The sequence below is a fragment of the Aliiroseovarius sp. S1339 genome (assembly GCF_023195695.1).
Taxonomy (GTDB): domain Bacteria; phylum Pseudomonadota; class Alphaproteobacteria; order Rhodobacterales; family Rhodobacteraceae; genus Aliiroseovarius.
On the sequence record NZ_JALPQG010000001.1, the window covers coordinates 114,822 to 172,005 of the forward strand.

Sequence of the window (57,184 nt, forward strand, 5' to 3'; positions counted from 1 at the left end):
GGCCTCGCCTTCGGGCGGGGCATTTTTCTTAACACCGTCAACAAATTACAACGGACTACTCATGCGCCGGTGTCATTGCCAAAATCCGACATTTTGGGCCAGTTTCACGTCGCAAAAGGTCTTGACCCCTGCGACCAATTGACATAGTTTTGCCCCAATAGCCGGTCAGTCCGGCAGGGAGAGAAGATTTGAAAAGGGTCCGCTTGTCGGGCCCTTTTTGATGTTTGTGCCTGTGACTTGCACCAATTCAATGCGGCCCGCCCATAGGAATACTTGGCGCGAAGCTCGGCGATCTCTTGCCCATAACCCGGCGTCTTATTGAACTTGCAAAGTCTTGCAGGGGTTTTGCACCTGACAGCCCAGCATGGGCATGTTATCCAATCGATCAATGAGACCCGATTAATTGTAAGGATCGAAAATGAAGGCTGAGCTGATGAAAACGCTGCCACTGGCAGCTCTTTTGGCGCTGGCGACCCCGGCATTTGCACAGGACACCACCGAGGCCCCTGCCGCAGAAACTCCCGCCGAGGAAGCACCGGCGACAGAGGCACCTGCCGCAGAAACTCCCGCGCCCGCACAACCCAATGTCGATCTGGGCGAGCCCGCGGGTGACGCACGTCAGGCTGGACAAACCTATATCGAAAAGGTTGTAGGCGATTGGGAACGCAAGTGTATCACCCTGCCCGATGGTCAGGGCGATGACCCCTGCCAGATGTATCAACTTCTGAAAGACGAAAAAGGCAATGCGGTTGCCGAAATCTCGCTTGGGCGTCTGCCCGATGGCGGTCAGGCAGTGGCCGGTGCGACGGTTGTTGTGCCACTTGAAACGCTGCTGACCCAGCAATTGACCATCGCGGTCGATGGCGGTCAGGGCAAACGTTACCCGTTCCGTTTCTGCGCGCAGCCCGGATGTGTTGCCAATATTGGCTTCACCCAAAGCGAAATCGATGGCTTCAAACGCGGCGCTAAAGCCACGGTTACCATCGTGCCCGCTGCGGCCCCCGATCAGAAAGTCAACTTGTCCATGTCGCTGAAAGGTTTCACAGGCGGATATGACGAGCTGATCGTTCCAACGCAGCCACAGCAGTAAACGCTTAGTCAAATAATCAGAAACGCCGCCTCACTGGGCGGCGTTTTTCGTTTAAGACTGTGACGATGATCAGGCGGCACGCAACGCCAGAACCGCATTCAACCCGCCAAAGGCAAAGGCGTTTGACAACACAGCGTTGACCTTCACATCGCGCGCCACGTTGGGCACCACATCCAGCGCGCATTCAGGGTCGGGTTCTTCATAACCGATTGTGGGCGCGATCACGCCTTCGCGCAGCGCCATGATACAGGCCAGCAGTTCAACCGCGCCGGTGCCTCCAATCAAATGCCCGTGCATCGACTTGGTGGACGAGATCATCAGATCATCCGCGTGATGGCCGAAGGCATCCGCAACCGCCGCACATTCAGTTTTATCATTGGCTGTCGTTCCGGTGCCGTGGGCGTTAACATAGGCCACGTCCTCCGGGTTCAGCCGCGCATCCTGCATCGCCCCGGCAATCGCACGCGACGCGCCTTGTTTGGACGGCATCACGATGTCAGCGGCGTCCGAGGTCATCGAAAACCCCACCACCTCGGCCAGAATGTCGGCGCCGCGCGTGCGGGCACGCTCGTAATCCTCAAACACAAAGACAGCCGCACCTTCACCCTGAACCATGCCATTTCGGTTGGCCGAAAACGGGCGGCAGGCGTCTTTGGACATAACGCGCAGACCTTCCCACGCCTTGATGCCGCCAAAACACAACATCGCCTCGGAGCCACCAGTGATCATCACATCCGCCATACCTGTGCGGATCATCTGCATCGCCTGCCCCATCGCGTGGTTCGAACTGGCACAAGCCGAGGCCACCGTGAAGCTTGGCCCCTTCAGGTTCCATTCCATCGACACATGGCTGGCGGCGGCGTTGTTCATCAGCTTGGGCACGACAAACGGATGAACGCGGTTCTTCCCGTCCGCATAGACCGAGCGGTAGTTTTCATCCAGCGTGTTCATCCCGCCACCCGAGGTGCCAAGGATCACGCCCGAGCGTGTCGCAAGCTCGCCCGAAAAGCTCAGCCCAGACTGGCCGATAGCCTCGCGGGCAGCCAGCAATGTGAACTGGGTGAACCGATCATACAGCGCGATTTGCTGGCGGTTAAAGCTGTCTTCGGGCTCGTAGCCCTTGATCTGCGCGCCAATGCGGATCGACAGACGTTCGACGTCCTGAAATTCAAGATCCCCGATGCCGCAGCGACCATCGCGCATTGCCTGCAATGTCTCGGCGACATTGCGGCCAAGCGCGTTGATCGTGCCCTGACCGGTGATAACAACGCGTCGCATGTGATGTGTCACCTTCAGGCTGCCTGCGTGGCGACCAGCCCCGTTACTGCCTCAATGATCGCCTTGACCGAAGAGATGTCAAAATCCCCTTCGGTCGGGTCATTGGCATTGAAAGGCACTGACACATCAAAAGCTTCTTCGATCGCGAAGATGCTTTCCACAAGACCAAGGCTGTCGATGCCAAGATCTTCAAGCGACTGATCCATCGAGACGTCGCCCGGCTCTAACATGGCCTGTTCCGCCAGAATCGCGATCACGCGATCTTTGATACTGTCCGACATGGCGTTCCCTTTCGCGTTGCGCGGATATCTAGTCCTTGTCTACGAGTTTTGAAACAGTTTTTTGAAGCTCGCGCAAAGTCTGGGCCAGACGCGGCAGGCGACGCAATTCGCGTCGGATTGCCATCTCGGTTTCGATCTTTACGGCAGGGCTTCCCAAAACCGCGCGCCCAGCAGGCACGTTTGTGTAAATATTGGTGCCACCGCCCGCAATTACATCATCGCCGATGAAGATATTGTCACTGACGCCCACCTTGCCACCCAACACGACACGGTTGCCGATCCGGGCGGACCCGGACACGCCGACATTGCCACACAACATGACATCTTCGCCGACATCTGCGTTGTGACCCACTTGAACCTGACAGTCGATCTTAGTGCCACGTCCGATGCGTGTGGCGCGGATCGTGCCGCGATCAATGGTCGAGCTTGCACCCAGTTCAACATCGTCGCCGATCTCGACCCCACCCAGCGAATGCACGCGCGCCCAATGGTGGCTGCCAACGACGAACGCAGCTTTGTCGCCCTCGGCCATACCGCCGCGCAGGCTTTCCACCGCACTTTCCTTGTCCAGCGTCACGAACGAGAAACCATCCCCCCCAACGACCGAATTTGGCTGGCCGATATAGCGGTCCCCGATCTTGCACAGATGCTCAATGCGCGCGCCCGAATGCAGTACCAGATCATCACCGATAACAGTGCCATAGCCGATTGAGGCATGCGGCGCGACCTGCGCGCGCGCGCCCACGGTGACATTCGCGCCGATCACTGCCAGCGGACCGATGCGAGCGCCTTCGCCGATTGTGGCGGTGTCGTCGACAACAGCAGTCGGGTGAATCCCTTCGCCAATACCAAGGCCGGGATCAAGCGCGCGGGTCAACAGTGGCATGGCCGCCTTGCCCCGGTTCAAACAGATTGCGCCTTCCAGCCCCAGCGCCTCCCAGTCGGCCCCGTCCCAGAGCAACGCCGCGCGCGCGCGGCCCTTGGTGATGCCATCGGCATATTTCGGGTCCATCGCCAGCGCAAGCTGGTCCGGCCCGGCATCAGATGGCTCGGCCGCGCCGATCAGGGCGATATCACCATTGCCCAGCACCTTGGTGCCCAGCGAGGCGGCGATTTGCGAAAGAGTGAACTGCATCTGACCTCCTTGTCCCGGTGTTGGGCGCAATGACCCGCCACCTTTGACGAAGGATTTAACCCCCTACGCCGCCAAGCGCCACCCCGGCGTTCTGCAGCGCGTCCCAAATCTTGGCGTCACGTCCATAAACGTCGCGACGATAGTTCATCCGCCCCTTGGCCGGCGCGACGGCCGTGCGATAAACCAGATGCACCGGCACCGGTTCGTTCAGGTCGATCCGCGTCTCGCGACCGGTGTTCAGAACCTTGTGGAACGTGCCTTTCGGGTCCGCGCTCTGCTTCGCCAGCAGGGCATAGGCAAAATCGAACGGATCGCTCAGCCGGATGCAGCCATGGCTGAAGGCGCGCACTTCACGGCCAAACAGGCTTTTTGACGGTGTGTCATGCAGGTAGATGTTGTGTTTGTTCGGGAACATGAACTTCACCAACCCAAGCGCATTTCGGCTGGATGGGGGCTGCTTGATCGCAAAGGGAAAGGACTTTGCAGAGAACGCATTGAAGTTCACCGCAGATCGGTTGACCACACGGCCCCGGCTGTCGATCAGTTTCAGGTGGCTAACAGCATTGGGATTGCGCTTGAGCATCGGCAGATACTCTTTCGTCGCGATCGAGCGTGGAACGTTCCAGGTCGGGTTCACCACCAAGAACTCCATCACATCCGAGAATTCTGGGCTGCGGCGGTCATGCACGTTTTTGCCAATCACCGAACGGGTCGCAAACGTTACGCGCCCGCCGTCGACAATTTGGGCAGTGAAATCGGTTAGGTTCACCCACACATGGCGTGTGCCGCGGTCGATATTGGTCCAGCGTTCCCGCTCCATCGCCACAAGGATCGAGGCCAGACGCTTTCTAAGCGGTGTGTTGATGGCGGCCATCGTGCCGGGTCCAGCGACGCCATCGGCGTCCATCCCATGGTCTTCCTGGAACTGCTGCACGGCCTTCTGGATCGAGGCATCATAGGATTGGCTGGCCGATCGGTTCAGATATCCCATATGGATCAAGCGGTTACGCAAAGAGACCACTGCCACGCCAGCCTCGCCGGGTTTTAGCGATTTGGCGGGCACAGGTTCGCCCCATCCACCGTTGGCAAGCCGTTTTTCCAACCGCAGCTTTTCTTTCATCAACCGGGCGTATTCCGGTGATTTGGGCGGCAGCGATTTCAAAAAACCGTTGGGGCTTGATTTGACAAAACCCGCCAGAAGCTCAGCCCCGCTTTTTCGTGGCACTTTGCGCACAATGCCGCTGTCCACCTTCGATGGGGTCAGGACACCGCTGTTGACGCCATGGGCATAGGCCAGAAACAGTTTAGACATCGCGACTTCAAGACGGCCAAGATCGCGCAGGCTTTCCACGCTTTTCAACTGGGTCATCAAAGACGCGGTGTCATAGGCAGGCAATCCATGGTCGCTGGCCGTCGCCAACGCTTTTAACAGCGCGCTGCGCCGCGCAGTGTCATCCGGGTTCGTTCCGGTCCAGATCGGCTGGTAACCATTAGCCCGATAGAATTCGGCAATTTCCGCATCACGTGCGGCAGCTTCCGCCACGGCTTGCGCGAAGGCCGACACTTTGGTTTGCGCCTGCGTTGGCACAGCCGTTGTTGTGAAAAGGAAAATCCCCAGAATTGCGGCAAAAACTGCCGTGAAAAAAGAGGAACGACGTCGTGGCAGCGCGTTCTTAATCATGTCTCGCCCAATAGTAAAACACCTGTAGTTGTTATAGGATATTCCACAATTGGCCCGTTCAAGTCCATTCACAAAGCCGATAAAAAGCCCGCTTAGAACGCGGCGTGTCTTTCGCCCCATGCTTTGGCGCGTTTGGGCCACTGTTAACCGCAAATTCACCGATTTCAGCAAAATTCTGCCGATTTAGCTTGAACACGTTAAGCATCAGAAATCTTTGCTTGGCCCGCGATTCGAGTTGTGCCATAACATCGGCAAGCTTGGGGAAGAGGCTTAAACACTTGTTGACCTGATCGGACAACGATCCACATCAGGCGCTGCAAAACAGGCAAGCGATGGGACACGCTGGGACATGACTATCGACAATTCGGTCGGATCTAAATCCATTTTAACTCGCCGCGGAGTGCTGGGGGCTTTTGCCGCCACAGCAGTTACTGCCGCGCCAATGTATGCAAATGCCGCTGGCTTCCTGCGTGGCGGGGGCGATGTCCGTCGACTCGCCATGTATTCTGGGCGCACAGGCGAAACGATCAACATGATCTATTGGATCGAAGGCAAATACATCAAAGATGCCTTGAAAGAGATTAACCATTTCATGCGCGACTGGCGCACCGACCAGGCGATTAAGATCGACACGCGCACCGTCGACATCATGGCCGCTGCTCATGGGCTTATGGATGCCCGCGAGCCTTATATGATGTTGTCGGGTTATCGGTCGCCCAAGACCAACGCCATGCTTCGGTCGCGGTCGCGCGGCGTTGCCAAGAATTCTCTGCACATGAAGGGTCAGGCGGCAGATCTGCGACTGAAATCAAGGTCGGTCAATCAGATGTTCAAAGCGGCGGTGGCCTGTCATGGTGGCGGCGTCGGCAGGTACTCCGGTTCGAATTTTGTTCATATGGATTGCGGTGTAGTCCGCAGCTGGGGCCGGTAACGCGTCCCATGTCCACCCCTACCTAACAACGCGACAAAGGCCCCCTGTTTGGTGGGCCTTTTCTTTTGTGTGTGGGGATGAGGTCTGACTAGGGCCACCCGCAACAATCTGATGACCAGCCCCCGACGGCAGCCTTACTCAACACGCTTGCGTGTTCAGATGATCCCTCAGCCTTTGTCAGGCATCAGGCGACCGGGCTCGTTCGTTTCCAGATAGGCTTCCTGTTCCGGCGTTAGTTCAATGCAGTCATACCCCGTCACCATCGGGCGAACATGTTCGCGGAACCCGTGCCCCACCGTCAGAAGGTAGACATGGGTAATAACGAAAGCTGCAATGACATAGGCTGCCAGCAGATGCACATTGGCGATAACGTAAAGCGCGAATGTTGACCCCTCTTCGGCAGCCCAGAAATTATAGGTCAGATACAGCAGACCCGACCCCCAGATCGCCGGAAACACCACCATCTTCAGACCAAAATATGTAAGCGCCTGAAGGGGGTTATGTTTGCGCCAGAAAATCTTGCGGTACGGGGGCTCTTCGCCCTTGAACACGCCGTAAGCATAGAAGCGCGCCATTTTGAAAAGACCTTCCAGATGCGGCACGAACTGGCGCCAGGTTCCGGTTGTGAACAGCCAGAACGTGGCAAAAATCCACACCGCCAACAGGATCAGCGCCGCGATCGTGTGCAGCATCACCGCCGGGCCGAACGGCAGCAGCGAATGCATTCCGTTCAAACCGAAACCGGTGAACAACAAGACCATGATCATCACCATCTGCGTCCAATGCCACAAACGTTCAAACCGCGGGTAAACCTTTACAATGCGTTTAGCCATGATCCGTGCCTCCTTTGCGACCACCAACGATGCGCAGAATAATGTGAAGTCCCACACCAAGAATTGTCAGTGCGACCAGCGCCATGCCCAACAGGCCGATGGGTGAACGCGGGTTGGTGCCGGGCATATAGACGGCAGCGATCCCGTCCAGTCGTCCGTTTTCCGCATGGCAGGCCGCACAATCCACAGCGTCCGTGGCAGGCGCAACCATATGGGTGATCGGCCAATACATCTGCGTGTCGACAAAATCGAAATTGCCGGAATATTCCTGCCCGGCGGCCTTCATCCCGGCCTCGATCGCTTTGGACCAATCAAAGTTGGTCCAAAACGCGGTGTCGGTGGTTGGCCCCCAAACATGGGAATAGGCCAGCTTGTTGCTGCCGGTGTCGTAAGACTGCCGCCCCTCCATCCGTTTGAAGGGCCAAATCCGGCTGTCTATGCCACCCGGCTCGCCGTTGATCCGGTTTACCTCGACCATAGTGGCCGGGTCGATCACCTCATCAGTGGCGTATTCCACATGGCCGTTGAACCACGCATAATGCGGCACGACATCCTCGCCCCAATCGAAATCGCCCTTGGTCGACAGATATGTGTGCAGCGCTTGGCCGTCGGACTGAATGAAATTGCTTTCATGCATCGGTTTGCCCGCCGCATCCAACCGACCGGCAGTGGACCAGTCCCAATAAGTCTTGGTCGCCACGCCGCCACGCGCGAATTCGGGGATATGGCAGCTTTGGCACGCCACCTTATCGGTGTGGTCATTCAACTTCACACCTTTGATGTTTAATGGGTGCGGATCGCTGTCATGACAGCTTTCACAGGTCGCCGCGGTGCGCACCGCGCCCGGCTTGCCGGTGCCGATCATATCCTTCGCGACCGTGTCGTAACGCGACCCGGCCCAATTGTGCTTGTCTTCGACATGGCAGGTTGAGCATGTGAAATTCAGCCCATCGGGTGCCATATGCACATCAACCTCTTTCGGCGGCGCGTAGAGCACCGAACTGAGGTCGCCATGTTTTACATTGTCCCCGCCGCCCCCGTAAAAGTGGCAGTTGCCGCAATTGTCCCGCCCCGGCATGCCCACCGACTGTGCCGCCTTGGTCAAGTCGACCGGCCACGCAAGCGACCCGGTGATCGTCTTGGTGCCGGGTTTCACGGGATCTAACGGCGGATGACCTGCACCGGTGGCCGTCTTGGTGTATTGGCCTGACCGGTCGTGGCAGACCAGACAGTCGGGCGCGACGCCAGCCTCTGCGGGTGTGACCGACATATCGTCCCAGCCGTAACCCGCGTGACACGAGGTGCATCGTGCCTCGTTCCCCGCAACGTTGCCGCAGAACGCGTTGATCACCTTGGATTTCCCCAGATTTTGACCGCTGTCGCTTTGGTAATCCCATGTAAAATGAATGGCATGCATAAGCTGGTCATCTGCCGCGTTGTGGCAGGACAGACAGGCCTGTGTCACCTCGGGACCCGTCGCGAACTTTTTCTGAAGGACCTCAAGCTTTGAATGGTCCACCGTCGCATTTGTCGGGATGGCTGGCGGTTCAGGTGGTGGTGTCGGGCTTGCGCTCTGACCCTCGGCTAAAGCAAAACCCGCCACGCCGGCGCATAAAATAAGGACAAACGGGACCGCTAGGTAACGTCTCATGGCTATGCCTCTCCTCATCTCCGGTTCGCGCGGCGGAGGAAAACATTCACTATATCTAATGTTTATATGCTAATCGCCCCTAAGGATATGGACCAAAATGACGCATCCTTTAGCCGCGCGCGCGATCTTTCCCGCGCGCGATTGACCGCGCCACAACCGTTTGGCATCGTCGCGCAACATTTTACGAGGTGGCGATGAAACCCTTTCTGATCTTACAATTGCGCCCTGAGGCTGACGCATCGGACGACGAGTTCGACGCTTTCCTGACCAAAGGTGGGCTGGCGCAAGACGAGGTGCACCGCATCCGCCTGGATCAACAGGACATTCCCGCTGACCTGTCCCTAACAAATTACTCCGGCGTGATTGTCGGCGGCGGGCCCGGTTGTGTTTCGGATGCCCCCGAAAAAAAACAGCCGGTCGAGGCCAAGATCGAGGCGGAGTGTCTGGCGCTCATGCCCGAAATCACCGCCCGCGACCTGCCGTTTTTGGGGTGCTGCTATGGGATCGGCATCCTTGGTCATCATCTGGAGCCCGGTTCCGTGTCGAAAAAAAGCTATGGCGAGCCGGTCAGCGCCAGCCCTTGCCGGGTGACTGCTGAGGGGCGCAATGACCCGCTGCTGGCAAACATCCCCGACGCGTTCGAAGCCTTCGTTGGCCACAAAGAAGCGATGCAGCACCTGCCAGATGGCTGCACTCAACTCGTAACGTCGGCGCCTTGCCCGTTCCAGATGATCCGCTATGGACAAAACGTCTATGCCACGCAGTTTCATCCCGAAGCGGACGCTGGAAATTTCGAAACCCGCATTGGAATCTACAAACATCACGGGTATTTTCCACCCGAGGAAGCCGAGGCTCTTGTGGATATGGTCCATGCTGCGAACGTGCACGCGCCTGCACAGATTCTAAGGAATTTCGTGAAACGGTATCGGGATTGATCCTCCAACCTGTTTTTTGAAAAACAAATAAACCGTACACGCGAGAGGATACCAACCTCGCGCCTTGTCCTTCGATTGGCTGCGCAAATGTGTGGTGCCCAGTGGTGCGAGATCCTTAGTCGGTCAACCTTTGATCTACATGCGCGCCCGCGCGCTGGTTGGATCATACATACTGTCGCCAACCACCACGGCGTCGCGCATTTCGTTGTGGATCAGCACCTGAAGCCGCGCGCCTTCCACAGCATGTTCGGGTAGCACAAGAGCCATCGCGATGTCATGGCTAAAAAAGTAAGAGAACCCGCCCGACGTCACCCGCCCGACAAGTGCGCCGTCTGCATAGACCCCTTCATCAGCGACGACAGATGTGTCGCGCGACGGCAGTTTCAGGGTGACAAGAATGCGGCCCAATCCGGCCTTTTCTTGTTGTTGCAAAGCGTCCCGTCCGATGAACTCGCCCTTGTCCAGCTTTACAAACCGGCCAAGCCCCGCCTCTAGCGGCGAGATGTCCTGCCCTAACTCGCGGTGCAGCGCACGGTAGGATTTTTCCAGCCGCATCGATTCGAGGGCTTTCAGGCCAAAGGGCACCAGCCCATGCGCCGCGCCTGCGTTCAGCAAAGTCTCGACCAAATGGCGGTTATAGGCGACCGGGTGGTGCAACTCCCACCCCAGCTCGCCGGTATAGCTGACCCGGATAAGATGCACGTCGCGCGCATAGCCGACTTCGCCCATCTGGGCTGATAACCAAGGAAAGGCATCGTTTGACAGGTCGTTATCGGTCAGCGGTTGAAGGATGTCGCGCGATTTGGGGCCCGCAATCGCAACAACCCCCATCTGTTCGGATACATTTTCCAGCGTCACACTGCCATCTTGCGGCAGAAGGCGGGAAAGCTGGTCAAAATTATAGGCCTCGCCATTTGGGGTGCTGACCAGATAGAACGCGTTCTGCGCATACCTGATGACGGTGTATTCGCCGTCAACGCCACCCGCCGGGTTACACACAACGCTCAGCACCAGACTCCCGATTTTTGGCAGAGAATTGGCGATGATCCCGTCCAGCCAGCGCGCCGCGCCCTCTCCTTTCACCCAGAATTTTGTCATTGGCGACATTTCAATCAGGCCCGCGGCGGTGCGGGTCGCGCGCACCTCATTCTCCACGAATTTCATGTGGTCTGTCTTGCGAAAGCTGTATTCCGGCACAGCCAGTTCAATCGTTGGCGCGAACCAGCTTGGCAATTCATAGCCGTCCAGACTGGTCCAAACCGCGCCCTTGGCCGTCAAAAGGTCGTATGATCCGACGGTTTTCAGGGGCCGCGCACCGGGAAAGTCTTCGCCGGGCACGCGGGCATGCATATGGCGACCCCAAGTCTCGCGCACCTTGTCAGCGGTCCAGCGTTTGGAGACGAAACTGCCAAACCGGCGCGGATCAATTGGCGACATATCAATGCCGGGATCCCCGTTCAATATCCACCGCGACAGCCTTTCGCCCAAAGTGCCACCCCACAGGATGCCGCCGGGAACACCTTCCGCCAGCCACAACCCGTCAAGGCCGGGGGCCGGGCCGCAAAGCGGCAGCTCGTCCGGGGTCATCTGAAACGGGCCACGGGTGTTGGATTTGATCCCGACTTCGCCCAAAGCAGGCACGCGCGCCACCGCTTGTTCCCATTGGGTTTCGACCGCCTCAAAATCCTCGGGCAGCAGGTCAGCGCCAAAATCTTTCGGCACGCCATCCACGGCAAACAGCTTCAGGTCTTTTTCAAACTCATAGGGGCCAAACTGAAATGCCCCCACATCTTCACGCAGGTAGGCACCGTAATCTTCATCACGCAGGATCGGGAATTCGGGCAGACCAGCGGCTTTGCGGTCCTTCAGTTCTTGGATAACTTCGGTCGTCCAGTATTGGTGGACTATCGGTATACACGGCAGGTCCAAACCCACGCGTTTGGCATTTTCGCGGGCATAATTGCCCGTTGCAAACACCAGATGGTCGCAGGTGATATCCCCTTGCGACGTGACAACCCGCCAGCCGCCCTCTGCACGTTTTTCATATGACTGCGCTTCGGTATTCTGGTAAACTTTTGCACCCTGTTCACGCGCCAACCGCGTCATGCCCTGCGTGATGTCGGCGGGATTGATATAGCCATCTTCGGGATGCAGCAGGCCACCTTTGATATTGGCATTCGGTGACAGGAATGGGTGCTTTTCCTGAAGCTGTTCGGGCGTCAGCAACTCGGCGGGTACACCGGCGGCCTCAGCAATGCCGATATAGCTTTGAAACTCGTCCCAGCGTTCTTGCGTGTTGGCAACACGCAGTTGGCCGACTTGGCGCAACCCGCATGACGTGCCAAGTTTTTCTTCAACCTCGCGGTAGATGCGTAGCGTGTCCATCGTCAACTGACTGATGATCTTAGACCGTGAGAAGGTCACCAATAGCCCGGCCGCGTGCCACGTTGACCCGGCAGTCAGTTGGCTGCGTTCCAGCAGTACGGCATCGGAACATCCGTTTTGGGTCAGGCCGTATAGGATGGATGCGCCGACGCATCCCCCGCCGACGACAACAACTTTCGCATGAGCCTGCATGACATTTCCTTCACGTATAGCGACACGCGAAGCCTAGATGGAAACCGCCATGTTGTGACCCCAAAAAATCCAAGACCCAGAGAGCCCGACGACAAGCCTAACGTCAACGCCGTCACGGTTCGCCCGCGTTGTCCATCGTTACGCGTTCAAATGCTTTGCGTGGAAGCGTAGGCGTTGTCTTTTTTACCTGTGTCAGCCGGCGACCATACGACGGATAAAACATCGGCTAGCGACAGCCCGCGAAACGGAAACGCAATCGAGACGCATCAATTGCTCGTCAAACGGTCAAAGCTGCGGAGGTTGATCAATAAGGTGGTGGTCCCGGCGCGATTCGAACGCGCGACCTCTCGCTTCGGAGGCGAGCACTCTATCCAGCTGAGCTACGGGACCATTTCTGCGGCGCGCCCCAACCATTCAGACAGGACGCATCATTTTTTTCCTGAACCAATTGCTTGCTGGAAAAGACATTTGCCATCGGAGGCAGCGCTCTATCCAGTTGAGCAACGGGTATCAGCGACACAAGGTCTGGCGGGGATATAGGCCATCGCCCTGCCCCTCGCAACATGAAAAGCCACCAAACGATAGGCGCAAAAAGAAAAGGGCCACCCGAAGGCAGCCCTTTTCGAAAACACGTTCGCAGCGATTAACGCTTCGAGAACTGGAAGCTCTTACGGGCTTTGGCTTTGCCGTATTTCTTCCGTTCCACGACGCGGCTGTCGCGGGTCAGGAAGCCAGCGGCTTTCAGGGCGCCACGCAAGGAGGGTTCGTAAAGCTGCAGGGCTTTCGAAATCCCGTGCTTCACGGCACCGGCTTGACCGGACAGACCGCCACCTTTGACGGTGGCAACCACGTCAAATTCGCCTTCGACACCGGCAATTTGCTCGGGCTGGCGCACAATCAGCTGCAGAACGGGACGTGCGAAGTAGACGCCCATTTCCTTGCCGTTCACGGTAACCTTGCCGGAACCCGGTTTGATCCATACGCGGGCGACTGCGTCTTTACGCTTGCCGGTCGCATAGGAACGTCCCAGATCGTCGCGGACGGGTTCGCGGGGGGCGGCAATCTCGACCACTGCTTCGGTGCCTTCGGCAACTTCGTTCAGGTCTTCGAGTGTTTTGATCTCTTCAGCCATGATCAGCCCTCACGCGTGTTTTTGGAGTTCATGGATTTGACATCCAGCACTTCGGGGCTTTGCGCCTCGTGGGGGTGCTCGGTGCCAGCATAGACGCGCAGATTGGTCATCTGCTGACGGCTCAGCGGACCGCCCGGCAGCATGCGCTGCACGGCTTTGGTCAGCAGACGCTCGGGGTGTTTACCCTCAAGGATCTGACCGGCGGTGCGCGACTTGATGCCGCCCGGATAACCGGTGTGCCAGTAGTGCACTTTGTCGGTGCGCTTCTTGCCGGTCATTTGAACTTTGTCCGCGTTGATCACGATGACATTGTCACCCATGTCCATATGCGGTGTGAAAGTGGCTTTGTGCTTGCCACGAAGACGCGTTGCGATAATCGACGCCAGACGGCCCAGAACAACGCCTTCGGCGTCGATCAGGATCCACTTTTTGTCGATATCTGCAGGCGTTGCAGAGAAGGTTTTCATTGATTCAGCCCTAACTGGGTTTCGGATGGGCTGTTTCTAGTGGTTTTGGGCGCGCGGTCAAGCGAAGTTTACGCATTATCTGTGCGTTAAAACAACGGGTTACAAATAAGGTATTATTATACCCCATGCCTTCAATCCAATAGCACCCTATTCCGGCAAGCAAATCTCGCCCCGCATGATGGCTTTGCCGGTGCGATAGACCAGCCCCACGACAACCACGACCAGAACCGCCAACACAATCACACCGATGGTTTGATGCACCCGCGACCCGTCCAACTGGGAAAACCGGAACGACGCGATCGACAAAGACGCCAATGGGAAGCTAAGCGCCCACCAACTCAGCGCGAAGGGCAGCTTTGCCAGTCGCGGCAACTGCGCCACCACCAAGGCTGCAAAGATATAGCCAGCGTACAGAAGGATGCGCGCGAAGCCGTCAACCTCTCCGGTCATGCTTACATAGGCCAGAAACGCGACCGAGGGCGGCGCGATCAGGATCACCATGGTGGGAAACAGACGCGCGACAATCGGGTCATGAAAAATCAACCGGTTCATAACAAGCGTCAACAGCACGATCCAAAAAATCATCCCGCCTGAGAAAAACAGCCAAGACGTTTCGATATAACCAAGACGTGCGCCCAGAACCGGCACAATCACATTGCCCACAGCGGGGATGAACCATGCGGGCGTGAGGTGGCCGACCTGAAAGCTGCGGTGACTGATCCAACCGGTGACCACAGCGATGGTCAAAACACCCTGCCCCGCGACTCCGGCCAGCCAAATCCATTCCGCCAGCAGCGGGCTGTAGGTATAGATTGCGGTTGCCAGCAAAAGCAGCGAGACAGTGATGGTCGGAAAAAACGCGATCTTTACCGGATGGTGCCATTCCTCGGCCACCATCGCGGGATAGCGCATTGCTTTGGCGATATAGAAGCCCGCAATCACCAACAAGACGGCCGCCCCAATCAACAGTGCAAGCGATGATGCGTGCAATAGCCAAGGATAAGCGGGCGCGCCCGCGTGCAGCGCCAGCGTCAGCCCCATGAGGCCCATCACGATGGCAAAGAAGGTCACCGGAAAATGGGCAAGGCGACTAAGCTCAACCGGTGGCGTGATCGGGTCGGGGGTATCGGTCAGTTGCTCGGACATCGGAACCTCGTGTCATGGTTGCAGCTTTTGGTGCGCCAATCCTTTGCGACGGTCAAGCCCGTTCAGGTGGAATTGAGTAGGTCAAACTGGCGCGGGCAACCGGGCTGTCATTGCCTTCGGAATGGATCAGCACGTCGCCAACGGCCAGAACGCGGCCCAATTTGTGCAGCCGCGCATGGGCCACCAGATCGGTATTGGCGGCGGGCTTGCGCATGAAGTCGATCGAGCAATTGGTGGTCACTGCCAGCGCCTTCGGCCCGATCATCGCAAGGATCGCCAGATAGATCGAAACATCTGCCAGCGCGAACATGGTCGGACCTGATACCGTGCCGCCGGGGCGCAGATGTTTGTCGCCAATCCGTGTGCGCACGGTGACCTGCAAAGGGGCCACGTCTGCGATCTCAAAATCAGGCGCAACTTGCGGAAACTCGGCCTCCATGAAGGATTGAAGCTCGTCGCGCGTCATTTTCAACTGCATGGTTTCCCCCCGTGATTTTCCCGCCTATCGTGTGCCAGAACACCACGCGAGGACAAGATGGCAGACCCAATACTGATCCGAGAGGACGCAGCGTCAGTTGCGCGATTGACCCTGAACAACCCCGGCGCGCTGAATGCGCTGTCGGATGCGATGCTTGCGGCCCTGAAGGCCGAGTTCGAGGCGCTTGCGCAAGACAGCTCGATCCGCGCTGTCGTGATTGCGGGCGCGGGCAAGGTTTTCTGCGCCGGTCACGACCTGAAAGAAATGACCGCCGGGCGGCACGCCGAGGATGGTGGGGCGGACTATTTCAAAGACCTGTTCGATCGCTGCGCCGAGGTCATGTGCATGATCCCCCGCCTGCCTCAACCGGTGATCGCCGAGGCCCACGGGATCGCCACCGCCGCAGGCTGCCAGCTTCTGGCGACCTGTGACATGGCCGTCGCCGCCGAAGGCACGCGGTTTGGGGTGAATGGCGTCAATATCGGGCTGTTTTGCTCGACGCCGATGGTGGCGCTGACCCGAAACGTGCCGCGCAAGGTCGCGTTTGAAATGCTGACCACCGGCGAGTTCATCGACGCCACCCGCGCGCGTGAAGTCGGGCTGGTCAACCGTGTCGTCCCGCATGGTCAGTTGCGCGCGGCAACCGACGAACTGGCGCAGACCGTGGCCTCGAAGCTCGGGGCGGCGGTCAAGATCGGCAAGGCGAGCTTTTACGATCAGGCCGATATGTCGCTTGAGGCTGCCTATGCCTTCGCCGGTGCCGCCATGGTCGAGAACATGATGCTGCGCGACACCGAAGAAGGCATCAGCGCCTTTATAGAGAAACGCAAACCGGACTGGGATCAGTCCCAGTAATCCCTGGACCACGAGGTCGCCATGCCATACCTGATCCTGTTTTTCGCCGTGGTTGCCGAAACCATTGGCACGACCGCCTTGCAGGCCAGCCAGCAGTTCAGTCGGCTGTGGCCATCCGTGACGGTGGTCGTTGCCTATGGGATCAGCTTCGTGCTTCTGGGCTGGGCGCTGAAATACATGGCCGTAGGCGTCGCCTACGCCATCTGGTCCGGGCTGGGCATCGTGCTGATCGCCTGCATTGGGTATGCGCTGTTTGGGCAACGGCTCGATCTGCCTGCGCTGATCGGCCTGGCTATGATCCTTGGCGGGATTCTGATCATCCATCTGTTTTCACAATCCGCCCAGCATTGATCCCCAGGCTGAAGCGGCGCGAAATTTAACAAGATTGGTTTTTAGGGTGGCTTTCGCATCCCAACCGGGCTATGCGCGCCCCTAACTTCTAACATATTTACACGTTTCCCCCACAAGGTGGCCCTATGGACCTGCGCAATATCGCGATCATCGCACACGTTGACCACGGCAAGACAACTCTGGTTGACGAGCTTTTGAAACAATCCGGCGCGTTCCGGGAAAACCAGGCCGTGGCCGAACGCGCCATGGACTCGAACGATCTGGAGCGTGAACGCGGGATCACCATTTTCGCCAAGCCCACGTCAGTCGAGTATAAAGGCACGCGGATCAACATCGTCGACACACCCGGCCACGCCGATTTCGGGGGCGAGGTTGAGCGGATCCTGTCGATGGTCGATGGTGTTGTGTTGCTGGTGGACGCCGCCGAAGGCCCGATGCCGCAGACGAAATTCGTGACCTCGAAAGCGCTGGCTTTGGGGCTGCGCCCCATCGTGGTGCTGAACAAGGTCGACAAGCCCGACGCCGAACCCGACCGCGCGCTGGACGAGTGTTTCGACCTGTTCGCCAACCTTGGCGCCGATGACGACCAGCTGGATTTCCCGCACATGTATGCTTCGGGCCGCAACGGCTGGGCGGATGCGGAACTGGACGGGCCGCGCAAGGATCTGCATGCGCTCTTTAATCTGATCGTGAACCACGTCCCCGCCCCGCGCCAATTGGCCCATCAGAACGAGGATTTCTCGATGCTGGCCACCACGCTGGGCGCGGACCCATTTGTGGGCCGTCTGCTGACCGGGCGGGTCGAAACCGGACGCCTTAAAGTGGGTGCAACCGTGCAAGCCCTGTCGCGCATCGGCCAAAAGATCGAGCAGTTCCGCGTCACCCGCATTCAGGCCTTCCGCGGCCTTGGACAGCAGGATATCGACGAAGCCATCGCAGGCGACATCGTGTCGCTTGCGGGCATGTCAAAAGCCACAGTGGCCGACACGATTTGCGCGCTGGCAGTTGACACGCCGCTGCCCGCGCAGCCGATTGACCCGCCCACCATCACCGTGACCTTCGGCATCAATGACAGCCCGCTCGCCGGCCGTGACGGCAAGAAGGTGCAGTCGCGTGTCATCCGCGAACGCCTGATGAAAGAGGCTGAAAGCAACGTCGCCATCAAGATCGCGGACACCCCCGGCGGTGAAGCCTTCGAAGTGTCGGGCCGTGGCGAATTGCAGATGGGCGTTCTGATTGAAAACATGCGCCGCGAAGGGTTCGAGCTGTCAATCTCGCGCCCGCAGGTGATCATGCGCGAAGTCGATGGTGAGACGGTCGAGCCGATCGAAGAAGTTACCATCGACGTGGATGACGAATATTCCGGCGCCGTGATTGAAAAAATCACCGGCACGCGCAAAGGCGAAATGACCGAGATGAAGCCCGCAGGCGCTGGCAAAACCAGGATCATCGCCCATGTGCCGTCGCGCGGCCTGATCGGTTATCACGGCGAGTTTCTGACAGACACCCGCGGCACCGGCGTTCTGAACCGCGTGTTCCACGGCTGGGCCCCCCACAAGGGCAATATTCCCGGTCGTCGCGCGGGCGTTCTGATCTCGATGGAAAACGGCACCTCGGTCGCCTATGCGCTGTGGAACCTCGAAGATCGCGGTCGCATGTTCATCGGTGCGCAGGAAGAGATCTATCAAGGCATGATCATCGGCGAACACAGCCGCGAGAACGATCTTGAGGTGAACCCGCTGAAGGGCAAGAAGCTAACCAACGTGCGCGCATCGGGCACGGACGAGGCCGTGCGCCTGACCACGCCGATCACCATGTCGCTGGAAGAGGCGATCGCCTATATCGACAATGACGAATTGGTCGAGGTCACGCCGAACAACATCCGCCTGCGTAAACGCTTCCTCGATCCGCATGAACGCAAGCGGCAAGCACGGTCATCGGATCAGTAAGGCGATCCATCTAAAACACGAAAGCCCCGGATTAACGCCGGGGCTTTCTTCATTTTATATCAGCGGTTTATTCATCGGTCTCAACCACCAGCAAATCCCGCTCGGATGCATTGCGCGCATGGCTTAACGCCTCTTGATACTCGGGCGAGTGATAGCATGTCTCAGCGGCCTCAACGCTTGGGAACTTCGCCACGACGTTGCGCGGACGGTCCTTGCCTTCCAGCTGAACATAGCGTCCGCCGCGGGCGATGAAATGTCCGCCATGTTTGGCAATGGCAGGGCCGGCGAGCTTAGCATATTTGCCGTAAGCCTCTTCATCTGTGACGGTCACATGAGCAATCCAAAGGGCGGGCATATTGTGTCTCCTGCATGAAAAAGGCCGCGTATGTCAGGTGACGATACGCGGCCGTTCAAAATTTGCAATGGGCGTTGGTCAACCGGCGATGACGGCCTCGGCCGCGGCCACGGCGGCGTCAGCTTTGGTGATGTCCTGACCTCCGCCCTGCGCCAGTTCCGGGCGACCTCCGCCACCCTTACCACCGAGTTCGGGGACAGCGGCCTTAACCAGGTCAAGAGCCGACACACGGTCGGTCATATCGGTCGTCACACCAGCAGCAACAGCGACTTTTCCGTCGTTCTCCGAGATGATCAGAACCGCGCCAGAGCCAAGCGCATCCTTCTGCTCATTCACCAGCGTTTGCAGGTCTTTGCCTGCAACACCCGAGATGGTCATGGCAAGGAACTTCACGCCATTGATGTCCTTGGCTTCCGCCCCGGCCCCCGCGGCCTTTGCCAATTCGCGTTTCAACGCCGAAATCTCGTTGTTCAGCGCCTTGCGTTCGTCCAGCATGGCCTTGACGCGGTCAACAACCTCGTCCGGTTTGGCTTTCAGCATGCCTTGCAATTCCGAGGCACGCGCGGCTTCATCTTCGATATAGGCGACAGCAGCCTTGCCCGTCAGCGCCTCGATCCGGCGAATGCCCGCCGCGCTGGCCCCTTCAGACAGGATCACGCAAACGCCAATGTCGCCGGTCTGCTTCACATGGGTGCCGCCGCACAGCTCGATCGAATAGGTCTGGCCGTCGGTGCCTTTACCGGTCGGTGAATGTCCCATCGACACCACGCGGACCTCGTCGCCGTATTTCTCGCCAAACAGCGCCTGCGCCCCGATCTCGCGCGCATCATCCGGCGTCATGATCCGGGTTTCAACCGGCGTGTTCTGGCGGATATAGGTGTTCACCTCACGCGAAATATTGCCCAATTCCTGCGCCGACACCGCGTTGTTATGGCTAAAATCAAACCGCAGCCTGTCGGGCGCGTTCAACGACCCGCGCTGCGCGACGTGATCGCCCAATTCGTTGCGCAACGCTTCGTGCAGCAAGTGCGTGGCCGAATGGTTGGCGCGGATTGCCGTGCGGCGCAGGTGATCCACCGCCAATTCAGCGCCCTGCCCTTTGGCAATCTCGCCCTCATCAACCTTGGCGAAGTGAATGAACACATCCGCCACCTTTTTCGTATCGGCGATACGGGCCGACCCGGTGTCGGTGCGGATCAGGCCGGTATCGCCCACTTGACCGCCCGCCTCGGCATAAAACGGCGTCTGGTTGACCACGATTTGAACCTCGTCGCCCGACTTGGCACTGTCCACAACCGCACCGTCTGAGACAATTGCCAGCACCTGACCTTCGGCATGTTCGGCGTCATAGCCCAAGAACTCCGTCACGCCGTGCTGTTCTGCCAGATCAAACCAGATGGTGGCATCCGCCGCCTCACCCGATCCCGACCACGCGGCACGGGCCCGCGACTTTTGTTCTTCCATCGCCGAGTCAAATCCGGGCTGGTCCACGCCAAGCCCTTTTTCGCGCAACGCGTCCTGCGTCAGGTCCAGCGGGAACCCGTAGGTGTCATAAAGTTTGAACGCTGCCTCACCCGGCAGGTCCGCCCCGTCGGGAAGGCTCGACACTTCGTCGTCCAACAGCCTCAAGCCTCGATCGAGTGTTTTCTTGAACCGGGTTTCTTCGTTCAATAGTGTTTCTTCGATCATCGACTGGGCACGCCCCAACTCGGGGTAAGCCTGCCCCATCTGCGCCACCAGTTCGGGCACAAGACGATGCATGACAGGGTCTTGCGCCCCAAGAAGGTGGGCGTGGCGCATTGCACGGCGCATAATCCGACGTAGCACATAGCCCCGCCCTTCGTTCGACGGCATCACCCCATCCGCCATCAGGAACGAGGTCGAGCGCAAATGATCCGCAATCACCCGGTGATGCACGTTTTGGTCGCCATAGGGGTCGACATTGGTCGCATGTGCCGAGGCTTCGATCAGCGCTTTGAACAGGTCGGTATCATAGTTGTCATGGCTACCTTGCAACAACGCACCAATCCGCTCCAACCCCATCCCGGTGTCGATCGACTGCATGTCCAGCGCCTTCATCGAGCCGTCTTCGAACTGCTCGTTCTGCATGAAAACGATGTTCCAGATCTCGATGAAACGGTCGCCATCTTCCTCAGCGCTGCCCGGAGGGCCGCCCCAGATATGATCGCCGTGGTCATAGAAAATCTCGGTGCACGGACCGCAGGGGCCGGTCGGTCCCATCTGCCAGAAATTGTCCGCCGTATCGATCCGGATGATCCGATCTTCGGGCACACCGACCTTTTTCCAGATCTCGAATGCCTCGTCATCGGTGTGATAGATGGTAGTGAGAAGGCGCTTGGGATCAACCCCAAATTCCTTGGTGATCAGGTTCCACGCAAAGGGGATTGCTTCATCTTTGAAATAATCGCCGAAACTGAAGTTTCCGAGCATTTCGAAGAAGGTGTGGTGGCGTGCTGTATAGCCGACATTGTCAAGATCGTTGTGCTTGCCGCCCGCCCGCACACATTTTTGCGCCGTCGTCGCGCGGGTATAGTCGCGTGTCTCGATACCTGTAAACAGGTTCTTAAACTGCACCATGCCCGAATTGACGAACATAAGCGTCGGGTCATTGCGCGGCACCAGCGGCGAGCTGTCGACCACTTCGTGCCCGCTATCTTCGAAATACTTCAGGAAGGTCGAGCGGATATCGTTAAGGCTGGCCATGATATATAGTCTCTGAAAGGGCGTTCACATCCGTTTACCTTTGCCAGCCCCCCCTGTCCACAGGCTGGCGGCGCAAAAAGAAAAGGCCGGACAATGCCCGGCCTTCTATACGTCTGTTGTTTGGGTCAGGCTTCCAGCAGCCCGTCATCATCGGCATCTTTTTCGCCCGCTGGCTTGCCCTGAGGCATGTCAAAATCCAACCCATGGGCGGCACGAATCTTATCTTCGATTTCTAATGCCGTGCGGCTGTTTTCGCGCAGATATGTCTTTGCGTTTTCACGCCCCTGCCCGATCCGTTCGTCCCCATAGCTGAACCAAGAGCCCGACTTTTCGACCACGCCGGCCTTGACACCAAGGTCCAACAGCTCGCCCATTTTGGAAATGCCTTCACCATACATGATGTCGAACTCGACCTGTTTGAACGGCGGGGCGACCTTGTTCTTCACGACCTTCACGCGGGTGGCGTTGCCCACCACCTCGTCGCGGTCCTTGATCGCGCCGATGCGGCGGATATCCAGGCGCACCGAGCTGTAGAACTTCAAAGCGTTTCCGCCCGATGTGGTTTCAGGGCTACCGAACATAACGCCGATTTTCATTCGGATCTGGTTGATGAAGATCACCATGCAATTCGAACGAGAGATCGAGCCGGTCAGCTTGCGCATCGCCTGGCTCATCAAACGAGCCTGCACGCCGACGCTGCTGTCGCCCATTTCGCCTTCCAGCTCTGATCGCGGGGTCAGTGCAGCGACCGAGTCGACGACAACCATGTTCACAGCCCCCGACCGCACCAAGGTGTCCACGATTTCCAACGCCTGTTCGCCGGTGTCAGGCTGGCTGATCAGCAGTTCTTCCAGATCAACGCCCAATTTCCGCGCGTAGAGGGGGTCAAGCGCATGCTCAGCATCCACGAACGCGCAAACACCACCCTTTTTCTGTTCTTCGGCAACGCAGTGAAGCGTCAAGGTGGTTTTGCCTGAACTTTCCGGGCCATAGACCTCAATGATACGACCTTTGGGCAGGCCGCCAATTCCCAGCGCGATATCCAGACCAAGCGACCCGGTCGACGTCGATTCAATCTCAGCTACGGGGTTATCGCCACCCAGTTTCATGATCGACCCTTTGCCAAACTGCCGTTCGATCTGCGCCAATGCGCTGTCGAGCGCCTTTTGTTTGTCACCGTCACGTTTCATGTCGAAGATATCCGCCGTTGCCATTTCTTATCATCCCTTATTTCACACCCGCGAGCGGGCAGCAATCATGGTCATGTTCTGCTCTTGTTCTCTTTTTCGTTATGAGCACAAAATAAGAACATTTCAAGTCATGTTTTCAATATTGATATTGCGGCAGAATGGTAACTGAAGGGTTAACGGTAATTAATAACCGGAAATTATGGGGAAATCCCGACCCAGAAGCCCGTGGTCAATGAAACTGCCGCTGCACCGTCGCGGTAAGATCTGTCAACGAAAACGGCTTGGGCAAGAATACCGAATTCGGGATGCGGGCTTGATGTTCAGAGACCGAATCCTCTGCATAGCCCGAAACGAAGACAACCTTGACGCCCGGCCGATCCTCCAACGCTTTGGCGACCCAAGTGGGGCCGTCCATGCCAGGCATGATCACGTCTGTTACAAAAACATCGACAGACAGCGACGTATCTTCCAGGGTTTTCAAGGCCTCTTCCGCGTTTTCAGCCTCCAACACAGTATAGCCGCGCATACGCAAGGCACGCGACGCAAAGGCACGAACGGGGGCTTCGTCCTCGACCAGCAAGACAATTCCGTCATCGTTACCGTCTAAGTCGTGGGTTGGTATTGGCACCGGATCAGATGGCGTTGTATGTAGCGTTGCACCATCTTTCGCGCCCGGCGGCCCCGCGTTAGCGATGTCTGGCGTTGGTGCGGATGGGCCTCTTACCGTCACGGTCGCACCATCCAACATCAGTTGGTCATCCGTGCCCAAAGCGTCCAAAGTCGATTGAATATGAGCCGCCATTTGGTCATCTGGCAGAGCATCAGCGGGCAACGTGTGCTTCTCGGTGCCATCTGTCAAATTGGTCATCATATCCCCGTTGTGCCGCGGCGAGGCAGATGAAATCCCGGCCAAATCGCTGATCTCAGCTATATCAGCTACATCAGGGTCAGCGCCCTGACAGGCCGGGAAATACAGGGAGAAAGTCGAACCGGTGCCGGGAATGGAATCCACAAAGATGAAGCCGCCCATCTGCTTCACGATACCGTAAGCCATGGACAACCCAAGCCCTGTGCCTTTCCCCGCGCCTTTGGTTGTAAAGAACGGCTCAAAGATTTTGGTGATCTTTTCTGACGCGATCCCGGTACCCTGGTCAATCACCCTGATCGTGACATAGTCCCCCGCAGGCACCGTCGCGCGGTCGCGATGCAAGGCCTGTTCGATGCTGACATTTCGGGTTTCTACCCGGATCTGGCCGCCCTGTTCCATGGCATCACGTGCATTGACGACCAGATTCATGATAACCTGATCCAACTGACGGCGATCCGCGCGGATGGGTTTCAGATCGCGATCGTGATCCAGATCCAGTGACACAGTCTCTCCGACCAATCGATTAAGAAGGTGGGTTAAGTCGGATAGCGATTCCGTCAATACCAGCTTTTCAGGGCACAGTGTCTGTTTGCGCGAAAACGCCAGTAGCTGGCGCACGAGCGCCGCCGCCCGATTCGAGTTCTGATGAATCTGGGACAAATCAGAGTATTCTGGATCTTTTTCATCGCGACCAAGCAACAGCAGGTCGCAATGGCCCGAAATAGCGGTCAGCAAATTATTGAAATCATGGGCCACGCCGCCTGCGAGTTGACCAATCGCTTCCATTTTTTGGCTTTGAACGAACTGTGCCTCAAGTGTCTTAAGCTCGGTCGCGTCTTGCAGAACAGCGACCAGCGCCTGCCCGGTCTCATCCGCGACCTGCCCCAGTGAAATTTGCAAGAACACATCTTCTTCGGGTTTTACGGCGCGCACAACTTCTGCCCGACCCAGATGGCGACCGACATGAGCTTCACGCAACCATTCCGAAACCGGACGACCCAGACCTTCGACCTGATCGGCAAGCAGAGAGCCAATGGCATTTTCATCGCCCAGCAATGACCGCGCGCGCCGGTTGGCCATGGTGATCGCGCCCGTCGTATCCAATTTGATCAGCGGCACGGGCAGCCGGTCGATGAACGCCCACTCCTCGCTTGTGATGACGGGTCCGGACGGCGGCGGCAGCAAGTAGATTTCACGCCGCCCTGCGCTGATTTCAAGGTCGCAGATAAAGGCGGGAACAGGGCCACCCTTTGCGGACACTTGCGCCACGGCACCGGCTTGTACTGGCAGGTCGGTGAAGACGCGATCCAATGTTGTTTCGCGCCCCCCCAAAAGGCGGCGCGCGGCTTCATTCATGAACAGGATAGTGCCGGTCTTCGACACTGTCATCATCGGCAGGCTGATATGTTCGCCAGTTCGCCCACCCTGCCCGCGTTCACCAAAATCTTCCAGCCGCCAGAGATACCCGCCGTCACCTACAACGTGCACTGACAGGCGCACATGTCCGCGCCGCAACACCACGTCTTCACGCGCCGCGCCCCTGGCCTGGGCCTTGTTTTGCAGTCGAAAAAGCACCGAGGCCGGCGCGGCAAACATATCCTTCACTGCACTTGCCAGAGGTGCGCCCGTTTGATCGCCGAATTCCGCAACTGCAGCGGCGTTCTGATACCGGATCATCCCATCCGCATCTGTCGCAAACGAGACCGCCGCATCCTTGCCGACAAACCGTTGCACGGTGTGGAACAGCGCTTTCTGCTGGCGACGATGATGCATCGACAAGACGCTTACGGTTAACGCAAGTGACAGGAAGGTCAGCCCGATCAGCAAGAGGACCAGCCCGGGCACCGGGAACCCGACAAACCAGGCCGAGCCAACAAACAGCGCAGCCAAGGCCAGCAGATATCCGATCCGTTGTGACATCCGTATGGCGATATCGGTCAATGGGTTCGGCAACAGTTCGGCTTGCGACACAGGGATCCCCTTTTACAGAATCGGCACCCTTTTATTGCAGTCACTGGGTTAAGCGCCGATTAACGGGGATAAGGTTAGCAACCTTAGATTGTTTTTGCCAAGTCTTACATTCTTTTTAATCGTGCGACATAGAATCCATCGCCACCATCCAACGGTGAAAAACTGTGATCATAGTCACACGCGTAGTCGGTATTTTCGGGTAAGAAATCATCGACTTGAGCACGGTTTTCGGCGGTCAAAACCGAACAGGTTGCATAGGCGATTTCCCCAGCGGACGTGGCCATGGTCGGAAGCTGTGACAGCACCTCTTTTTGTGTGGCGAGAAGTGCGGCGAGTCGTTCTGGCGTCATCAACCACTTGCCTTGCGGTGCGCGGCGCCAAGACCCACTGCCCGAACAGGGCGCATCGGCAAAGACCAAGTCGAACTGCCCCATCTCGGCCAAGGTGTCAGGTGTTGCGATTTGGATATGGCACCCAGCCCGCTCTGCACGCGCGGGGATGTCCTTCATGCGGGCGGGCGCGATATCATGGGCCACGACGTTTGCCCCCAGCGCGGCCATTGCCAACGCTTTGCCACCACCGCCTGCGCAATAGTCAAGAACCCGCATGCCCGGCGTGATCTCCAGTGCCTCAACCACTGCCTGCGATGCGGCGTCCTGAAGCTCCACAAACCCTTTAAGAAAGGCTTGTGATCCGTTGATCTTGCGGGGGTTTTCCATGACCTCTAGTGCCGTGGCGGCCAAAGAATGCGGGCGGGTTGCAATCCCATCGGACGCCAAGGCGGATTGTGCTTCCCCGACTGTCGCGCGTGCGGTGTTGACCCGCAGAAAAACGGGGGCGCGGTGACGAAGGGCCGCCAATACATCGTCAGCGTTTGCGCCGAGGCTTTCGTCGAAAAGCGGCAGCAACCAATCGGGACAATCCAGGCGCTGTGCGCGGGTTGGTGCCGCGCTGGGTTGACGTTCATCTTCTGTTAAAATGTCGGGCGCGTGGCCTTCTCCGGTAAACAGTATGTCAGGATCAATGCCCTGCCCACGTAACAGGCCGATCATGATCGCGCGCCCGTTTTCACCGCCGCCCAGAGCGGCTGAGGATCTAAGCCGCCTTAGCGCGTCGAATACGTGGTCACGAATGGCCGCCCGGTCTTTGGACCCGGCAAATCGGTGGCTGCGTCCCCAACCTGTCAACACTTGCTCAGCCGGGGTGCCGGACAGATAGGGGTCAAGGATCTCGATCGCTGCGGCGATGCGGGCGCCGGGCGTCACTGCCCGACTCCTCCGGCATTAGATTCACCCGCTAACCACATGTTTTACCTAACCAATCCGATAATTTGGGCTTTCGCGCGTGATCTGGACATCATGCACATGGCTTTCCTTCAGACCAGCTCCCGTGATCTTGACGAACGTGCAGTTCTGGCGCATCTCGGCGACCGTCGCGCAACCGGTATAGCCCATAGCGGCCCGCAAGCCGCCGACAAGTTGGTGAATAACCGCGCCGGCGCTGCCCTGATAGGGCACCTGACCTTCGATCCCTTCGGGAACAAGCTTGTCGGACGCCGCATCTTTCTGGAAATAACGATCCGCCGAACCACGCGCCATGGCGCCCAGTGACCCCATTCCGCGATAGGCCTTGAACGACCGTCCTTGATACAAGATCACCTCGCCGGGGCTTTCGTCGGTGCCTGCGATCATTGAGCCGACCATCGCACAGCTTGCGCCAGCCGCGATGGCCTTGGCAAAGTCGCCCGAAAACTTGATGCCGCCATCGGCAATCACCGGCACGTCACCTGCGGCGGCGGCGCAATCACTGACGGCGGTCAGTTGAGGCACGCCCACACCCGCCACCATCCGGGTGGTACAGATCGAACCCGGCCCGATCCCGACTTTCACCGCGTCAGCACCGGCATCAATCAAGGCGCGCGTCGCATCGCCCGTCGCGACATTGCCTGCAATCACCTGCACCGAATTTGACAGCGCCTTCACACGTTTCACAGCGTCAATCACGCCCTGCGAATGACCATGCGCGGTATCGACCACAACAATGTCCACGCCCGCGTCTATCAAGGCTTCCGATCGTTCAAACCCGCTATCGCCAACAGAACTGGCGGCGGCGACTCGCAGACGGCCAAGATCATCCTTGCAGGCGGTGGGGTTTAGCACCGCTTGTTCGGTGTCCTTCAGGGTCAGAAGTCCGGTCAATTTGCCCTCGCCATTGGTGACAAGAAGCTTTTCGATCCGGCGCGCTTTCATCAGGCTTTTTGCCTCTTCCAACTCGGCGGGTTCTTGCAGCATGGCGAGGTTGTCGGACGTCATCATCACCTTCACAGGCGTGTCGTCATCTGTAGCAAACCGCATGTCGCGGTTGGTGACGATGCCCACGACACGGCCACGCGCGCCCACCACGGGGAAGCCCGTCACCCGATACTGTTCCTGAAGCGCCTTGGCGTCGGCCAATGTCTGGTCCGGCGTCAGGGTGATCGGGTTGTAAACGATCCCGCTTTCAAACCGCTTCACGCGGCGCACCTGATCGGCCTGCTCGTCGGCATCAAGATTTTTGTGAATGACGCCCATACCGCCTGCCTGCGCCATGGCGATGGCCATCCGCGCCTCTGTCACAGTGTCCATGGCAGAGCTGAGCAACGGGATGTTCAAGGCAATCGATCGCGTCACAAATGTGGTCGTATCTGCCGTTGACGGCAGCACGTGGCTCGCGGCTGGAACCAGAAGGACGTCATCAAAAGTGAGCGCCTCGCGAATCTCCATGGGCTTTCTCCTCGGGAGTGTTCGTTTGGCACGTCCCTATCTCACGCTCTGGGTGTTTTGAAAAGGGCCAAGCGGGACATTTCTGCGAATTGGAGGAAATTGTGCGGCGGTCCTTCACGCACGCCGTGTTTGACAAAACCCATGCGGCGCGGAAAGCTTCCGCTGCGCGCCATTGGCGCAGTTGAACTGGGGGATGATAAAAATGAGCGACCAGAACCGAGGCGCGGCATTCCGTGCCCTGCACCAAAAGGGCAACCCATTCATTCTGGCCAACGCCTGGGATATTGGCAGCGCGAAGATGCTGGCAGGGCTTGGTGCACAGGCCATTGGCACCTCATCTGCCGCGCATGCCTTTACGTTGGGTCGCCCCGACATGGGCCATATCAGCCGGGACGAAGCGCTGGCCCATGCACAAGATCTGGTCGCGGCAGTGGGCGTTCCAATATCGGGTGATTTTGAAAACGGCTTTGGCGATGATCCAGATACCTGCGCCGAAACGGTGCGCTTGTCGTATGAGGCCGGACTTGCTGGGATTTCGATCGAAGACACCGCATTGCCTGCCGCGACACCTTATGACCGCGCATTGGCGATCGAGCGCATCATGGCCGCCACAGCCTCGGCGCGCGCCCTGCCCGGAGATTTCGTGCTGGTGGCACGCGCAGATGGGGTGATGAACGCGCAGTATGATCTTGAGGAGGCCTTGGCTCGGATCGCGGGCTATGAGGCTGCGGGCGCGGATTGCGTCTATGTGCCCATGCCCGGCAGTTTGGCCGATCAGGCGCGGCTTTGTGCGGCGACCAATCTTCCCGTGAATGCCCTTGCGGCTGGCCCCTTGTCAAAGGTCAGCCGCGCTGAATTTGCGCAGGCGGGGGTGGCGCGCATCTCGCTTGGATCTGCGCTTGCGCGTGTCACCCATTGCGTGATCCGCGATGCGTCCGAGGCGATGTTTGGGGGAGGTGATTTTACAATGATGGGCACCGGCATGCCCGGCAGCGCGGTCGACGCGCTTCTTGAGGAATGATACCGCCTAAAGCTGCGTCACATCCGCGTCATAGATCCAACTGAACCGTTTGAAGACCTGCTGCGGGGCCAGGCGTCCGGCAAGCCGCAACGCCCCATGACCTAACCGTCGCGCAAGCGGGTTGGCATAGTGATAATTACGCGCGTTTTTGTTGGCGGCCTCCACGATCCGTTCGCAACGCGCATGACGCAGCGCTTGATAGCGCGCTGGCCCCTCGTCCACGCCGTAGCGATCCAGACAGCTTGCCAGAACCCAAGCGTCTTCCATCGCCATCACCGCGCCCTGCGCCATAAAGGGTAACGTGGGATGGGCCGCATCGCCCAGCAAAACAGATTGGCCGTAATGCCAGTTCTGCGCAACCGGGTGGCGGAACAAGCCCCACAGATGAACGGTTTCGACCCGTTCCAGAAGCGCCTGCGCATCATCGCAAAAACCGGCAAAGGCCCGGCGCAGATTGTCCGGGTTGTCAGTGTGGTTCCAGCCCTCGTCCGCCCAAGTCGCGCGTTCCTCAACCGCGACCAGATTGACCATCTTTCCCTGTCGCAAAGGATAGGTCACCATGTGCCGCCCCGGCCCCATGAACACGGTGGCCTCAGTTGGCTCGCGTCCGGTTGCAGGAACCGTTGCGCGCCACGCCACTTGGCCCGTGAAGAACGGCGCACGCGCACCGTTCAGCGCCGGACTCACCACGGAATGCAGACCATCTGCACCGATGATGAAACCCATTTCCCGCGCGGCCTCACCCGCGATTTTGACTGTCGCCGTGGTCAGGCTGGGGGTCACCGCCTCGACCGTCATGCCGCAGCGGATGTCGACGCCTGCTTCCCGCGCGGCCTCGGCCAGCAGATCAATCAGATCGGCGCGGTGAAACAGCAAGAAAGTCGCATCGGGTGCGACCTTGTCGAAATTGAAATCAATAACCTCGTGGCCCGAGATCCCGTCACGCAGCCAAACGCCGTTGCCACGGGTGGCGCGCGCACGCGCCTCGTCGCCCAGACCCAACGCATCCAGAACCCGAACGCCGTTGGGGCTGATTTGCAGCCCGGCACCCACCTCGGTGATCGCGGGGGCTTGTTCCAACACGGTAACCTTCGCGCCGCGCCGCGCCAGTGCCACCGCAGCCGTCAGCCCGCCAATCCCGGCCCCGAGGATGGTGAACTTCTGTCCTGCGATCATGGCAGTACGCTCCTTTTGCGGTCTTTCACAAATGGGTTTTCCCGGCGCAATCCAAGACTGGGCGCAAAGAAAAGGCGCCGGATATCCAGCGCCTTTTGTCATATTTCAGGACGTCATGCTACGCGACAAGTGCGCCCATCAACGAGTTTCTCGCCCGTGTTTTCTGCACGGCCCGGCGTTAGTCGTCGCGGTGGACTTTTTCACGCCGCTCGTGACGCTCTTGCGCCTCAAGGCTCATGGTAGCAATCGGGCGCGCATCCAAACGTTTCAGCGAAATTGGCTCGCCGGTTTCCGAGCAATAGCCATATTCGCCTTCGTCAATCCGACGCAATGCCTGATCAATTTTGCCAACCAGTTTGCGCGAGCGATCCCGCGTGCGTAATTCCAGCGACCGATCAGTTTCCTCTGAAGCGCGATCCGCGATGTCAGGAATATTGCGTGTGTTGTCTTGCAAGCCCTCAAGCGTGTGACGGCTTTCATCAAGCAGCTCTTCTTTCCAGGCAAGAAGTTTGCGACGGAAATATTCCGTCTGACGCTCGTTCATGAACGGTTCGTCTTCAGCAGGCCTGTAATCGTCGGGCAGGAAAGTCTCTGCTTTCATACCAACTCCCTCACTTTTCCGGGCTGTAAATACGATGCAACCATGTTGCCTTTTAGGAGCCCAGTTTCCTCAGCCGCTCGTTTACACCCGCTTTCGCGTGTTGTCACTAGCCAATAACCCAGATGCGGCAACGAATTCCTGTGCTTACGCTAAACATATGATATGCAACAAAAACACTTGGGAGTGCCCCGTCGAATAATGCCTGCCGGGTGATCTGGACAAGCGCGATGCGCACGACAGTAGCAACGCCAGACTTGCCAAATACAACCCGTCCCTTTACCTCGCCCGGTATTAAGGAGACCTGACCGTAAGGGGATGACACGATGACGAAGCGCTTTGAAGGCACCGAAAGCTATGTGGCGACCGACGACCTGAAGGTCGCTGTGAATGCTGCCGTCACCTTGCAGCGCCCCCTGCTGGTCAAGGGTGAGCCCGGCACCGGCAAGACGGAACTTGCCATGCAGGTTGCGGGCGCGCTTGGTGCACGGATGATCGAATGGAACATCAAATCGACCACCAAGGCGCAGCAGGGTTTGTATGAATACGATGCCGTCAGCCGGTTGCGCGACAGCCAGTTGGGCGAAGAGCGTGTGCATGACGTGCGAAACTACATCAAACGCGGCAAGTTGTGGGAGGCGTTTGACGCTGACGAGCGCGTCGTTTTGCTGATTGATGAGATCGACAAGGCCGATATCGAGTTTCCGAACGACTTGCTGCAAGAGCTTGATAAGATGGAGTTTCACGTCTACGAAACCGGCGAAACAATTCGCGCGAAACACCGCCCGATCATCATCATCACCTCTAACAATGAAAAAGAGCTGCCGGACGCCTTTCTGCGCCGCTGTTTCTTTCATTATATCCGCTTCCCGGACGCTGATACGCTGGCCAAGATCGTCGAGGTGCACCATCCCGGCATCAAACCGCGCCTGCTGACCGAGGCACTGACCCAGTTTTATGAAATCCGCGAGCAACCGGGGCTGAAGAAAAAGCCCTCGACGTCGGAGGTCTTGGACTGGCTGAAGCTGCTTCTGGCCGAAGATATCGACCCTGAAGTGCTGAAACGCGATGGAGCGTCAGCGCTGCCGACCCTGCACGGCGCGCTTTTGAAAAACGAACAGGACGTGCATTTGTTTGAGCGTCTGGCCTTCTTGGCCCGTCGAGAGGGGCGCGGCGGGCGCCAATAAGCCCATCTGATCTTGACATTTGGACCATATGACCCTATCTTCTGTTCAACATGACAGGAGATGCACCATGCACGCCGCCCCACAACCAATCACCCCGCCCCCGGCCCGTCCGACCTCGGACCACGCGGCCGTGGCGCTCAAGGCCTATGGTCGCATTGCCGAGGCTTGGGGGCTGAAACTGGACGAGGCTGCGGCGCTGGCTGACATGTCCACATCAACGTGGAAACGTGCCCGCAACCCCGGCTTCAAGGGCGATCTGACCCGCGACCAGATGCTGCGGCTGTCCGCGCTGGTGGGGATCTACAAATCCTTGCACCTCTATTTCGACGAGGCGATTGCCGACCAATGGATCACCCTTGCCAACACCGGCCCGCTGTTTGATGGCGCCCGCCCGATTGCCACGATGATCGAGGATGGATTGCCCCAGTTCCTGCGCGTGCGCAGCTATGTCGACGCCTTGCGGGGGGGCATGTGATCGACGCCCTGCCCCTAAGGGCCGTCAGCGACCGGGCGTTGGTCCGGCTGATCCCGGCCACCTATCACAAGCCGCCCGCCTTGCGTGGGTTGGTGGATAATGACGACGAAATGGCCCTGCTGGCCGAGGTAGAGGCGATGACATCCGCCCGCCAAACCGCCGAACGCGGGCGCGATCCGGGGATCGACCGGCGCGAATTGGCGTGGGCGCGGCGCGAGGCTGATCTGCGCCTTTATGGCATGACCCATGTGAACGCGGCCTTCACCTATCGGCGCTCAGGCGGCAACCGGTTCAACGACGAACATCGCGGCGCGTGGTATTGCAGTTGGAGCGCCATGACCTCGGTCGCTGAAGTCGGCTATCACTACACACGCGAGCTGTCTTACATCGGCGTTTTCGACACCAAAGCCTGCTATGTCGAGCTTCTGGCTGACTTCATCGGTGATTTCCCGGACCTGAGCCACCAGACCGACCATCCGTCGCTGCACGCTGACCCCGCTGTCGGGTATCCGCGTGGCCAAGCCTTGGCCAACAAGCTGCGGGCCGAGGGTCATCGCGGCCTCGTCTATCCATCCGTTCGCCATCCCGGCGGCACCTGTCTGGTCGCCTTCGACCCCGCTGCCGTGCAGAACGTGAGACCGGGTGCAAAATGGGAGATCACGTGGTCCGGCTCGCCCGATTATGACGTGATAGGGCTGTAGCAAACGATTCGCCAAGCCAGCACGTTTCGATCAAATCAACCTAGTGTTGCGTGAGGTAGTTCACACAACATATTGTTTTTCCTATCGGCTTTCCGACCAATCCTTCGCGAAAACCACCGTTTTGCTTGGTGAAACCCGCCCCACACCCTAAGGTCGACCCCTTGCCTGGGGGGGCACAAAATAGGTGTGCGTGTATTGTTATGGGAAACAATGCTCACATTACCGTTCGACCACTGACGGCGTCTGATAGGGCCGCGTGGGATCGCCTGTGGGAAGGCTATCTGCGCTACTATGAGACCGAACTGGACGCGAAGGTCTATGAAACCACCTTCGCCCGACTTCTGTCAGAGGACCCGAACGAGTTCCACGGCCTGTTGGCATGCGTGGATGGGCAGCCTGTCGGGCTGGTCCATTACCTGTTCCATCGCCACGCGTGGAAGGTTGAGAATGTGTGCTACCTGCAAGACCTTTACGCGGACCCGTCGGTTCGGGGCAAAGGTGTCGGGCGGGCCTTGATCGAAGCGGTGTATGATGCCGCTGATCGCAACGGCACGCCGTCCGTCTATTGGCTGACGCAGGATTTCAACCATACCGCACGTGCACTCTATGACCGGATTGGCGTCAAAACGCCCTTCATCCGGTATGGGAGGGCTTGACGATGCGACCGATCACAAAAACCGCGGCCTTGGCCCTGACCTGTCTGGCATTTGTCAGCTGCGCGGTGCCGGACGGATCACGCACGCGCGCCGAACAGACCGCTGGGGGCGACGAGGTCACCGCACGCCGCGTCGGTCTGCCGACCACCCTGCCCCCGATGAAAGCCTTCAGTGGCACACAGATCACCCGCCCCACGCGGGCCAACAGTGTGATTGCCGGGGATTTTCTGGACCTGTCCTTCCAATTGGAAAGCGGTCGTCCCCTGCCCGTTCTGACCCGGTTCGACGGCCCTGTGACCCTGCGCGTCACTGGCAATGCGCCCACTTACATGATGGCCGACCTGACCCGCCTGTTGGCGCGACTGCGCATTGAGGCCGGGATCAACATCCGGCAAGTGTCCGGGTCTGAAACGGCGTCCATTACGCTTGAGGTCATTCCGAAACGCCAGCTTCAGCGCCTTGTGCCCCATGCGGCCTGTTTCGTGGCGCCCAATGTGTCCAGTTGGCAAGACTACAAGGCCGCGCGCGGCACAGCACAGCTGGATTGGGTAAAGATGCGCACCCGCACCAAGATGGCCGTGTTCCTGCCCGGCGATGTCAGCCCACAAGAGCTGCGCGATTGCCTGCATGAAGAAGTCGCACAGGCGCTGGGGCCGGTGAATGATCTGTATCGCCTGCATGACAGCGTCTTCAACGACGATAACTTCCACACCGTTCTAACCGGCTTTGATATGCTGATCTTGCGGGCGTATTACGCGCCCGAACTGGCCTCGGGCATGAGCCGTGGCGATGTCGCTGCCCGTCTGCCGCAGGTGTTGGCGCGACTGAACCCGGCAGGCGGCACTGGTGCGCCGCGTATGGGCGGTGCGTCACCCGAAGCATGGAAGGTCGCGATAGAGGTCGCGCTGGGCGGCGGACAGTCCAAAACCCGCCGTCGTGAGGCGTCTGCGCAAGCCGTCACAATCGCGCGCAATATGGGCTGGCGAGACACGCGACTGGCGTTCAGCTTGTTTGCCTATGGTCGCCTGAACATGCGCCAGGACAGCAAAGGGGCGTTCGCCGCCTTCCGCGAGGCCGAAGCGATCTACCGCGCCAATCCCGAAACCGCGCTGCACGCGGCCCATATGGGCGTGCAACTGGCGGCCTATGCCCTGTCTGCCGGCCGCGCGAACGAGGCGATTGCCATCGTCAACTCCCACATCTCCCCCGTCATGCGCGCCGAAAACGCGGCGCTTCTGGCGACGCTGATGATGATCAAAGCCGAAGCTCTTGACCTTGCTGGCCGCGGCGCTGAGGCGCAGCTTGTCAGGCTCGACAGTCTGGGCTGGGCGCGGTATGGCTTCGGCTCGAACGAGCAGGTCGGCGCGCGGCTCAGCGAAATCGCTGCCATCTCGCCGGGCTAAAGGGAACGGGGGCCGTCCAAGACCGCCCTTTTTGAAGGGTAGAGGCAGATATGCTGGTCATCGCGGCGCTTATCTTCGGGGCATTAGTTGGCGTTATGCGCGCCCGCAAACGGGGCGGCAATCGGCTGGACATCGCGCAATACGCCGCCGTTCATGCCCTTGGGTTTGCCCTGATCGCCCTCTTCGCCTCGATCTTCATCAGCCGCTAGGTCCGACCGATGTTCCTGCCCTTCTTCGAAAACCTGCGCGCAAGCAAAGTGCCGGTCTCGCTGCGCGAATTTCTCGCGTTTCTGGAAGCGATGAAGGCCGGGCTGGTCACCTATGACATCGAGGGGTTTTATTACCTTGCCCGCGTTGCGATGGTGAAGGACGAACGCAACCTCGACAAATTCGACCGCGCGTTTTCGATGACATTTGAAGGGCTTGAAGCGATTTCCGCCGAGCAAATGCTGGAAGCCGTGGATATCCCGCAGGAATGGCTGGACAAGATGGCCGAGAAATTCCTGACCGATGAGGAAAAGGCCGAGATCGAGGCGCTTGGCGGGTTCGACAAGCTGATGGAAACCCTGAAAGAGCGTCTGAAGGAACAGGAAGGGCGTCATCAGGGCGGTAACAAATGGATCGGGACCGCCGGCACCTCGCCCTTCGGCGCTTACGGCTACAACCCCGAAGGCGTGCGGATCGGGCAGGACAAATCTCGCCATCAACGCGCGGTGAAGGTCTGGGACAAACGCGAGTTTCGCAATCTGGACGACTCGGTCGAGCTGGGCACGCGCAACATCAAGGTCGCCCTGAAACGCCTGCGCAACTGGGCGCGCGACGGGGCGCATGAAGTGCTTGATCTGGACGGCACCATTCGCGCCACCGCCGAACACGGCTATCTCGACGTGAAAACCCGGCCCGAGCGGCACAATGCGGTAAAAGTCCTGTTGTTTCTGGATGTTGGCGGATCAATGGACCCGCATATCAAGGTCGTCGAAGAGTTGTTTTCCGCCGCCCGCGCGGAGTTCAAGCATCTGGAATACTACTATTTCCACAACTGCCTTTACGAAGGTGTATGGCGCAACAATGCCCGACGCTGGACCGATCAGATCCCCACATGGGAGGTGCTGCGCACCTATGGCTCGGATTACAAATGCATCTTCGTCGGTGATGCGTCGATGAGCCCCTACGAGGTCGCCTATCGCGGTGGCGCCAACGAACATTGGAATGATGAGCCCGGTCAGGTCTGGCTGGAGCGCGCGCGTGAGCAATGGCCCGACAACCTGTGGATCAACCCGCTGCCGGAGCATCACTGGCGCTATACCCAGTCAGTGCAAATGATCAGCCAGATTTTTGAGGGTCGCATGGTCCCAATGACGCTTGAGGGGATCGAGCGCGGGATGAAAGAATTGGGCCGCTAAACGACGGAAGTTCTGCGCCCACGCGTTCAAGACCCAACCGGCAAGGAAACCGCGATGTTTTCATTTATCAAACGCATCTGGGGCGCGGCCCCAATTGCGACGCTTATTCTGGCGGTCGCCTTGGCAATGAGCGTCTTTTTTGCCGTCCGAACAACCGCCAGCTGGATATACTGGAACGATCCCGCCCATATCGACCAACCGATCGAGGGATGGATGACCGCAAGATACGTTGCCTATTCGTGGGATGTCCCGCGACAGGTGATGTTTGAGGCATTGCAACTGGGCCAACCGGGTGATGGCCCAAGCAGTCTGCGCCGACTTGCCGAGGCTCGCGGTATCCCGCTGGACGTTATGATCGCCGATCTGGAAGCCGCCATTGCCGCGCACCGCGCCTCTCAAGCTGACAGCGAAACCGGTGGGGGCCAATGATCACCACCGAAGCCGTCTTTGCCCTGCTCTTGGACTATGGCCCTATCGTGGTTTTCCTCTCGGCCTTTCTGTCGTGTCTCGCGCTTCCCATCCCCACCTCTCTGATGATGCTGGCAGGCGGCGCGTTTGCGGCGGCGGGGGATCTTTCGCTGGTTAATGTCATGTTTTCTGCCTTTGTGGGCGCGGTCATAGGGGATCAGACAGGCTATGCGATTGGCCGATTTGGTGGGGCAAGCGCCCTGCAATGGCTGGCGCGCACGCCCGCAAAACGAACCATATTGGAAAGGGCGCGCGCCTTCGTGGACAAATACGGCGGCACTGGCGTTTTTCTGTCGACATGGGCTGTTGCCCCCTTGGGGCCATGGGTCAATTTCGTGGCTGGCGCAACCGGGCTGGGTTGGGTGCGATTTGCGGTCTGGGATATTCTTGGGGAAACAATCTGGGTCAGCCTTTATGTCGGGCTTGGCTATGGGTTTGCATCCCGCATCGAAAGTCTGGCAGCCCTTCTTGGCAATATCGCGGGGCTTTTGGTCGCTGTGATCGTCGCGGTGGTGATGTTGGTCTGGATCCGCGCTGTCCTGAAAGCGAAAGACGCGCAAGAGGCGCTGAAATCCGACGCCTTGTCGCGTTAATCCCTTTCCAGCGGATAAAATAGCACCCATATAACGCCTATGTTGAAGCTGATCCCCATTCTTCTGCCGATCGCGTATGGCCTTTTGCTCTACCATTTCTCGGTCTGGCGCACCCATCGCGAGTTGGACGCCCAATCGACGCGGTTGGCCGATCCGAAGCTGAAGGCGCTGACGGACCGGATGGCGGCGTCACTGGAGATCGCAGACATTCCGGTTCATATCTACGAGATTGACCCGGTGAACGGGCTGGCCGCGCCGGACGGTCGGATTTTCATCACCCGCGGGTTTTTCAACGAATATCGGCAAGGGCGCGTTACGGCCGAAGAACTGGCCAGCGTGATTGCGCACGAGCTTGGCCACGTGGCATTGGGACATGCGCGCAAGCGGATGATCGACTTTTCCGGTCAAAATGCCCTGCGCACGGTCCTGTCGATGATGATCTCGCGCTTTCTGCCCGGCGCGGGTGTCTATATCGCGCGGTTTCTGACACGGCTTGTTGCCGCAGGTCTGAGCCGCGGCGATGAATACGAGGCGGACGCCTATGCGACCGCATTGCTGATCAAATCGGGGATCGGGGCCGAGGCGCAAAAGTCACTGTTTGGCAAATTGGATGCGCTGACGAAAAATCGGTCCGGCGTCATGCCCGCCTGGTTGATGAGCCACCCCAAAACAGCCGAGCGCATTGCCGCAATTGAAAAGAACGAAGCCAAGTGGGTGACCTGACCGCAACCGCAGGAAACGGTTAGAGGAGCGCGTCAAGCGCCTTGCCCAACCGTGGCAGGCGCGCCTTTTTCATCAGCCGGCGGATGGTCCAATCCTCGCCTGATAGTGTTCTTGCTTGGGTCAAAACGCGGGTTGCGATGCGCGTCATCGTCTCGGCGTCTTGATCCAGAAACTCGCGCAGGAACAAGTCAGGGCTTTCACGGCGCAGTCCTTCCTCGGCCAGCGTATGGCGGGGGAAATCGGCGTTGTTCATGGTCAACAGCACATCCGCCCCGCCTGCAATGGCGGCGGCCAGCACGTGAATGTCGTTCTCGTCGGGCAGCCAGAGGCGACGCAAATCGCCGTCATGGGGCAAAACGCTGGCTTTGGGCCAGTGAGCCGTCAAGAGCGCGATCTCGGCACGCGCGACACTCTCCTGATCGGGGCCAAGCTTGGCCGCGGCGCGCGCCCATTCTTCCAGAATGCGGGGCGACCACAGAGGGGTGAAAAACCCCTCCTGCGCCGTGCTCAACACCATCTCGCGCATCACCGTCGGGTAAAGCACGCAGGCGTCGATCAGGACTTTCATGGCAGCAGCCGGAAGAACAGCGCCTTCAGGTAGCCACTTTCGGCCAGTTGCGGGTGCATCGGGTGATCTGCGCCCGCAAAGCCGGTGTGGATCAACTGGCTGGCCCGCCCGGCCCGGCCGATGCCCCGGATGGACGAGGCGCGAAACTTGTCGATTGTCGCGGCGTGCGAACACGAACACAGGGCGAGGTATCCACCGGGGGCCACCAGTGGTGCTGCCAATCGCGCAAGACGCTCATAGGCGCGCAATCCGGGTTCCAGCGCCTTCTTTGACGGCGCGAAAGCTGGCGGGTCGCAGATCACCACGTCGAACTGCGCGCCTTCTTCACCGAGGGCAGTCAGCACGTCAAACGCGTCGCCTTGTCGGATCGAGAAACGGTCACCTGCCGCCATTTGGCGTGCACCTTCCTCGGCCAAAGCCAAAGCAGGCGCTGATCCGTCGACCGCCAAAGCCGAGGTCGCACCCCCTGCAAGCGCAGCAAGGCCAAACCCGCCCACGTGGGAAAACACATCCAGCACCCGCGCGCCTTTGGACAGGTTTGCGGCAAAGGCATGGTTGGGCCGTTGGTCAAAGAACAGCCCGGTTTTCTGTCCGCCTGTCAGGTCTGCCATATAGGTGGCGCCATTCATTGGCACCGCAATCGGTGCGTCGGGCGCTTGGCCCAGCAACACGCTGCTTTGCTCGTCCAGCCCTTCAAGCGCCCGGGCGCGACCTGCCGCGTTTTTCAGGATCGTGGTCACGCCCGTGACATCCGCCAGCGCTGCCGCCAGATCGTTGATCAGCACATCGGCCCACGCCGCATTGGGTTGGATAACGGCAGTATCGCCGAACCGGTCGATGATCACGCCGGGAAGCCCGTCGGCCTCGGCGTGGATCAGGCGGTAGAATGGCGCATCATAAAGGGTTTCACGGTGATCCAGCGCCGCTTTCAGCCGGGCGGCCAGCCAGGCGCGGTCAATCACGGCCTCGGGATTTCGATCGAGCATACGCGCGATGATCCGCGAATTGAGGTTCACGGCGACCAAACCCATGGGATCGCGCGCACTGTCTTCCAAACGAGCAATGGCTCCAACCGCGATTTTCTTGGTGCGCCGGTCGGTGACCACCTCATTGTCAAAAACCCAAGGCGCGCCATGTCGGATGGCGCGTGCATTCGCCTTGGGGTTCAGTCGGATCGTTGGCCGGTGGTTGGTGTTTTCAGCTTCATCCATAAATTTGGTCTTCCGATATCTGGCGTCGCGTCTTGCCTATCTTGTAGGGCAGTTGTTGGGAACCCGTAATGCTTGTCGCGATCAAACTTCGCTTTTCAACTGGCCAAATTCGCTTGAAAAATAATTTTAGTTTGTTAGCGCTATCATATCCTGCTATGAACACGCGTAATGGCTGGCTGGCAAATGTGTTAAACCGGCTTTCAACAGATATCCTTTCGGCATACCGCATAATTGCGGGGATAAATCACAGGACACGAGCCATGACCCTGAGCAACGATCTTCTGACGGTAACCGACCGGATCATCGCGCGATCCAAGGACACCCGCCAGACTTATCTGGACAAGATCAACCGCGCAGCCGAGGACGGACCGCGCCGCGCGCATCTTAGCTGCTCGGGTCAGGCGCATGCCTATGCCGGGGCCGGACCCGATCAGGACCGGCTGGCCGAAGGGCGCGCGCCAAACCTGGGCATCGTGACGGCCTATAACGACATGCTGTCGGCCCATGCGCCTTTCGCGACCTTCCCCGACCTGATCAAGCGCATTGCCCGCGACGAAGGTGCAACCGCGCAGGTGGCCGGCGGTGTGCCTGCGATGTGCGACGGGGTCACGCAGGGCGAAACCGGAATGGAACTGAGCCTGTTTTCGCGCGACGTGATCGCGCTCGCCTCGGCTGTTGCACTCAGCCACAACACCTTTGACGCGGCGCTGTTTCTGGGCGTCTGTGACAAGATCGTGCCCGGCCTGGTGATCGCGGCGGCAAGTTTCGGGCATATCCCGACGGTGTTCTTGCCAGCCGGGCCGATGACCTCGGGCCTGTCAAACGACGAAAAAGCCAAGGTGCGTACGCAATTCGCCACCGGCGAAGTGGGCCGCAAAGAGCTGATGGCGGCCGAGATGGCGGCCTATCACGGTCCCGGCACCTGCACGTTCTATGGCACCGCAAACACCAACCAGATGCTGATGGAATTCATGGGGCTGCACCTTCCCGGCGCGTCCTTTGTCACGCCACATACCGACATGCGCGAGGCCTTGACCGCAGAAGGGACGCGACGCGCGCTGGCGATCACAAAAGACGGCAGCGCTGGCTTCACCCCCGCCGGGCACGTTCTGGACGAAAAAGCATTCGTGAATGGACTGGTTGGGCTGATGGCCACGGGTGGGTCGACCAACCTTGTCCTGCATCTGCCTGCCATGGCGCGCGCTGCGGGGATCATTCTGACGCTGGAGGATTTCGCCGATATCTCGGCCATCGTGCCCCTGATGGCGCGGGTCTATCCCAACGGGCTGGCAGATGTGAACCACTTCCATGCCGCAGGCGGTCTTGGCTACATGATCGGCGAGCTGCTGGACGCCGGGCTTCTGCACCCCGATGCAAAGACCATCATGGGCGATCTGACCGCCTATACGCAGGAGCCGAAACTAGACGGCGACCGGGTGCGTTGGGAACCCGGCCCGCGTGAAAGCCTGAACGACAAGATTCTGCGTCCTGCCTCTGACCCTTTCGCACAATCCGGCGGGTTGGTGCAATTGTCGGGCAACCTTGGCAGCGGTGTCATCAAGGTCTCGGCCGTTGATCCCAAGCACCACCTGATCGAAGCCCCTGCCCGCGTGTTTCACGACCAAGACAGCGTCAAGGCCGCCTTCAAGGCAGGCGAGCTTGTGGGCGACCTGATCGTCGTCGTGCGCTTTCAGGGACCGCGCGCCAACGGGATGCCTGAACTACACAGCCTGACACCAACGCTTTCGGTTTTGCAACAGCGCGGTCAGCGGGTGGCACTGGTGACGGACGGGCGGATGTCAGGGGCGTCGGGCAAGGTGCCCGCTGCGATCCATGTGGCCCCCGAAGCCGCCAGCGGCGGACCTATCGCCCGTATCCGCGACGGTGACATGATCCGGCTGGACGCCGAGAATGGCACGCTTGAAGTTCTGACCGAAGGCGCCATGGACCGGCCCGCCGTGCAGATCGACCTGAGCGACAATACCGATGGCATGGGCCGTGAGCTTTTCGAAACCTTCCGACGCGCAGCCAGCTCTGCGACCGAAGGCGCATCCTCGATTTCCTGAAGGAGACAATCATGACCCCGCAAGAGGCAAGCATCGCCGCTGAGAAAATCTGTCGATTGGCCCCGGTCATTCCGGTTCTGGTCGTGGATGACGTTGCCCACGCGGCGCCATTGGCTGCGGCCTTGGTGGCAGGCGGCCTGCCTGCGTTGGAAGTCACCCTGCGCACGCCCGTGGCGCTTGAGGTCATCGCCGAAATGGCGCGCGTGGAGGGTGGGGCTGTCGGGGCTGGCACATTGCTGACCGCCAAGGACGTGGAAAACGCCAAGAAGGCGGGTGCAACCTTTGGCGTTTCGCCCGGCGCAACGGATCGTCTGCTAGATGCGTGCGAGGCCAACGATCTGCCACTGCTGCCCGGTGCAAGTTCCGCGTCCGAGGCTATGCGCCTTCTGGAACGCGGCTATACCGTGCAAAAGTTCTTTCCGGCAGAAGCCGCAGGTGGCGCGCCCTTCTTGAAATCTCTGTCCTCGCCCCTGCCCCAGATCCGCTTATGCCCGACCGGCGGTGTCAGCTTGTCGAATGCAAGTGACTACTTGTCCCTGCCCAACACGCTGTGCGTCGGGGGGTCATGGGTCGCACCCGGCGATCTGGTCCAAGCTGGCGACTGGGCGGCAATCACGGCCTTGGCCAAAACTGCCGCCGCATTGCCGCGTTAAGATCAGCCCAGCACCGTTTTCACAGCCCGCGCGGTTGCGGCGATCACCGTGTCGGCCTCATCCCGCGTTAAGCAGAACGGCGGCGCAAACCCCAAGATGTCGCCTTGCGGCATGGCGCGAGCGATCACTTTGCTTTGCTCAAGCAGCTTGGCAGATATCTGCGGGCCGATCTTGTCGGCCGCGTCGAAGAAGGTTCGACTGTCGCGATCTTTTACGAACTCGACGGCGCAGAGCATCCCTTCACCGCGGATATCGCCGACATGGGCGTGATCTGACAGGGCGTCTTTCATCCCTTGCTGCAAATACTTGCCCACCTCACCTGCGTTCTCAATCAGGTTGAGATCATCAATCAGCTTCAGGTTCGCCACCCCAGCTGCCGCTCCGATCGGATGCGCGGAATAGGTCCAACCATGGCCGATGGGGCCGTTTTCGTCCGTGCCCTGCTCCAACACTTTCCACACCTTGTCGGAAACGATCGACCCGGACAGCGGCGCATAGGCCGAGGTCAGACCCTTCGCGATGGTGATGATATCGGGCGTCATTCCGTAATGGTCCGACCCGAACATGGTGCCCAGCCGTCCAAACCCGGTCACGACCTCGTCCGCGATCAAAAGGATGTCGTGTTTTTTCAGAACCGCCTGAATGGCTGCCCAATAGCCTTCCGGTGGGGGAACGATACCACCGGTGCCTAAAACGGGCTCGCCAATGAAGCCCGCGATGGTGTCGGCCCCTTCGCGTTCGATCAGCGCCTCAAGCTCGGCCACGCAATGGGCGACGAAATCCGCCTCGCTCTGGTTCAGATCGTCGCGGCGGAAGTAATAAGGAGCCTCGGTGTGGATCACCTGTGCCAGTGGCAGATCGAATTTCTTGTGAAACAGCTCAAGCCCCGTCAGCGATCCGGTGACAAGCCCCGACCCGTGATAGCCCCGCCAGCGCGAGATGATCTTCTTCTTCTCGGGTCGCCCAAGGATATTGTTGTAATACCACAGCAATTTCACGTTGGTTTCATTCGCGTCCGACCCACCCAGCCCGAAATAGACCTTGGACATATTCGCAGGCGCGCGATCCAGGATCATCTTGGACAGGGTGATCGACGCCTCGGTGCCGTGACCGACATAGGAATGGTAATAAGCCAGTTCGCGCGCCTGATCGGCGATGGCATCCGCGATCTCGGACCGACCATAGCCGACATTCACACAATAGAGCCCGGCAAAAGCGTCCAACAGCTTGTTGCCGTCACGATCCTCGATATGCACACCGGATGCAGTGCGGATGACGCGGGTCGGGCTTTCGCCGCGTGCGTGTTGGGCCAGATGGGTTGAAGGATGGAAAAAGTTTTCGCGATCCCACTGGTCAAGTTGGTCGTTGTGAAGCATGGCTTACCTCAATCGTTAGGCGGCGCGCCGCCGGGTTCAAAGACGATAGGAGCTTTAGCGCATGGACCCTTGGCGTCGTGCGGCTTTGGGTCGGGCGGGTCAGCTCCGCTCAGCCCCAGCAGCAGCGCGCAATGCCTTTATTGCTTGGGTCAAGGTCTGGATAGCGCAAGACCGGAGTGAAATCCAGTATTCTCAGCGCTCGGCCACACCGATCACCGCCACGCAGTCCCCTGCCTTGATTAGCCCGGGATGGTGGCGGCTGATCAGAATACCGTCGCGCCGCGCGTGATAGTCCACCGGCAACTGCCCGGTGCGGTCCAGCGGCCAGCGACGCGCCACGACATCGCCCTTGTTGACCGGATCGCCCAGATCCACCATGGCCTCGTACATTCCGTCGTCTTCGCTGAACAGATAGCAGTCATCGTCGGGCATGGTCAGTTTTACAGTTTCGTCAATCTGCATCTCGCCTTGTAGAATGCCGCAATGGATCAACACGTTGCGCACGCCCTTCTTGGCGATCGCGTTGGAGCGCGCGGTGGAGGTGCCCCCGCCGCCCAATTCCGTCGTGACCAGCACCTTGCCCATGTCTTCGACGGCGGTGTCATACATCCCGACATTGTCGATCTCTAGAAGTTGCACCGAAAAAGGTGCGTTGAACGCCTGCATGGCGCGCGCGCAATCAGCCTCAAGCACCTTGTCGTCCAGTATATGCACCGCAGCGAAGGGCACGAAATCCAGCGTTTTACCACCGGAGTGAAAATCAACCGCGATATCGGCCATCGGTAGCAGCACGCGCTGGAAATAATCCGCGATCTTCTCCGTTGGCGTGCCATCCGGGCGGCCGGGAAAAGACCGGTTCATATTTCCTTTGTCGATCGGCGACGTGCGGGTGCCCGCGCGGAAGGCGGGATAGTTGAAGGCAGGCACGATGATCACCCGCCCTGTGACCTCTTCCGCCTTCAGGGTCACGGTCAGTTCCTGCAGAGCAATCGGCCCTTCATATTCGTCGCCATGATTGGCCCCTGTCAGAAGCGCCGTGGGACCGGGGCCGTTCTGAATGACCGTGATCGGGATCATGATCGACCCCCAGGCGCTGTCATCGCGGCTATAGGGCAGCCTCAGAAAGCCGTGATGCTCGCCGTCTTGATCCAGCGGGATGGTGGGCGTGATCGGGTTCTTGATCATGGCTCAATCCTTCACGAACATACGGCGGGGTACGTTGGACAGACATTCCGGTCCGTCCATACTAATGCGTATGCTTTCAGTGATCTCAAACCCCCAATCCTCCATCCATAGACCAGTCATGAAGTGAAAGGTCATGTTTTCCTCAAGCACCGTCTTGTCGCCGGGCCGCAGTGACATGGTCCGCTCGCCCCAATCGGGGGGATAGGACAGGCCGATGGGATAGCCGGTGCGGTTATCTTTCTCGATCCCGTATTTTTTCAACACACCAAAGAAAGCAAGCGCGATGTCCTCGCAGGTGTTGCCCACGCGCGCCTTGTCCAACCCGGCCTCCATCCCTTCCAGCACCGCTTTTTCGGCGTCCAGAAAGGTTTGTGTGGGCTTGCCCAGAAACACGGTGCGCGACAGAGGGCAGTGATAACGGTGGACGACGCCCGCGATCTCGAAAAACGTGCCTTCGCCGGATTTCATTGGCTGATCGTCCCAGGTCAGATGCGGGGCCGCGGCATCTGCGCCCGAGGGCAGCAGAGGCACGATGGCCGGATAGTCGCCACCATACCCAAGCGTATTGTCATATCGCAGGCCAGCATTATAAATCTCGGCCACCAGATCGCATTTGCGTAGGCCGGGTTCCACCTTGTCGAAGATCCGCTGGTGCATCTTGCCGACGATCTGCCCGGCCTGACGCATATAGGTGATCTCGGCCTCGGATTTCACCGCGCGTTGCCAGTTCACCAAGGCGGTGACGTCGGTGAATTTCGCGTTGGGCAGGTGCATTTGCAGCGACGCGAAGGCGGCGGCGGTGAACCAGTAATTGTCCATCTCGACCCCTACCCGGCCTTTATCAAGCCCGCGATCTACCAGTTGTGCGGATAGGTAGTCCATCGGGTGACGCTCGGTGGATTGCACGTAATGATCGGGATAGCCGATGATGTGTTCAGGGGACATGTAACAGGTGCGCAGTGCGCCTGCTGCGTCCTGCCCACGTCCGAACCAGATCGGCAGGCCGTCCATCGTGACAACCACGCATTGGTGGACATAGAAGGACCAGCCGTCATAGCCAGTCAGCCAGTTCATGTTGGACGGGTCGGTGACGATCAGAAGGTCAAGGTCATGCCGCGCCATCTCTCGGCGCGTCTTTGCCAGCCGGTCCTGATATTCGTCCCGTGCAAACCAGAGCTTCGGTGCGTCCATCCTGTTCATCCCCCCGCAAGACATGACATCGTAATCCCGCCTACCTGACGCAAGGATGTGATTCTTGGCAAGTGTTGTGATGATGGCGCGATGCCCGAGGTCGCGCAGGGGATCAGCTACCACTGCCCCGAAAGGCTACGCCAGAGCAATGCGCCACGGCGGGCAAATTCGGACTGGCCCAAAGCGCCGTCCGCAACCGCAGTTGGCGACTTCCGAGCCTGCTGCAAGATTGGTTTGGCGCGCCACGCGCTGCGCAACGCGGCATTGCCATCCTTGATCAGAACAGCGTGCGCGTGTTCAACCGCCTGAAGCCCCGTTTCGGACAGTTCGCGAATTGTGCCCTCGTCAGGCGGGACATGCCCCCGTCCTGCCGCTTTCAGCGCGGGTTGGGACATCAGCCAATTGGCAATGCCCAATGCCTCACCCAGCCCTTCCAAAGCTTGATCCTTTGCGTAATCGCCTTCGAAGTCGGTCAGCCCTGTGGCCTGCGCCGCCGCCAGCATCAACGCCCCCGAGGTGCCACGTAGATAGCCCCGGATCTGGTCGGTCGTGCGGCGCGGCTCGCCCTGCGTGTCGCCTTCGCGCGCTTCGAGCATCGCCAAAAGAGGTGCTGCGCGCACGTCGCCCCAGATCACCAGTTGCGACAGCGGGGTCGCAACATCGTGCTTCGGAGCCTCTCGCCCCTCAACCGCCGCTTCGATCACGTCGCGCCAGAATTGCAGGCGGATCATCGCGACCATCGGTTCCTGCGACATGTAAGGCGCGCGCGCGATCTCCAGATTGAAGGCATAGAGCGGGAAGAGGCGTTTACGTTCCTCCACGTCGCCCGTCATGGTTGCCAGAAACCGGTCGGGGTCGCCTTTCTGGACCATCTCGGCGCAGGCGGCGATGGGGTCACGTGGGGTGTCGGTCATGCGGGCTTGGCTCCGTCGCGCAAGAGCTTCCAGGTGATCGCGTCCAAAAGCGCCTCGAACGAGGCATCGACGATGTTGGGGCTGACGCCCACGGTCGACCAGCGGTGGCCGTCACGGTCTTCGCTGTCGATGATCACGCGTGTCTGCGCCTCGGTCCCGCCTTGGGTGATGCGCACCTTAAAATCCACCAGCCGCAGATCGTCGATGATATCCTGATAGGGTCCAAGGTCTTTCGCCAAAGCCTTGGCCAGCGCGTTGACCGGGCCACGATCGGTACCGGACGCGTCCATGCTTTCGGACACGGACAGCTTCTTTTCATCGCCAATTTTCACCACCACGATAGCCTCGGACAGGCTGACGGTCTGGTTGCGCTTGTTCTTGCGCCGCTCGATCGTGACCTTGTAGCGCTTTACCTCGAAAAATCGGGGCAATTGCCCCAGCACGTCGCGCGCAACCAACTCGAACGAGGCTTGCGCGCTGTCATAGGCATAACCCTGATCTTCGCGCTCTTTCACCCGATCAAGGATTTGCCCCAGACGCGGATCGCCCGGTTCGACGTCGATCCCGGCATCCGCCAGCCGCGCGCGCAGGTTCGACTGCCCCGCTTGATTGGACATCGGCACGATACGGGCGTTGCCGACGGTTTCAGGCGGGATGTGTTCATAGGTCGTTGGGTCTTTCAGAATGGCAGACGCGTGCAACCCCGCCTTATGCGCAAAGGCTGATGAGCCGACAAAGGGCGACGCTTTATTCGGAACGCGGTTCAGGATGTCATCCAATTTGCGAGATATGCGGGTCAGACCTTGAAGGGCATCCCGTTCGACGCCGGTCTCAAACTGGCTGGCATAGGGCTCTTTCAACAACAGCACCGGGATCAGCGTGGTCAGATTGGCGTTGCCGCAACGTTCGCCCAGCCCGTTCAGCGTGCCCTGCACCTGCCGCGCGCCCGCGTCGATGGCGGCCAGTGAACAGGCCACCGCGTTGCCGGTGTCATCATGGGTGTGGATGCCCAAATGGTCGCCGGGAATGCCCGTCGCGATCACGGCTTTGGTGATCTGGAGCACCTCGTGGGGCAACGTGCCGCCATTGGTGTCACACAGGACGATCCAGCGCGCACCAGCATCGTAAGCGGCTTTCAGGCAGTCCAGCGCGTAATCCGGATTGGCCTTGTAGCCGTCAAAGAAATGCTCGGCGTCATACAGCGCCTCGCGCCCCTGCGCGACCAGATGAGCGACCGAGGCGCGGATGTTCTCCACATTCTCGTCCAACTCGATCCCCAACGCGGTGGTGACGTGGAAATCATGGCTTTTGCCGACCAGACAGACCGCAGGTGTGCCCGCGTTCATCACGCCCGCCAGCACCTCGTCATTCTCGGCCGAGCGCCCTGCCCGCTTGGTCATCCCGAACGCCGTGAAGGTCGCGCGGGTTTTTGGGGCGGCTGCGAAAAAGTCGCTGTCGGTCGGGTTTGCACCAGGCCAGCCGCCTTCGATATAGTCGATCCCCAGCGCATCAAGCGCCTCGGCGATCTGCTGCTTTTCGGTCAGAGAGAACTGCACACCTTGGGTCTGCTGCCCGTCACGCAACGTGGTGTCGTAGAGGTAGAGGCGTTCGGTCATTTAAGGACCTCAAGCTTCGAGGCATCGAAGTCGGGACCCGGTTCTAGCTCAACCCCTTCTTTGGACATACGAACCTGCACGCCAGCTTCGGTAAGGATAGATTTCAACGCATCGACAGTGGAGAAATCCTTGGTTTCCATGGCGACGGTGCGGGCGTAGTGCAATCTTTTAGCAAGGGATGGAAGTTCGATACTATGTGAGAAGATACCGGCACCAAACTGGTCCTCACTGGAAAAAGAAGAGCCAACGATCACCTGGGTTCTCCAATTCCAGCCCCCCAACTCATCTGTCAGAATTCCAAGAAATCTAGCGGAAGCCAGCAACAGAGGAAGCTCATTTCGCTTAGCCAACTTGTGCAACTCTGCCAAAGCGCCCGCAGTATTCAGATCATCCGCCAATGCTGCCACCACCTCGACCGACGCGCTAGACGCTGGCTCGACACTATCGGTCAAAATACGCCACTTGCGCAACGTCGCTTCAGCCTCAGCCCGCTTCTTCTCGGTCCAATCCATCGGCTTGCGATAATGCGTGCCAAGGAACACGAAGCGGATCACCTCGCCCGGCACGCCTTGGTCCAGCAAATCATGCACAGTGAAGAAGTTGCCCAAGGACTTGGACATCTTCTTGCCCTCGACCTGCAACATCTCGTTATGCAGCCAGTAATTCGCGAACCCCGCGTCGGGATGGGCGCATTTCGACTGGGCGATCTCGTTTTCATGATGCGGGAACTGAAGGTCGTTGCCGCCGCCGTGAATGTCGAAGGTTGCCCCCAACAATTCATAGCTCATGGCCGAGCACTCAATATGCCAGCCAGGACGCCCCCGGCCCCACGGGCTGTCCCACCCCGGCAGATCATCGGTCGAGGGCTTCCACAGCACAAAATCCATCGGGTTGCGCTTGTAAGGCGCCACCTCGACACGTGCCCCCGCTATCATGTCATCAACAGACCGACCCGACAGGCGTCCGTATTTCTTGTAGCTTTCGACCGCGAACAGCACATGCCCCTCGGCTTCATAGGCGTGGCCCTTGTCGATCAAATCCTCGATCATGGCAATCATCGGCCCGATGAACTCAGTCGCGCGGGGCATCTCGTCCGGCTCCAGCGCGCCCAGAGCGCCCATGTCTTGCAGATACCAGCCGATGGTCTCGTCCGAGCGTTCGTGGACCAGTTCCTCCAACGTGCCCTCGGCCCCCGCTTCCTTGCGCTGAAGCGCGGTCGCGTTGATCTTGTCATCCACGTCGGTGAAATTGCGCACATAAGTCACGTGATCCACGCCATAGACATGACGCAGCAGGCGATAGAGCACATCGAACACTACCACGGGTCGCGCGTTGCCCAGATGGGCTCGGTCATAGACGGTCGGCCCGCAGACATACATGCGGACGTTTTTCGGGTCGATCGGGGTAAAGACCTGCTTTTCCCGCGCCATCGTGTTGTAAAGCTTGATGTCCGTCATAATGTCCTCGCAAGTCTGCGCACAGGTATTCCCACAGAATTATCCCGAGCGGGCTTACCAAGTTCCTGACATGTATGGAATAGAAGAACGGCCCGCCTGAGTGTCTCAGCAGGTAATGCAGCAAATAATGTTGATGCTTTTCCGTTTCATGGCCTGCACGCTAGCACCCTTCCCTGCGCCTGCCAAGCGGGTTATCGTGGTCTTATGACCCGTAAAGCTGTGAACAAGATATGCGAAGCCCTGCCCGGCGCGGAATGGTCCGAGCCGTTTGGGCCGGGGCATGATATCTGGAAAGTGGGCGGCAAGATATTCGCTGCGATGGGAGCCGTCACTGATGGCGTATCGGTCAAAACGCCGGATATCGAAACCGCGTCCATGCTAATCGAGGCCGGCGTGGGCAGCAAAGCCCCCTATTTCCATCGCTCATGGGTGTTGATGCCGTTTGACGCGGGCCAGGACGAGTTGACCCACCGCATCCACCGGTCCTATGCGCTAATCCGGGCGAGCCTGACGAAAAAGGCGCAAGCCGCGCTCGCGCCCTTTGATTCTGACGCTTAGGCGATAGCCGCGTTGGTTTTCACCGCCAAAACGCCCTTGGTCCACATCTGCACGATCTTATAGGCAATCGGCAAAATGATCAGCGTCGCTGCGACAAGGCTCAGCCCGGCCACGATCCGTAACACATCGCTGCCCGTGACCACCGCCGCCATCTGCATCAATGTCGAAAAGGCCGCGAGAGGGAATGTGAGCGCGCCCCAAAGGGGACTGAATCCAGCCTTGAGCAGCCACCGGACCCGGCCAACAAGTATGCTCAGGATCACAATTGCTGTGACACAAAAGACCAGTGCCAATTGCGTCTCACCCAAGAAATAGGCACCCGTACCCAGCACGCTTGCCGGGGCAAGGTGGATCCCCAGAAGTGGGCGCAGCGGGGCTGGAATGCGGGTGCGGAAAAATTGCGCGGCACTGGCCCCCCAAATAAGCGCGGCTGCGAAAAATCCACCCCAGAAGGCGGCGGTTGCGAAACTCGTCAGCCCTATTGGCACGGCGGCAAGCGGGATCAGCACGAAGCCCGCAAAAAGCAAGTGCCAGACGGGTGTTACGATCCGCGCCTCGGCGGGGCCGGTAATCAGCAGGTGGATGACCCGAGCGGCCAGAAACACATGAATCGCAAAGGCCAGCAGCAACAGCGCCCCGGCCAGAACGGTCGAAAACGGCTCGATTGTCGCGGACAGCAGATAACCTGACAACACCATTGCGGCGAGGCCAGCGCGGCCCGGCAGCACGCGCAAGTCATCTACAAACGTGCCGGGTCGTTGGATGAGCTTCATGGCGTAGGCCGCGAGGCTGAAAAGATAAAGCAGCGTCACAGCGCCAAGGATCATATCCCCGATTGCCGCCGGGGCCGACAGCGCATCCGCCCCGCGCCGCCAAGCCAGACCCAGCCCAAAGACCCCCATGATCGGTGTGAACACCGCAGGCGGCATCCGCTGAAACATGCGTGTTTTCGGCGGAATGGGCGGCGGCGGTGGAAAATACGGAGCTTTTGCCATGGGGCGATCCTTGAACGATTCATCGCTCGTTTAACCCGAGTAGAGACGCAAAAAAAGCCCTAGCGCCCAACACCATTGCCGCAGGGCGCAAAGATGCCGCTTTATTGCTGATGATTGTGTAGTTTAGCCGGAGGTGGCAGCACGCGCGTCGCGCAGATTGTCGCCAAGCGCGACCCGCAGCAAAGTGGCGTCCGATCCAACGCCCAGAAAGGTCACGCCGAGCTTGGCGTAATAGGCGAAATCGGCGTGGTCATAATGCAGGATGCCAGCCGCCTTTCCAGCCGCGCGGATGCGGGCGACGGTGTGCGCGATAGCTTCTTTCACCTCCGCATGGCCGGGGTTGCCGCGATGACCCATGTCGGCCGACAGGTCGGCAGGCCCGATGAACACGCAATCCACGCCATCCGTGCCCGCAATCTCGTCAATGTTCTCAACGGCAAGGCGGGTTTCGGCCTGTACAATCAGGCACACCTCGTCATTGGCGTTGTCCAGATAGCCGTCGATCTGCCCAAAGCGGGCGGCGCGGGCAACCCCTGCCCCCATGCCCCGGCGGCCTTCAGGGGCATAGCGGGTGGCGGCGACCATCTGCGCGGCGTGCGCGCCGGTGTCGACCATTGGCACCAGCAAGTTTTGTGCGCCAAGGTCCATCACCTGTTTGATTACCCAGTCTTCGCCGATGGGCACGCGTACGATGGGCGAGATGTCGAATTGCCCCAGCACGCGCAGCTGTGTTTGGATGGCAGTCGGATCATAGGGCGCGTGTTCGCCGTCGATCAGCGCCCAGTCATACCCGGTACCGCCGACAAGCTCGGTCGCAGACGGGCTCGCAAGGTTCAGCCACAGGCCAATCTGCATCTGCCCCGCCGCAAGTGCGCGTTTGAGTTTGTTTTCGGGTGCGGTCATCACGGCCTCCGGTTATTTAACATGTAAACAACTTAGGGGTAATCGACCCCCGCCCGCCAATCAAGCAAGGATCGGCGCGGCCGAATATATTTCCGCCACGCCGTATCACTTATTGAAGGTAGTCGGACCGCTGCAGCCCGTATTTCGCCATCTTTTCGTTCAAGGTCCGGCGCGGCAGGCACAATTCGTCCATTACCCCAACGATCGAGCCTTTGTGGCGGCGCATCGTGTTGTCGATCAGCATCCGCTCGAACGCTTCCACGTATTCTTTCAGGGGTTTGCCCTCGGTCGTCATGACCGGCTGCACCTCGTCGTGATCGGACATCAGAAGCGACGAAATTGTGCCGGTGCCACGACGCGACTGCAACACGGCGCGCTCGGCGATGTTGATCAACTGGCGGATGTTGCCGGGCCATGGCGCTTGCAACAACTGGGCGGCTTCCTGCGCGCTGACCGTGGGCGCCGCACAGCCGTATTCGTCGGCGAACTGGTCCGCAAAGCCTGTGAACAGCATCAAGATATCTTCGCCGCGTTGGCGCAGAGGCGGCAGGGTGATCTTCATTGCAGCAAGGCGATAGAACAGATCGGGGCGCAGGCAATCTTCGCAGGTCTTGCCCTGTTCTTGCAGGTTGCAGATCGCGACGACACGGGTTTCAGCCGGGCTGCCCTGATCATTCATCCAGGTTAACAGGCGGGCCTGAAGCCCCATCGGAAGCGCTTCGATGTCTTCCAGAACCAACGTGCCACCGCGGGCTTCTTCGACCAAAGGCTGCGCGCCGCCATCTTCCATCGGCCCAAACAGCCGGCGGGTCAGGTCATCTTCGTCCTGTCCGGCGCAGGTGGTCACGACGAATTTCTTGCCGGCTTTCGCACCGACCGCGTGCATCGCATGGGCAACCAAGGTCTTGCCGGTGCCGGTTTCGCCTTCGATCAGCACATGGCCATCAGACTGGCCGATATCCAGAATATCTTCGCGCAGCCGCGACATAACCGGCGACGCCCCGATCAGCTTTTTCATGATGGTCGAGCCATCCGACAACTCGCGCCGCAAAGCACGCGCATCCATGGCCATACGCCGTTTATGCGTCGCCTTTTTTGCCAGATCGGTCAGTTGATCCGGGTTGAACGGTTTTTCAAGGAAATCATAGGCCCCCACCCGCATCGCCTCGACTGCCATCGGCACATCGCCATGACCCGTGATCATGATCACGGGAAGCGAGCTATCAAGGCTCATCAGCTTTTTCAAGAAGCCCATACCATCGATGCCCGGCATCCGAATGTCCGAGATGATAACCCCCGGATAATCTTGCCCGATCACCTTCAAGGCGTCTTCGGCAGAGGGATAGGTTTCCGTCTCGAACCCAGACAAGGACAACCATTGGGAAATGGATTGCCTCATGTCCTGTTCGTCATCGACGATCGCGATCTTCATTGCCTGCGCCATGGCAGCCTCCTGCGTCATTTTCAGCATTGTCCCCGCTATTCGGCGGCTTCAACGTCCAATTCTTTTTCATCCAGCGCGGGCAATTCGACCTCGAATACCGCGCCGCCATCCTGACCGTTACGGGCCGTCAGACGACCACCAAGATCGGTGACGATCCCGGACGAGATTGCCAACCCAAGCCCAACGCCGTCACCCGGCGCTTTGGTGGTGTAGAAGGGCTCGAACAAGTTATCCAGATCTTCAACCCCGTTTCCATTGTCGCGCACTGTGATCAACACGTAATCGCCACGACTGACGATGATATCAACCTGCGGCAAATCAACAGTTTTTGTCGCATCCAGCGCATTACGCAGCAAGTTGATCAACACTTGCTCCAGACGCAAGCGATCACCTATTACCATAACAGGTTCGCGCGGAATGTTGCGCGTTATACGGACCTCGCGGACTTTTAACTGTGGCTCCATCATCGAAAGAGCGGCCGAAACGCTTTGGCGCACGTCCATCGGCTCGAACGCGTCGCCGCCTTTGCGGGCATAGCTTTTCAACTGGCGGGTGATGGCACCCATCCGTTCAATCAGGTCGTCGATCCGCTGAAAGCTCGACATCGCCTCATCTGGACGTTTGCGTTGCAACAAAAGTTTCGCGCCTGCGAGATAGGTTTTCATCGCGGCAAGCGGCTGGTTCAGCTCGTGGCTGACGGCTGCCGACATCTCTCCCAATGCGGCCAGTTTCGAGCTTTGCGCCAAGGTCTGTTCGGCCACTTGCAGGTTTTCCTCGGCGCGTTTGCGTTCGGCAATTTCACGTTGCAGCGCGACGTTCAACTGCCGCAGATCCGCCGATTCCTGCGCAAACAGGACCGAGCGCCACTGGGCGCGGCGGCTGATCAGATAGAACAGCAGCGACAAAAGCATCGCGAAGGCCATGATTTCCAGCGCCAGAACGGCGTTCACCTTTTCACGCACCGACGCGTATGAGGTGAAAGAGGCGATCCGCCAGCCCTGAAATGGCACGCGGCTTTCGTGGCGCATAACGGCTTCGCCCAGAAACAGAACGTCCGAGGGCAAGCCCGACCAGTCCGCGACATCACGCACACTGCGCCGGATGGCATCGGTGGCAGACACGGTGGCCAGTGCCTCGCCTTCGGGTTTGCCACGCCAGCGCGGCTCGGTTGCAAGGATTACGTTGCCTTCGCTGTTGGTGACCAGCACCGCATCCGAAATGCCTGACCAACTGCTTTCAAACTTTCGCAGGTCCACGTTGACGACAATCACACCGATCACGCCATCGCTGTCTTCAATCTTGCGAGAATAGGCAAATTCGTAGGATCCCGCTTCGGTTGGGACGGTGGTGAACACGGTTTCAGAACTGCGCAACGCATCAACGAAATAAGGGTTCGTGCGGTGTTGCGAGCCAAGCTCTTCGCGGGTGGTGGCGGCAACGGCGCGCCCGTCCCCGTCCAGCAGCATAAGCGATGCCGCCTCGATCTCGTCACGATAGGAAATGAGGCGCGCGGTGCTTTGGGAATAATCCGCCGAATTCAGCGCGTTGATCAGGGCAGGATCGCGTGACAGCAAAAGCGGCACCACCGAATTTCGCTGTAACTCGCTTAAAAGGTTACCGGAATACAGCGCCACCCGAAGCTCGGCGCGGTTGCGCGTGGTTTCGGTATAGCGTTCGGTCAGCCAACGGTTTGAAAAGAAGACGACCGACACGGCAAGCGAAATCAGCGCCACCAAGACGAGGCGCGCGCGAAGACTTACCCCGGGGCGCGGGGGCAGGACTGGTCGTGTCTTGTAGTTGGCCATCACCTAAAGATAAGCCCGTAGGGCTTGCTTCGCAATCACGCAGCGACGACGCTGTCGACCAACGAGCGGAACATCGCCACGCCGTCAGTGCCGCCATGACGGTCGTCCACGCAGCGTTCCGGGTGCGGCATCATGCCAAGCACGCGGCGGTTCTTGCTGATCACGCCCGCAATATCCCCGGTCGAGCCATTGGGATTG

Annotated in this window: 52 protein-coding genes and 1 tRNA gene (1 of these 53 running past the window's edge); 20 read left to right on the plus strand and 33 right to left on the minus strand. The window is 59.2% G+C overall.

Annotated features, from left to right (window positions below; translation table 11 throughout):
• Positions 1-418: 418 nt before the first annotated feature.
• The gene (locus tag MUY35_RS00520) at positions 419-1,090 is read left to right on the plus strand and encodes an invasion associated locus B family protein (RefSeq protein WP_248362989.1); all 672 of its coding nucleotides are present in this window, start codon (positions 419-421) and stop codon (positions 1,088-1,090) included.
• 69 nt (positions 1,091-1,159) lie between these two features.
• Here MUY35_RS00520 and MUY35_RS00525 read toward each other — a convergent pair whose 3' ends face one another.
• Genes MUY35_RS00525 through MUY35_RS00540 form a run of 4 tightly spaced genes read right to left on the minus strand, consistent with a single transcriptional unit; the run spans position 1,160 to position 5,465 of the window.
• Complete coding sequence (locus tag MUY35_RS00525; RefSeq protein WP_248362990.1) at positions 1,160-2,368, minus strand: beta-ketoacyl-[acyl-carrier-protein] synthase family protein; 1,209 nt, start codon at positions 2,366-2,368, stop codon at positions 1,160-1,162.
• Positions 2,369-2,382: 14 nt separating this feature from the next.
• On the minus strand, positions 2,383-2,649 hold the full coding sequence (locus tag MUY35_RS00530) for an acyl carrier protein (protein ID WP_248362991.1): 267 nt from the start codon (positions 2,647-2,649) through the stop codon (positions 2,383-2,385).
• Positions 2,650-2,677: 28 nt separating this feature from the next.
• Positions 2,678-3,784, minus strand: a complete 1,107-nt coding sequence (locus MUY35_RS00535) for a UDP-3-O-(3-hydroxymyristoyl)glucosamine N-acyltransferase (RefSeq protein WP_248362992.1) — start codon at positions 3,782-3,784, stop codon at positions 2,678-2,680.
• Between the two features lie 55 nt (positions 3,785-3,839).
• Positions 3,840-5,465, minus strand: coding sequence for a L,D-transpeptidase family protein (locus MUY35_RS00540; protein ID WP_248362993.1), 1,626 nt, complete (start codon positions 5,463-5,465; stop codon positions 3,840-3,842).
• Positions 5,466-5,814: 349 nt separating this feature from the next.
• On the opposite strand from MUY35_RS00540, the gene MUY35_RS00545 reads away from it, so the two are divergent.
• Entirely contained in the window at positions 5,815-6,396 is a 582-nt protein-coding gene (locus MUY35_RS00545; protein WP_248362994.1) for a DUF882 domain-containing protein, read from the plus strand.
• Between the two features lie 167 nt (positions 6,397-6,563).
• Here the strand turns inward: MUY35_RS00545 and MUY35_RS00550 are convergent, their stop codons facing one another.
• Both MUY35_RS00550 and MUY35_RS00555 read right to left on the minus strand, forming a co-directional pair.
• Positions 6,564-7,229 carry a cytochrome b/b6 domain-containing protein gene (locus MUY35_RS00550; RefSeq protein WP_248362995.1) on the minus strand — a complete coding sequence of 222 codons (666 nt, stop codon included), beginning with the start codon at positions 7,227-7,229 and terminating at the stop codon, positions 6,564-6,566.
• Complete coding sequence (locus MUY35_RS00555; protein WP_248362996.1) at positions 7,222-8,880, minus strand: tetrathionate reductase family octaheme c-type cytochrome; 1,659 nt, start codon at positions 8,878-8,880, stop codon at positions 7,222-7,224. Before MUY35_RS00555 ends, MUY35_RS00550 begins: the two co-directional genes overlap by 8 nt.
• Positions 8,881-9,074: 194 nt before the next feature.
• Between MUY35_RS00555 and MUY35_RS00560 the strand changes: the two genes are divergently transcribed.
• Positions 9,075-9,815 (plus strand): glutamine amidotransferase, encoded by a 741-nt coding sequence (locus MUY35_RS00560; RefSeq protein WP_248362997.1) that lies wholly within the window; start codon positions 9,075-9,077, stop codon positions 9,813-9,815.
• Between the two features lie 135 nt (positions 9,816-9,950).
• Here the strand turns inward: MUY35_RS00560 and MUY35_RS00565 are convergent, their stop codons facing one another.
• From MUY35_RS00565 to MUY35_RS00590, 6 genes are all read right to left on the minus strand, one after another.
• Positions 9,951-12,392 carry an FAD-dependent oxidoreductase gene (locus MUY35_RS00565; protein WP_248362998.1) on the minus strand — a complete coding sequence of 814 codons (2,442 nt, stop codon included), beginning with the start codon at positions 12,390-12,392 and terminating at the stop codon, positions 9,951-9,953.
• Between the two features lie 313 nt (positions 12,393-12,705).
• A tRNA-Arg gene (locus MUY35_RS00570) sits at positions 12,706-12,782 on the minus strand.
• 253 nt (positions 12,783-13,035) lie between these two features.
• The gene (gene rpsI / locus MUY35_RS00575) at positions 13,036-13,524 is read right to left on the minus strand and encodes a 30S ribosomal protein S9 (protein ID WP_248362999.1); all 489 of its coding nucleotides are present in this window, start codon (positions 13,522-13,524) and stop codon (positions 13,036-13,038) included.
• Positions 13,525-13,526: 2 nt separating this feature from the next.
• Entirely contained in the window at positions 13,527-13,991 is a 465-nt protein-coding gene (rplM, locus tag MUY35_RS00580) for a 50S ribosomal protein L13 (RefSeq protein ID WP_248363000.1), read from the minus strand.
• A gap of 147 nt (positions 13,992-14,138) precedes the next feature.
• On the minus strand, positions 14,139-15,137 hold the full coding sequence (locus MUY35_RS00585) for an SLAC1 anion channel family protein (RefSeq protein WP_248363001.1): 999 nt from the start codon (positions 15,135-15,137) through the stop codon (positions 14,139-14,141).
• Between the two features lie 52 nt (positions 15,138-15,189).
• A complete protein-coding gene (locus MUY35_RS00590) occupies positions 15,190-15,615 on the minus strand; it encodes a PaaI family thioesterase (RefSeq protein ID WP_248363002.1) in 426 nt (141 codons plus the stop codon).
• Between the two features lie 57 nt (positions 15,616-15,672).
• Between MUY35_RS00590 and MUY35_RS00595 the strand changes: the two genes are divergently transcribed.
• The 3 genes from MUY35_RS00595 to typA all read left to right on the plus strand — a co-directional run bounded on the left by MUY35_RS00595 (position 15,673) and on the right by typA (position 18,770).
• Positions 15,673-16,470, plus strand: coding sequence for an enoyl-CoA hydratase (locus MUY35_RS00595; RefSeq protein ID WP_248363003.1), 798 nt, complete (start codon positions 15,673-15,675; stop codon positions 16,468-16,470).
• 21 nt (positions 16,471-16,491) lie between these two features.
• Positions 16,492-16,821: an SMR family transporter gene (locus tag MUY35_RS00600; RefSeq protein ID WP_248363004.1), complete on the plus strand. Its 330-nt coding sequence runs from the start codon at positions 16,492-16,494 to the stop codon at positions 16,819-16,821.
• A 125-nt stretch (positions 16,822-16,946) separates the two neighbouring features.
• Entirely contained in the window at positions 16,947-18,770 is a 1,824-nt protein-coding gene (gene typA, locus MUY35_RS00605) for a translational GTPase TypA (protein ID WP_248363005.1), read from the plus strand.
• 67 nt (positions 18,771-18,837) lie between these two features.
• Here the strand turns inward: typA and MUY35_RS00610 are convergent, their stop codons facing one another.
• From MUY35_RS00610 to guaB, 6 genes are all read right to left on the minus strand, one after another.
• Positions 18,838-19,125, minus strand: a complete 288-nt coding sequence (locus tag MUY35_RS00610) for a DUF1330 domain-containing protein (protein ID WP_248363006.1) — start codon at positions 19,123-19,125, stop codon at positions 18,838-18,840.
• A 78-nt stretch (positions 19,126-19,203) separates the two neighbouring features.
• The gene (alaS, locus tag MUY35_RS00615) at positions 19,204-21,849 is read right to left on the minus strand and encodes an alanine--tRNA ligase (RefSeq protein WP_248363008.1); all 2,646 of its coding nucleotides are present in this window, start codon (positions 21,847-21,849) and stop codon (positions 19,204-19,206) included.
• Positions 21,850-21,974: 125 nt separating this feature from the next.
• On the minus strand, positions 21,975-23,063 hold the full coding sequence (recA, locus tag MUY35_RS00620) for a recombinase RecA (protein WP_282569146.1): 1,089 nt from the start codon (positions 23,061-23,063) through the stop codon (positions 21,975-21,977).
• Between the two features lie 205 nt (positions 23,064-23,268).
• Positions 23,269-25,878, minus strand: coding sequence for an ATP-binding protein (locus MUY35_RS00625; RefSeq protein ID WP_248363009.1), 2,610 nt, complete (start codon positions 25,876-25,878; stop codon positions 23,269-23,271).
• A gap of 104 nt (positions 25,879-25,982) precedes the next feature.
• Entirely contained in the window at positions 25,983-27,143 is a 1,161-nt protein-coding gene (locus MUY35_RS00630; protein WP_248363011.1) for an RsmB/NOP family class I SAM-dependent RNA methyltransferase, read from the minus strand.
• Positions 27,144-27,191: 48 nt separating this feature from the next.
• Positions 27,192-28,640: an IMP dehydrogenase gene (guaB, locus tag MUY35_RS00635; protein ID WP_248363013.1), complete on the minus strand. Its 1,449-nt coding sequence runs from the start codon at positions 28,638-28,640 to the stop codon at positions 27,192-27,194.
• Between the two features lie 202 nt (positions 28,641-28,842).
• Between guaB and MUY35_RS00640 the strand changes: the two genes are divergently transcribed.
• Positions 28,843-29,661 carry an isocitrate lyase/phosphoenolpyruvate mutase family protein gene (locus MUY35_RS00640; protein ID WP_248363015.1) on the plus strand — a complete coding sequence of 273 codons (819 nt, stop codon included), beginning with the start codon at positions 28,843-28,845 and terminating at the stop codon, positions 29,659-29,661.
• Positions 29,662-29,667: 6 nt separating this feature from the next.
• On the opposite strand, the gene MUY35_RS00645 is transcribed toward MUY35_RS00640, so the two are convergent.
• Positions 29,668-30,837: an FAD-dependent monooxygenase gene (locus MUY35_RS00645; RefSeq protein WP_248363018.1), complete on the minus strand. Its 1,170-nt coding sequence runs from the start codon at positions 30,835-30,837 to the stop codon at positions 29,668-29,670.
• A gap of 178 nt (positions 30,838-31,015) precedes the next feature.
• Entirely contained in the window at positions 31,016-31,438 is a 423-nt protein-coding gene (gene dksA / locus MUY35_RS00650; RefSeq protein WP_248363020.1) for an RNA polymerase-binding protein DksA, read from the minus strand.
• A 323-nt stretch (positions 31,439-31,761) separates the two neighbouring features.
• On the opposite strand from dksA, the gene MUY35_RS00655 reads away from it, so the two are divergent.
• The 10 genes from MUY35_RS00655 (at position 31,762) to MUY35_RS00700 (ending at position 39,044) form a co-directional block, all read left to right on the plus strand.
• Positions 31,762-32,622 (plus strand): MoxR family ATPase, encoded by an 861-nt coding sequence (locus MUY35_RS00655; RefSeq protein ID WP_248363021.1) that lies wholly within the window; start codon positions 31,762-31,764, stop codon positions 32,620-32,622.
• 67 nt (positions 32,623-32,689) lie between these two features.
• A complete protein-coding gene (locus MUY35_RS00660) occupies positions 32,690-33,097 on the plus strand; it encodes an antitoxin Xre-like helix-turn-helix domain-containing protein (protein WP_248363023.1) in 408 nt (135 codons plus the stop codon).
• On the plus strand, positions 33,094-33,798 hold the full coding sequence (locus tag MUY35_RS00665; RefSeq protein ID WP_248363025.1) for an RES family NAD+ phosphorylase: 705 nt from the start codon (positions 33,094-33,096) through the stop codon (positions 33,796-33,798). Before MUY35_RS00660 ends, MUY35_RS00665 begins: the two co-directional genes overlap by 4 nt.
• A gap of 200 nt (positions 33,799-33,998) precedes the next feature.
• Positions 33,999-34,454, plus strand: coding sequence for a GNAT family N-acetyltransferase (locus MUY35_RS00670; protein WP_248363027.1), 456 nt, complete (start codon positions 33,999-34,001; stop codon positions 34,452-34,454).
• 2 nt (positions 34,455-34,456) lie between these two features.
• Positions 34,457-35,857: a DUF2927 domain-containing protein gene (locus tag MUY35_RS00675; protein ID WP_248363029.1), complete on the plus strand. Its 1,401-nt coding sequence runs from the start codon at positions 34,457-34,459 to the stop codon at positions 35,855-35,857.
• Positions 35,858-35,907: 50 nt separating this feature from the next.
• Complete coding sequence (locus MUY35_RS00680; protein WP_247035921.1) at positions 35,908-36,066, plus strand: hypothetical protein; 159 nt, start codon at positions 35,908-35,910, stop codon at positions 36,064-36,066.
• Between the two features lie 9 nt (positions 36,067-36,075).
• Positions 36,076-37,260 carry a VWA domain-containing protein gene (locus MUY35_RS00685; RefSeq protein ID WP_248363031.1) on the plus strand — a complete coding sequence of 395 codons (1,185 nt, stop codon included), beginning with the start codon at positions 36,076-36,078 and terminating at the stop codon, positions 37,258-37,260.
• A gap of 54 nt (positions 37,261-37,314) precedes the next feature.
• Positions 37,315-37,689, plus strand: coding sequence for a hypothetical protein (locus MUY35_RS00690; RefSeq protein WP_247035924.1), 375 nt, complete (start codon positions 37,315-37,317; stop codon positions 37,687-37,689).
• The gene (locus tag MUY35_RS00695) at positions 37,686-38,321 is read left to right on the plus strand and encodes a VTT domain-containing protein (protein ID WP_248363033.1); all 636 of its coding nucleotides are present in this window, start codon (positions 37,686-37,688) and stop codon (positions 38,319-38,321) included. The genes MUY35_RS00690 and MUY35_RS00695 overlap by 4 nt, the downstream gene beginning before the upstream one ends.
• 39 nt (positions 38,322-38,360) lie before the next feature.
• Complete coding sequence (locus MUY35_RS00700) at positions 38,361-39,044, plus strand: M48 family metallopeptidase (protein ID WP_248363035.1); 684 nt, start codon at positions 38,361-38,363, stop codon at positions 39,042-39,044.
• A gap of 19 nt (positions 39,045-39,063) precedes the next feature.
• Here MUY35_RS00700 and MUY35_RS00705 read toward each other — a convergent pair whose 3' ends face one another.
• Both MUY35_RS00705 and MUY35_RS00710 read right to left on the minus strand, forming a co-directional pair.
• Complete coding sequence (locus tag MUY35_RS00705; protein ID WP_248363038.1) at positions 39,064-39,612, minus strand: PIN domain-containing protein; 549 nt, start codon at positions 39,610-39,612, stop codon at positions 39,064-39,066.
• On the minus strand, positions 39,609-40,823 hold the full coding sequence (locus tag MUY35_RS00710) for a class I SAM-dependent rRNA methyltransferase (RefSeq protein WP_248363040.1): 1,215 nt from the start codon (positions 40,821-40,823) through the stop codon (positions 39,609-39,611). Before MUY35_RS00710 ends, MUY35_RS00705 begins: the two co-directional genes overlap by 4 nt.
• Positions 40,824-41,083: 260 nt before the next feature.
• Between MUY35_RS00710 and edd the strand changes: the two genes are divergently transcribed.
• A complete protein-coding gene (edd, locus tag MUY35_RS00715; RefSeq protein WP_248363041.1) occupies positions 41,084-42,889 on the plus strand; it encodes a phosphogluconate dehydratase in 1,806 nt (601 codons plus the stop codon).
• A gap of 11 nt (positions 42,890-42,900) precedes the next feature.
• Entirely contained in the window at positions 42,901-43,542 is a 642-nt protein-coding gene (gene eda, locus MUY35_RS00720; RefSeq protein ID WP_248363043.1) for a bifunctional 4-hydroxy-2-oxoglutarate aldolase/2-dehydro-3-deoxy-phosphogluconate aldolase, read from the plus strand.
• 2 nt (positions 43,543-43,544) lie between these two features.
• Here eda and MUY35_RS00725 read toward each other — a convergent pair whose 3' ends face one another.
• From MUY35_RS00725 to cysS, 6 genes are all read right to left on the minus strand, one after another.
• The gene (locus tag MUY35_RS00725; protein ID WP_248363045.1) at positions 43,545-44,918 is read right to left on the minus strand and encodes an aspartate aminotransferase family protein; all 1,374 of its coding nucleotides are present in this window, start codon (positions 44,916-44,918) and stop codon (positions 43,545-43,547) included.
• A gap of 192 nt (positions 44,919-45,110) precedes the next feature.
• Positions 45,111-46,103, minus strand: coding sequence for a N(2)-acetyl-L-2,4-diaminobutanoate deacetylase DoeB (gene doeB / locus MUY35_RS00730; RefSeq protein ID WP_248363047.1), 993 nt, complete (start codon positions 46,101-46,103; stop codon positions 45,111-45,113).
• A gap of 3 nt (positions 46,104-46,106) precedes the next feature.
• Positions 46,107-47,294 carry an ectoine hydrolase DoeA gene (gene doeA, locus MUY35_RS00735; RefSeq protein WP_248363049.1) on the minus strand — a complete coding sequence of 396 codons (1,188 nt, stop codon included), beginning with the start codon at positions 47,292-47,294 and terminating at the stop codon, positions 46,107-46,109.
• 116 nt (positions 47,295-47,410) lie between these two features.
• Entirely contained in the window at positions 47,411-48,208 is a 798-nt protein-coding gene (locus tag MUY35_RS00740; RefSeq protein ID WP_248363051.1) for a squalene/phytoene synthase family protein, read from the minus strand.
• Positions 48,205-49,824, minus strand: coding sequence for a citramalate synthase (gene cimA, locus MUY35_RS00745; RefSeq protein ID WP_248363053.1), 1,620 nt, complete (start codon positions 49,822-49,824; stop codon positions 48,205-48,207). The genes MUY35_RS00740 and cimA overlap by 4 nt, the downstream gene beginning before the upstream one ends.
• Positions 49,821-51,281, minus strand: a complete 1,461-nt coding sequence (cysS, locus tag MUY35_RS00750) for a cysteine--tRNA ligase (RefSeq protein WP_248363055.1) — start codon at positions 51,279-51,281, stop codon at positions 49,821-49,823. The genes cimA and cysS overlap by 4 nt, the downstream gene beginning before the upstream one ends.
• A gap of 204 nt (positions 51,282-51,485) precedes the next feature.
• Between cysS and MUY35_RS00755 the strand changes: the two genes are divergently transcribed.
• Complete coding sequence (locus MUY35_RS00755; protein ID WP_248363057.1) at positions 51,486-51,839, plus strand: MmcQ/YjbR family DNA-binding protein; 354 nt, start codon at positions 51,486-51,488, stop codon at positions 51,837-51,839.
• Here the strand turns inward: MUY35_RS00755 and MUY35_RS00760 are convergent.
• The 5 genes from MUY35_RS00760 to purQ form a co-directional block, all read right to left on the minus strand.
• On the minus strand, positions 51,836-52,834 hold the full coding sequence (locus tag MUY35_RS00760) for a tellurium resistance protein (RefSeq protein WP_248363058.1): 999 nt from the start codon (positions 52,832-52,834) through the stop codon (positions 51,836-51,838). The two genes, MUY35_RS00755 and MUY35_RS00760, sit on opposite strands and share 4 nt — an antisense overlap.
• A gap of 123 nt (positions 52,835-52,957) precedes the next feature.
• Positions 52,958-53,737, minus strand: a complete 780-nt coding sequence (locus MUY35_RS00765) for an HpcH/HpaI aldolase/citrate lyase family protein (protein WP_248363060.1) — start codon at positions 53,735-53,737, stop codon at positions 52,958-52,960.
• A gap of 109 nt (positions 53,738-53,846) precedes the next feature.
• Positions 53,847-55,181, minus strand: a complete 1,335-nt coding sequence (locus tag MUY35_RS00770; RefSeq protein WP_248363062.1) for a sigma-54 dependent transcriptional regulator — start codon at positions 55,179-55,181, stop codon at positions 53,847-53,849.
• Between the two features lie 35 nt (positions 55,182-55,216).
• Positions 55,217-56,986, minus strand: a complete 1,770-nt coding sequence (locus MUY35_RS00775; protein ID WP_248363064.1) for an ATP-binding protein — start codon at positions 56,984-56,986, stop codon at positions 55,217-55,219.
• A gap of 35 nt (positions 56,987-57,021) precedes the next feature.
• Positions 57,022-57,184 carry the final stretch of a phosphoribosylformylglycinamidine synthase subunit PurQ gene (gene purQ / locus MUY35_RS00780; protein WP_248363066.1) on the minus strand. Its footprint extends 506 nt past the window's final position, so only the last 163 of its 669 coding nucleotides appear in the window; its start codon lies off the right edge, out of view — the gene reads right to left on this strand; its stop codon occupies positions 57,022-57,024.

What these genes read in the sequence shown, in the direction of transcription:
- MUY35_RS00600 (WP_248363004.1), top strand. Translation starts at nt 16,492, where the DNA reads ATGCCATACCTGATCCTGTTTTTCGCCGTGGTTGCCGAAACCATTGGC.
- MUY35_RS00740 (WP_248363051.1), bottom strand. Translation starts at nt 48,208, where the DNA reads ATGACCGACACCCCACGTGACCCCATCGCCGCCTGCGCCGAGATGGTC.
- MUY35_RS00540 (WP_248362993.1), bottom strand. Translation starts at nt 5,465, where the DNA reads ATGATTAAGAACGCGCTGCCACGACGTCGTTCCTCTTTTTTCACGGCA.
- eda (WP_248363043.1), top strand. Translation starts at nt 42,901, where the DNA reads ATGACCCCGCAAGAGGCAAGCATCGCCGCTGAGAAAATCTGTCGATTG.
- MUY35_RS00595 (WP_248363003.1), top strand. Translation starts at nt 15,673, where the DNA reads ATGGCAGACCCAATACTGATCCGAGAGGACGCAGCGTCAGTTGCGCGA.
- recA (WP_282569146.1), bottom strand. Translation starts at nt 23,063, where the DNA reads ATGGCAACGGCGGATATCTTCGACATGAAACGTGACGGTGACAAACAA.
- rpsI (WP_248362999.1), bottom strand. Translation starts at nt 13,524, where the DNA reads ATGGCTGAAGAGATCAAAACACTCGAAGACCTGAACGAAGTTGCCGAA.
- MUY35_RS00760 (WP_248363058.1), bottom strand. Translation starts at nt 52,834, where the DNA reads ATGGCAAAAGCTCCGTATTTTCCACCGCCGCCGCCCATTCCGCCGAAA.
- MUY35_RS00710 (WP_248363040.1), bottom strand. Translation starts at nt 40,823, where the DNA reads ATGGATGAAGCTGAAAACACCAACCACCGGCCAACGATCCGACTGAAC.
- cysS (WP_248363055.1), bottom strand. Translation starts at nt 51,281, where the DNA reads ATGACGGACATCAAGCTTTACAACACGATGGCGCGGGAAAAGCAGGTC.
- cimA (WP_248363053.1), bottom strand. Translation starts at nt 49,824, where the DNA reads ATGACCGAACGCCTCTACCTCTACGACACCACGTTGCGTGACGGGCAG.
- MUY35_RS00705 (WP_248363038.1), bottom strand. Translation starts at nt 39,612, where the DNA reads ATGAAAGTCCTGATCGACGCCTGCGTGCTTTACCCGACGGTGATGCGC.
- MUY35_RS00555 (WP_248362996.1), bottom strand. Translation starts at nt 8,880, where the DNA reads ATGAGACGTTACCTAGCGGTCCCGTTTGTCCTTATTTTATGCGCCGGC.
- doeB (WP_248363047.1), bottom strand. Translation starts at nt 46,103, where the DNA reads ATGATCAAGAACCCGATCACGCCCACCATCCCGCTGGATCAAGACGGC.
- MUY35_RS00685 (WP_248363031.1), top strand. Translation starts at nt 36,076, where the DNA reads ATGTTCCTGCCCTTCTTCGAAAACCTGCGCGCAAGCAAAGTGCCGGTC.
- MUY35_RS00520 (WP_248362989.1), top strand. Translation starts at nt 419, where the DNA reads ATGAAGGCTGAGCTGATGAAAACGCTGCCACTGGCAGCTCTTTTGGCG.
- MUY35_RS00755 (WP_248363057.1), top strand. Translation starts at nt 51,486, where the DNA reads ATGACCCGTAAAGCTGTGAACAAGATATGCGAAGCCCTGCCCGGCGCG.
- doeA (WP_248363049.1), bottom strand. Translation starts at nt 47,294, where the DNA reads ATGGACGCACCGAAGCTCTGGTTTGCACGGGACGAATATCAGGACCGG.
- MUY35_RS00700 (WP_248363035.1), top strand. Translation starts at nt 38,361, where the DNA reads ATGTTGAAGCTGATCCCCATTCTTCTGCCGATCGCGTATGGCCTTTTG.
- MUY35_RS00640 (WP_248363015.1), top strand. Translation starts at nt 28,843, where the DNA reads ATGAGCGACCAGAACCGAGGCGCGGCATTCCGTGCCCTGCACCAAAAG.
- MUY35_RS00525 (WP_248362990.1), bottom strand. Translation starts at nt 2,368, where the DNA reads ATGCGACGCGTTGTTATCACCGGTCAGGGCACGATCAACGCGCTTGGC.
- MUY35_RS00565 (WP_248362998.1), bottom strand. Translation starts at nt 12,392, where the DNA reads ATGCAGGCTCATGCGAAAGTTGTTGTCGTCGGCGGGGGATGCGTCGGC.
- MUY35_RS00775 (WP_248363064.1), bottom strand. Translation starts at nt 56,986, where the DNA reads ATGGCCAACTACAAGACACGACCAGTCCTGCCCCCGCGCCCCGGGGTA.
- MUY35_RS00560 (WP_248362997.1), top strand. Translation starts at nt 9,075, where the DNA reads ATGAAACCCTTTCTGATCTTACAATTGCGCCCTGAGGCTGACGCATCG.
- MUY35_RS00670 (WP_248363027.1), top strand. Translation starts at nt 33,999, where the DNA reads ATGGGAAACAATGCTCACATTACCGTTCGACCACTGACGGCGTCTGAT.
- MUY35_RS00660 (WP_248363023.1), top strand. Translation starts at nt 32,690, where the DNA reads ATGCACGCCGCCCCACAACCAATCACCCCGCCCCCGGCCCGTCCGACC.
- MUY35_RS00680 (WP_247035921.1), top strand. Translation starts at nt 35,908, where the DNA reads ATGCTGGTCATCGCGGCGCTTATCTTCGGGGCATTAGTTGGCGTTATG.
- MUY35_RS00690 (WP_247035924.1), top strand. Translation starts at nt 37,315, where the DNA reads ATGTTTTCATTTATCAAACGCATCTGGGGCGCGGCCCCAATTGCGACG.
- MUY35_RS00765 (WP_248363060.1), bottom strand. Translation starts at nt 53,737, where the DNA reads ATGACCGCACCCGAAAACAAACTCAAACGCGCACTTGCGGCGGGGCAG.
- MUY35_RS00695 (WP_248363033.1), top strand. Translation starts at nt 37,686, where the DNA reads ATGATCACCACCGAAGCCGTCTTTGCCCTGCTCTTGGACTATGGCCCT.
- edd (WP_248363041.1), top strand. Translation starts at nt 41,084, where the DNA reads ATGACCCTGAGCAACGATCTTCTGACGGTAACCGACCGGATCATCGCG.
- MUY35_RS00655 (WP_248363021.1), top strand. Translation starts at nt 31,762, where the DNA reads ATGACGAAGCGCTTTGAAGGCACCGAAAGCTATGTGGCGACCGACGAC.
- MUY35_RS00545 (WP_248362994.1), top strand. Translation starts at nt 5,815, where the DNA reads ATGACTATCGACAATTCGGTCGGATCTAAATCCATTTTAACTCGCCGC.
- MUY35_RS00585 (WP_248363001.1), bottom strand. Translation starts at nt 15,137, where the DNA reads ATGTCCGAGCAACTGACCGATACCCCCGACCCGATCACGCCACCGGTT.
- MUY35_RS00770 (WP_248363062.1), bottom strand. Translation starts at nt 55,181, where the DNA reads ATGGCGCAGGCAATGAAGATCGCGATCGTCGATGACGAACAGGACATG.
- MUY35_RS00530 (WP_248362991.1), bottom strand. Translation starts at nt 2,649, where the DNA reads ATGTCGGACAGTATCAAAGATCGCGTGATCGCGATTCTGGCGGAACAG.
- typA (WP_248363005.1), top strand. Translation starts at nt 16,947, where the DNA reads ATGGACCTGCGCAATATCGCGATCATCGCACACGTTGACCACGGCAAG.
- MUY35_RS00725 (WP_248363045.1), bottom strand. Translation starts at nt 44,918, where the DNA reads ATGCTTCACAACGACCAACTTGACCAGTGGGATCGCGAAAACTTTTTC.
- MUY35_RS00645 (WP_248363018.1), bottom strand. Translation starts at nt 30,837, where the DNA reads ATGATCGCAGGACAGAAGTTCACCATCCTCGGGGCCGGGATTGGCGGG.
- MUY35_RS00535 (WP_248362992.1), bottom strand. Translation starts at nt 3,784, where the DNA reads ATGCAGTTCACTCTTTCGCAAATCGCCGCCTCGCTGGGCACCAAGGTG.
- dksA (WP_248363020.1), bottom strand. Translation starts at nt 31,438, where the DNA reads ATGAAAGCAGAGACTTTCCTGCCCGACGATTACAGGCCTGCTGAAGAC.
- MUY35_RS00610 (WP_248363006.1), bottom strand. Translation starts at nt 19,125, where the DNA reads ATGCCCGCCCTTTGGATTGCTCATGTGACCGTCACAGATGAAGAGGCT.
- guaB (WP_248363013.1), bottom strand. Translation starts at nt 28,640, where the DNA reads ATGGAGATTCGCGAGGCGCTCACTTTTGATGACGTCCTTCTGGTTCCA.
- MUY35_RS00590 (WP_248363002.1), bottom strand. Translation starts at nt 15,615, where the DNA reads ATGCAGTTGAAAATGACGCGCGACGAGCTTCAATCCTTCATGGAGGCC.
- MUY35_RS00550 (WP_248362995.1), bottom strand. Translation starts at nt 7,229, where the DNA reads ATGGCTAAACGCATTGTAAAGGTTTACCCGCGGTTTGAACGTTTGTGG.
- MUY35_RS00675 (WP_248363029.1), top strand. Translation starts at nt 34,457, where the DNA reads ATGCGACCGATCACAAAAACCGCGGCCTTGGCCCTGACCTGTCTGGCA.
- rplM (WP_248363000.1), bottom strand. Translation starts at nt 13,991, where the DNA reads ATGAAAACCTTCTCTGCAACGCCTGCAGATATCGACAAAAAGTGGATC.
- alaS (WP_248363008.1), bottom strand. Translation starts at nt 21,849, where the DNA reads ATGGCCAGCCTTAACGATATCCGCTCGACCTTCCTGAAGTATTTCGAA.